We start from the raw sequence: 52,911 nt of genomic DNA on the forward strand, positions 1-52,911 counted from the left end.
TTGCGACTTGATTGGTCACTCAGTTCATTGAAACCTAATTTGATACCGAGGTATCTAATTGGATTATCATCAACGAGTGCCCACACAGATTGATAGGTCTATATTTTTAAAGAGCGATTCTTCTTTGTGACTCACATCACTTCGGAAGAGGCGGCCATTCTAGCGAGATAATTTTTTGTGTCAAACACTTTTTCAAATTATTTCGTTTTTCTTTCTGACCTTATCGACGTTGCTTGAACCCTTGTGAGCGCTTGCCCTGTCGATGAGGTGGCATTATAGAGATCGCGCTCACGTTGGCAAGTGTTATTTTGCAAAAATTGCAAAAATAATGGTTAAACGTCGACTTTTCATTCAAAGGCTTATTTATCCAACTTTACCCCAAAGAGTTAAACAACTTATCCACAGAGTTATCCTTTTTTGCCCATTTTTACTTACTGTAAATAAAGAAAGCTGCTTTACAGCAGCTTTCTTTATTTAGCCGATACGTGTGTTTCGGCGTCTAAATGACTAGATGCCAGAACCATCTTGTTCTGCGCCCTCATCTTCATGAAGACCACACTCTCGTTTTAAACCGAAGAAGCGGGTTTCTTCTTCTGACATTCCTGGTTCCCACTTCCTTGTTGTATGAGTATCACCTACCGAAAGATATCCTTGGTCCCATAGAGGGTGATAACTTAAACCATGTTCTTCTAGGTAGTAATGCACATCTTTATTCGCCCAGTCGATCACTGGTAAGAATTTAAATACACCATTTTGAATCGACAAGATTGGTAGACCTGCACGAGATTGGCTTTGCTCTCGACGCAATCCTGAAAACCAAGTACCGACATTTTGCTCACGCAGAGCCCGTCGCATTGGTTCTACTTTGTTTATCTTGTTGTACTTTTCAATTCCCTCTATACCTTGTTCCCAAAGTTTTCCGTAACGTGCTTCTTGCCAATGGGCGCTTTCTTTTGCTCGGTATACTTTAAGGTTGAGGCTCAGTTGCGCTTTCAACTGGTCAATAAATTGATAAGTCTCCGCAAATAGATATCCGGTGTCCGTTAGGATGATTGGAATGTCCGGCTTTTGTTGTGTCACAAGATGGAGCATCACTGCTGCTTGGATACCGAAACTGGATGAGACTGCGAACTCCCCTTCCAAATTCTCCAATGCCCACTTTACTCTCTCTTGTGCCGAAAGCTGTTCGAGCTCGACATTGATTTGAGCAAGACGGAGGATTTGCTCCGTCTTAGTTAATGTCAGTAACTCTGCTAGCTCCGGGTTGGACGCTACAGAATCAAGCATGGAAATCCCTCTTTGATATAAACACTTCTTGGATAATGCCAGCTCGAATCGTGAAATCGCCAAATGCTTCGCCTTCTTCACGTTCGGCAGCCCAACGAGCCACCAGCTGATCAATCTCTTCTAAGATTTGCTTATCCGTAATGTTCTCTTTATACATCTTCGGTACTCGAGTACCGCCGCGGTTACCACCTAGGTGTAAGTTGTATCGACCCGGAGCTTTACCAACTAAGCCGATTTCTGCCAACATTGCTCGGCCACAGCCATTTGGACACCCTGTTACACGAAGAATGATATTGTCTTCTTCCGATAGACCATGCTTTTCTAGAATATCTTCAACATCAGTAACAAACTGAGGAAGATATCGTTCAGCCTCAGCCATCGCGAGCGGACAAGTAGGGAATGCGACACACGCCATCGAGTTCTTACGCTGCTCACTCACACCATCATTCATTAAGCCATGTTCACGAGCAATCTTCTCGATCTTCGATTTTTGGCTTTTTGGTACACCAGCAACAATCAAATTTTGGTTTGCCGTCATGCGGAAATCGCCTTTGTGGATTTTGGCAATTTCAGCAACACCTGTCTTAAGTGGTTTACCCGGGAAATCCAACAGACGACCGTTTTCGATGAAGAGTGCTAGGTGATGCTTACCATCGATCCCTTCAACCCAACCAATACGGTCACCACGTTCTGTTAATTCATAAGGGCGACTTTGCTCAAACTTAACACCAGCACGCTTTTCTACTTCTGCTTTAAAGACATCACTTCCGACACGATCTAATGTGTACTTCGTTTTTGCATTCTTACGGTTCGAACGGTTACCCCAATCACGTTGCGTCGTTACTACAGCAGCCGCAACATCAAGCGTTTTCTCTAATGGGATAAAACCAAAGTCATCCGCTCTGCGTGGATAAGTTGATGTATCGCCATGCGTCATCGCGAGACCACCACCAACGAGCACGTTAAAACCAACCAGCTTGCCGTTATCTGCAATCGCTACGAAGTTAAGATCGTTAGCGTGTACGTCTACGTCATTTTGCGGTGGGATAACCACTGTGGTTTTAAACTTACGTGGTAGATAGTTCTTACCTAGAACCGGTTCGTCTTCTTCCGTGCTTTCTACTTTTTCACCGTCTAACCAAATCTCTGCGTAAGCGCGTGTCTTCGGTAATAGATGTTCACTGATCTTCTTCGCCCACTCGTAAGCCTCTTGGTGTAGCTCCGACTCCACTGGATTAGTGGTACACAACACGTTACGGTTAACATCACCCGCGGTGGCAATCGAATCAATACCAATGCTGTTGAGCGTTTGGTGCATCAACTTGATATTTGGTTTTAGCACGCCGTGGAACTGAAACGTTTGACGAGTCGTAAGACGAATACTTCCATATAAAGAGTGCTCAGTTGCAAACTTGTCGATCGCTAGCCATTGCTTTGGCGTAATGATGCCGCCCGGCATACGTGCACGAAGCATGACATTGTGCAACGGCTCCAACTTTTGCTTAGCACGCTCATTACGGATATCGCGATCATCTTGCTGGTACATTCCGTGGAAACGAATCAACTGGAAGTTATCTGCAGTAAAACCACCGGTAATGCGGTCTTGCAGATCTTGTTCAATCGTTCCACGCAGTAAGTTACTTTCTCTTTTAAGGCGCTCGTTATCCGAGAGTGGACCAAGTACCTCACCTAATACTTCTTGGCTGTTTGATTGTTGATTCGCGCTCATTAGTACACATCCCTTTGGTAACGTTTCGCTTTACGTAGATCGTTGATAAATGCTTCTGCTTCTTCACGAGATAGCTTGCCTTGTTGCTCAGCTACAAATACCAGCGCATCGTGAACATCTTTTGCCATACGAGTGGCATCACCACATACATAGATGTAGGCACCATCTTGAATCCATTGCCACACTTGTTCAGCGTTTTCTAGGATGCGATGTTGAACATAAACCTTCTCTGCTTGGTCACGACTAAACGCAACATCAAGGCGAGTCAGCAAACCTGACTTGAGGTACTTCTGCCATTCAACTTGGTAAAGGAAATCTTGAGTAAAGGTACGGTCACCAAAAAACAACCAGTTCTTGCCTTCCGCGTCACGGTTATCACGCTCCTGAATGAAGCTGCGGAAAGGCGCAATACCGGTACCAGGACCAACCATGATGATTGGTGTGTTGTCATCTTGTGGCAGTTTGAAGTTATTGTTGTGCTCAACAAACACTTTCACTTCACCACCATCTTCTAGACGTTGAGCGAGGAAACTCGATGCGCCGCCGTAGCGCTTCTCATCACCTTTATCGTATTCAACTAATCCGACGGTTAGGTGAACCTCTTCATCAACTTCGGTTTGGCTTGAAGCGATAGAATATAGACGAGGTGTCAATCGACGAAGTAAACCAACCAACTCTTCTGCACTTAGCTTGGTCTTCTTCTCCGCAAGCACATCTACGACTTGAGTGTTTGCTGCGTACTCACGAAGTTTGTCTTTATCTTCCACTAGCTTTTGTAGTTTCTTACTACCAGATAGCTCTGCAAATTTGGTGACAAACTGAGGGTTTGATGCGGTGATTTCATATTTGCTAACCAATGCACTATGAATAGAAAGGCTTTCACCATCCACTTCTACACTTTCTACACCGGATAGACCAGCCTTAGCTAAGATAGCATTGGCTAATTCTGAACTATTATCGAACCACACACCTAAAGCATCGCCGGCTTGATAAGTTAAACCTGAGTCCTCGAGGTCAATCTCTACGTGGCGAACATCTTTGCCCGAATCACGACCCGTGATTTTCTGGCTAGTCAGTAACGTTGCGGTATATGGATTTTGCTTGTTATAAGCAGAGTGGCCAGGAGCGGCTTGACCAACAGGAAGTTGAACCACTTCCGCTTCGTTACCAGAAGAAAGCGCTTCTTTTACTTGCTCAAGCGCTTGTTTACGCCACTCTGCGGCCGGCGCTTCGTAATCCACATCACAATCAATGCGATCGATGAAGGCAGTTGCACCTAGCTTAGATAAGTAAGTATCGAAGTCTTTACCCGTTTGGCAGAAAAATTCGTAGCTAGAATCGCCAAGAGCGATCACCGCATATTGCAGGTTTGGTAGCTTAGGCGCTTTCTTTGATTGAAGGAATTCATGCAGCTCAATGGCATTATCTGGCGCTTCACCCTCTCCATTAGTGGACGCAACGATGATTACATGCGTCTCTTTAGCAAGATTTTTGCCTTTGTAATCACTAGCATCAAATAGCTCTACAACAATGCCTTCTGCTTTGGCTTCTTGCTCTAGTGCTTCAGCAACACCTTTCGCATTGCCGGTTTGAGAAGCAAAAATGATGCTTAGCTTGCCTGCTGGTTTTGCAGCGACAGAAGCAGCAGCCTGTGCTATTGGGCCTGCAGCTGCTGAACTTGGTTGGTTTTGCGCTAAACCCCAAAAATAACCACTGACCCAAGCGAGTTGTTGTGGAGATAACTCAGAGACAGTTTGCTGGAGTGAACTAAATTGCTGGTCATTCAGAGGGCTTGCGATTGGTGGGTTTCCACCTTGCCCATTATTTTCTTCCGACACATTCTTGTAAGACTCATTCTTTTGAAAAGACATTGTCACGACATCCCTATTCATTGCGTGACGATAGATTAACCACTCTCCCTAATAACAAGAAAGAATAGATGTGAATGTTTTATAACTTTTTGGAAGTAAGAAAATCAAAGTTAGGGTCAACGATCTTCAATCCGAACTTGTTGAAAGCCGACTGCCATGGCCGATTTAGAGGCCGTATCGAGGTCATCATAGAGACATTCTTCCCCATGAGTATCGGTAAGACAGACAAAACCACCACGGGCATGTCTAAACTCAACAACCCAACCTCCTTCTTGTATTGAAGGTTCGATAATGGCTTCTACCAGCTGGTTATCACGAAATAGATGTCTCAATTCATTTATTGTCATCGCAATCCTTGCTCCAACTTTTATACATTGCTCCTAAATAAGCATGGTCGAAGTCTGAAAACTTGGGCGATTAATTCGATTGAATATAATGAAGTGATATAAAAAAACGCCGCTTATAAGGCGACGTTTTAAAGAAATAAGTTAATTATGTTTAGAAAGAGTATTGAGCACCAACAAAGAAGCCATCAGCAAAAATGAACTCTTTACCTAAGCTCGATAAGAACTCTTCTGACTCAAGGTCAATCACACGGTAGCCACCACGGAAGGTCAATTCAGATTCCTGGAAAGGGATACGGTACTGAACACCTGCCATTAGGTCGGTGCTCTTGATACCTTTGCTATCGCCGAAGTTCATTTCACCAATCACATCGAAGTTGGTATTAGGTACGGTGATTTCTGCGTAGCCATACCAAGCCCAGATAAGTTCATCAAACTCTTCCGTGCGGGCATTTGTACCCGCATCCACATACTTAGTGTCACTCAAATTACTAAAGGTCAGACCCGCATCGAAATGCAGTAAGTCATGTTCAAGAATTTGGTAGTAAAGAGTGAGATCTAATTTGTCGAAACCCATGTAATCTGCATCAACGTTAGAATAACGAAGGCGAGCATTTGGCACGTATTTTATGTCGTGCTCAACCGCAGCATAGAAAGAACCAGTTGTATTGCTATCTCTTCTTACTTCATTAACTTTAGTATCTGCCACCCAAACTTCTGCACCTACAGTGGTAGTAAAAGAAGAAGCTTCTTCATTTGCAAAACAAGGATAAGACGCTGCCAACGATAGTGTCGTTAAAGCGATGGTCGCTTTATATGTCATGTAATTTTTACTCCGAGATAGCTGATTTCAACATTAAGGGGCATGTGAGAAATATTATCATACTCTCACTGCCCTCTATCAACTAAATCTCTACAATCCGTTACTTATAGCGCGGCTGGGCAACGAAGTTTTTGAAAAACCAAATACCAAGTGCTATCACAATTAACCAGGGCAATAATTTCAATACCGCTCCAACCATACCAAGTAAGAACATCACGATTAACGCAATACCCGTCGCGGCAAATACAGTCACCATCGTAATACCAGTCACGAGCAAAGTTGCCGCAAATACTAAAATAAAGATCAGCTCCAACATAATCACTTCTCCTTTGTTTTAGTTTTACTAGAGCAGGTTCTGTACCAACTTATTAAAAACAAGAATAAAACCATGATCTATAAGTAAAAATAAAGCCAGAGACATTTCTGCACTCTGGCTTTTCTATTTGTGAGTTGGTAATTTTCACCAACCACTGGTGAAATTTACACGTTCAATTCTTTTGGAATCTTCGCCAGTGCATCTTGCAACACCTCTAAACCAGAACCTGGCTTGTGTGCATTCTCACTGATGTGGCGACGCCATTGACGAGCACCAGGCATACTTTGAAATAAGCCCAACATATGACGAGTGATATGGCCAATGTAAGCACCCTTTGCAAGTTGTGCTTCGATATACGGGTACATCTCTTCAACGATCTCACTGCGCTTCTTCACGGGTGCGGTTGAACCAAACAATTCTTGGTCAACAGATGCTAGCAAGTAGGGGCTTTGATAAGCTTCACGACCAATCATCACACCATCTAAATGTTGTAGATGCCCTTTCGCTTCTTCTAATGACTTTACGCCACCGTTCACAGCGATAGTCAGGTGAGAGAAATCTTTCTTCAACTGGTAAGCGCGTGGGTAATCCAACGGTGGAATCTCACGGTTTTCTTTCGGGCTTAAACCACTTAACCATGCTTTACGCGCATGAATAGTAAATTGTTCACAGCCACCTTTCTCCGACACAATCGATATGAAGTCAGTTAAAAACTCATAAGAATCTTGGTCGTCAATGCCAATACGCGTCTTTACCGTAACAGGAATATCAACCACATCTTTCATCGATGCGATACAGTCAGCGACCAACTGTGGCTCGGCCATTAAGCACGCGCCGAAACGGCCATTTTGAACACGATCAGATGGGCAACCCACGTTTAGGTTAATCTCATCGTAGCCACGCTCTTGGGCTAACTTAGCGCACGTTGCCAAATCAGCTGGGTTTGAACCGCCAAGTTGAAGGGCTAACGGGTGCTCTTCTTCGTTATAAGCTAGGAAATCTCCTTTTCCATGAATGATCGCACCTGTTGTTACCATTTCGGTGTACAGCAGGGTTTCTTTGGTCATTAAGCGATGGAAGTAGCGACAATGACGATCCGTCCAATCCAACATTGGTGCTACAGAGAGCCTGCAAGAATGAGTCATGATATAAACACCCGTTTTTACGTTGCCAAGGTAGAGCGCGGCGTTGCGCCCCAAAAATTAAGTCGGGTATTGTATACCCACCGTGCAATGGATGCGAGCGCTGTGAATCGCCGCCCCAACACCCTATTTCGGCATTGGTATCTCGTTCTGTGATATCCGTTGCTCACTCTACTCTTCATCGACTTGCTTTAGTTCATGATTTTCGGTCTGATAGTAGGTAAAATGCAGTATTTCTAAACGAACTTCGTATAGAAATGGTTTATCATAAAGCACGTCCGATAGTTATGGTGAAAGATTTGGACCCAACAATCCTTGAACAAATTGAACAAATCTGCGCTGAGCGCGGAGTAAGATTGACGCCGCAGCGCCGACGCGTTTTTGAGCTAATTTGTTCTAATCGCCGCGCCTCTAGTGCGTATGAGCTATTGGAGCAACTGAAAGAGAGTGAGCCTCAGGCTAAGCCACCGACTGTTTATCGAGCATTAGATTTTCTTCTAGAACAAGGCTTTATTCATCGAGTGGAATCAACGAACAGTTTTATTACTTGTTGTTCGTTCAATACTCAACAGCATTTTTTCCAACTGTTAATTTGCGATAAATGTGGCGATGTCGTTGAACTCGAAGACGAGACGCTGATATCCTTATTAGCCAATAACGCCGAGAAACATGGATTCAAGCTAACGAATCAAGTTATCGAAACCCATGGCGAATGCCAGGCGTGTTCCTCGGAGACGAAAGAAGAAAGATAGAAGAACGTTATGCGCGCTGAATTTGTAAACCCGTTTTTAGCTTCTTTAATGAATGTTCTAAAAACTATGGCTTCGCTAGAACTGAAGCCACAAAAACCGCGAATCAAGAAAGATGAGATCGCACGAGGTGACGTTTCTGGTCTTATTGGTATGGTTGGCCCACAAACTCGTGGTTCAATGTCGATTACCTTTGATGAAGCGTTAGCACTAGAAATCATGCAAAACATGCTTGGAGAACGTCCAAACGGACTGAACGAGGAAGTGACTGACATGGTTGGTGAGATCACTAACATGGTGACTGGTGGTGCGAAACGTATTCTAGCGGAAAGTGGGTTCGACTTTGATATGGCAACGCCAGTTGTGGTATCAGGTAGAGGCCATACCATTCGCCACAAGTGTGAAGGCTCAATCATCATCATGCCTTTCTCTTCACAGTGGGGAAATGCCTTCATCGAGATTTGCTTCGAATAATAGAGAATAAATAAGTTGGCAAATGCCAACCTATTTGTTTCTGTCTCAGACAATAAAAAAGGTCAGCACTTGCTGACCTTTTCTTTTTCTATCTATTCAAACATTAAGCTTTAAAAGCTTTGAATGCGTTGATTAGACCGTTTGTAGAGCTGTCGTGTGAACTGATTTCAGAACCGTCAGCTAGCTCAGGTAGGATTTGGTTTGCTAGTTGCTTACCTAGCTCAACACCCCATTGGTCGAAGCTGAAGATATTCCAGATAACGCCTTGAACGAAGATTTTGTGCTCGTACATTGCGATCAAGTTACCTAGCGTGCGAGGTGTGATTTGCTTAACTAGGATAGAGTTCGTTGGTCGGTTACCTTCAAATACTTTGAACGGTACTAGAGACGCCATTTCTTCTTCGCTCTTACCTGCTTTCGCAAATTCTGCCTTCACAGTTTCTGCTGACTTACCAAATGCCAATGCTTCTGTTTGTGCAAAGAAGTTAGACATCAGTTTTTGGTGGTGGTCGCTTGCTGGGTTGTGGCTGATTGCTGGTGCAATAAAGTCACATGGGATCAACTTAGTGCCTTGGTGAATCAGCTGGTAGAACGCGTGCTGACCGTTAGTACCTGGTTCACCCCAAATGATAGGACCAGTTTGGTAAGTCACTGCGTTACCTTCACGGTCAACGTACTTACCGTTAGATTCCATGTTACCTTGCTGGAAGTACGCCGCGAAACGGTGCATGTACTGATCGTAAGGTAGGATTGCTTCAGACTCAGCGCCATGGAAGTTGTTGTACCAAATACCGATCAAAGCAAGAATTACAGGGATGTTGCTTTCTAGATCTGTCGATACGAAGTGGTTATCCATCTCGTGAGCACCGTCTAAAAGCTCGATAAAGTTGTCGTAACCTACAGACAATGCAATTGAAAGACCGATTGCTGACCATAGTGAGTAACGACCACCAACCCAATCCCAGAACTCAAACATGTTATCTGTATCGATACCAAACTCAGACACTGCAGGAGCGTTAGTAGAAAGCGCTGCGAAGTGCTTGGCAACGTGTGCTTGATCGCCAGCAGTTTCTAGGAACCAATCACGAGCAGAGTGCGCGTTTGTCATGGTTTCTTGAGTCGTGAATGTCTTAGACGCGATCAAGAATAGTGTTGTCTCTGGATCGACTTTCTTCAGAGTTTCAACGATGTGAGTACCATCAACGTTAGAAACGAAGTGCAGGTTTAGGTGGTTTTTGTATGGTGCTAGTGCTTCAGTCACCATGTAAGGACCAAGGTCAGAACCACCGATACCGATGTTTACGATGTCTGTGATTGCTTTACCTGTGTAACCTTTCCACTCACCGCCAATTACGCGATCAGTGAATGATTTAATTTTCTCAAGAACTGCGTTTACCGCAGGCATCACGTCTTCGCCGCCAACCATTACTGGCTTGTTAGAACGGTTACGCAGTGCAGTGTGAAGAACAGCGCGATCTTCTGTTTTGTTGATCGCTTCACCACTGAACATCGCTTCAATTGCTGACTTAAGCTCAGTCTCGTTAGCAAGAGCGAAAAGGTGCTTCAGAGTGTCCTCGTTGATTAGGTTCTTTGAGTAATCGACTAGGATGTCTGAGCCGAAGCGTGCAGAGTATTTGTCGAAACGCGCCGCGTCTTGAGTAAATAGCTCTTTCAGATCCATATCTTGTGCAGATTCGAAATGCGCAGTTAGCGCTTTCCAAGCTTGTGTTTGCGTTGGGTTGATATTTTTCAACATGGTCTTTATCCCGATGTTACAGTAGGTTCCATTCCTTACAGTCTAGCGAAAACTGTGGAATCCCCGATTTAGCAAAAAGAATATAAATTAGATGTTTGGGCGAATTGCCACAAAACAAGGCTTTGTAATTTTTTTTCAGCCATCAATTATGACGGAGTGCCTTTACACTCACATTGAGTTAGGTCACGTTCCCTGTTTCGAATTTAAACAATTCATTTATGATGCTGAGAATCATATCATTTCGTAATGACAGGCTCTAATTGGATTAGGATAGACGCCAAATCAAATTTTTCCAAAGGAACGCATATGTGGGCACAAAAAACACTGCAATTAAAAGCGCGTAAACGCGGTTTCCATCTGGTCACTGATGAAATTGAACAACAATTACCACAAATCCAATCGCTTTCAGTAGGTTTGTTACATTTGTTTATTCAACATACGTCCGCTAGCCTGACCTTAAATGAAAACGCAGATCCAACAGTACGTATGGACATGGAAGCCCATTTTAATAAGTTTGTGCCTGAACGAGCGCCTTACTACCAGCACACTTATGAAGGCGATGATGATATGCCAGCCCATATTAAAGCGTCTTTACTTGGCAGTAGTGTGACGATTCCTATCCAAAACGGTCAGTTAGCTTTGGGAACATGGCAGGGTATTTACTTAGGTGAGCACCGAGATTACGGCGGAAGCCGTCGTGTCATCGCAACCATCAACGGTGAATAGTTCAGATAAAACAAAGGCTAACCAACTGGTTAGCCTTTGTTTTATCTCAATTTAGAAGGGCTGATTGATCATTACTCGGAAGGTGCCTTCATCAGCGCCTTTGGCCATTTCAGCACGAACAACAATACCCTCGACTTGGAAGCGCACTGCACCACCGATGTTCCACTTCATGTCTTCATGTAATGTTTTAAGATTGTATTCATCTGCAACTCTACCCACTTCGACAAAAGCTACCCACTGCCACCATGGTAAGTCGTAGTAGTTAATCAATGGAATATCATCGAGCGGTTGCCAATCTGGTAATACACGATACTCAGCAGAGTAGTGAATCGCGCTGCGTCCATGGTAGCGACCAGCTGTATAACCACGTAGACGATACAAACCGCCTAAACGAACTTGTTCTTGTTCTGGTGGACGACTACACACTGCACCATCACATTGATCCCACGTCGGCGTATCTGCAGTGAAAAAATCAAAGGCGAGCACTTGTTGATCGAACCAATCCCCTAACGGCCCCAATGAATAATATTGGCTGTTTTGAAATTCCCACTTTAACCACAGATCCTCTGATTGCAAACTGTCCGCGCCAGTGGTTAGGTCGAAAGAGGTATGAGAGCCACGCGTCGTGTTACGTACACTGTCTCGATTATCCCAATCAAAGGTCAGAGTAAAGCCCGTCGCTTCTTCCTTTTTATCATTGTAGATATCCAACTCTCGAGACGAGTAAAAAGGCGTGAAGATGATGGAGCTCACTCCCGAGTCAATTGGAGAAGCAAAGCTCACATCTCGAACCGGTTGGAATGCGCCAAGTAACCCATGTTCACGGACATTCCCCCAAGGCAGTAAGTACTTGAATTCAAGCTTATAGTTATCTTCGTCTCCATTGGTCACGGTTTTATCTTCCGTTGAAGAGTCATTCGAGCCTTGGTTGCCTAAATAGTACGGATTATCGTTAAAACGCGCTTGGTACATCTGCGTACTGAACAACAAGTTTGAAGATAGAGCGTAATTGAAGGCAGAAAGAAAACCGACATAGCTATCTTTCTCAGAATAAAGTCCCATTCCGAATAAAGCCGCTTGAGGCTGACCGACACCTTTCGCAACCCCGGCTAAACCGACGGTGCTACCCATGGTATCCGTACTGAAATAGAAAGGAACAAATGCTGAATCTTTCTCTTTCGCCAGCGTCTGTGGAGATAAAAAAAGGCTGGCAGAGAATGCCAGCACTGAAAATAATATTTTCTTCATGGGTTACTTCGAATATTCCATTTCGACACGAGAAGTCAGTTTAGTCACTAACTCATAAGCAATGGTGCCAATGTGGCTTGCCACCTCTTCTGCAGGGAGTTCTTTCCCCCACAGTATTGCTTCATCACTGACCTTATCTGTCGCATCAGGGCCGAGATCAACAGTCAACATATCCATTGAGACTCGACCGGCAATAGGCACTTTGCGACCATTGACCAAAACGGGTGTGCCATTCGGGGCAGTTCGTGGGTAACCATCGCCATAGCCAACCGCAATGACCCCTACTTTGGTATCACGCTCGCTGGTCCACATACCACCATAACCAACACTTTCGCCTTTCTTCACCTCACGAACTGCGATCAAGTGCGATTTTAGTGTCATGACCGGTTGATAGCCAAGTTCTTGCGCCGTTTTATCATTGAATGGTGAAACACCGTACATGATGATCCCCGGACGAACCCAATCCAATTGACTTTGTGGCCAAGCAAGTAAACCAGCTGAAGCTGCAAGAGAGCGCTCTCCCTGACAACCAGCAGTCAAAGACATAAAACGTTCAATCTGTTCAGGAGTGATGTTGCTGTCTAGCTCATCTGCACAACCGAAGTGACTCATGTAACGAAGTGGTTTCGCTACGTTTGAACACTCTTTTAAGCGTGAAACGAATTCGTCGTATTGCTCTGGACGAACCCCCAAGCGATGCATACCGCTGTCGATTTTAAGCCAAACGACCACAGGGGTTTCCAGCTCTGCTTGCTCCAAAGCAACAAGCTGTTCTTCACAGTGCACGACCGTTTGAATGTTGTTGGTCACTAAAATAGGTAAGTCACCTGGTGAGTAAAAACCTTCTAGCAGCAGAATGGGTTTTACCACACCACAAGCGCGTAATTGCAGCGCTTCTTCAATCCGTGCAACACCAAAGGCATCGGCGTGTGTCGCATGCTTCGCGACATGACGTAGACCATGGCCGTAACCATTGGCTTTGACCACCGCCATCACTTTGCTGTCTGGTGCTTGCTCTTTTACACGTTGCAGGTTGTATTGCAACGCAGACAAGTCAATGCATGCCATCGCGGCTTTCTTGTAACTCATTGCATTACTCATCATCAATATCAAATGCTGGACCCGCGTAATTATCAAAGCGCGAGTGTTGTCCTTGGAAGGTCAAGCGTACTGAACCGATAGGACCATTACGTTGTTTACCCAAGATAATTTCTGCGGTGCCTTTGTATGGGCTATCTGGGTGATAAACCTCATCACGGTAGATGAACATGATCAAGTCTGCATCCTGCTCGATAGAGCCTGATTCACGCAAGTCCGAGTTAACTGGGCGTTTATCAGAACGTTGCTCTAGGGAACGGTTAAGCTGCGATAGTGCGACAACTGGCACGTTCAGCTCTTTTGCTAATGCTTTAAGTGAACGTGAGATCTCTGCAATCTCAAGAGTACGGTTATCCGACATTGCAGGGACACGCATCAACTGAAGGTAGTCGACCATGATCATTGATAGACCACCATGTTCACGAGCGATACGACGTGCTCGCGAGCGAACTTCTGTTGGAGTTAGACCTGAGCTGTCATCAATGTACATGTTCTTCTTCTGCATCAGGATACCCATGGTAGAAGAAATACGCGCCCAATCTTCATCGTCTAGCTGACCAGTACGGATCTTGGTTTGGTCAACACGAGAAAGAGACGCAAGCATACGCATCATCAACTGTTCTGCTGGCATCTCTAGCGAGAAAATAAGCACCGGCTTTTCTTGCTGCATCGCCGCGTTTTCACACAAGTTCATCGCAAAGGTCGTTTTACCCATCGATGGACGCGCAGCAACAATCACCAAGTCAGAGCCTTGTAGGCCAGCCGTTTTCTTGTTGAGGTCAGTAAAACCAGTATCGACACCTGTAACACCATCTTGTGGTGTTTTGTACAGAATCTCGATACGTTCAAGTGTTTTTTCAAGAATGTTATCCACGTTTTGTGGGCCTTCATTCTCACTGGTACGAGCCTCTGCAATTGCAAAAACTTTACTCTCGGCTAGGTCAATTAAGTCTTCAGAGCTACGACCTTGAGGATCGTAACCTGCATCCGCAATCTCATTGGCTACACCAATTAAACCGCGCACAATCGCGCGTTCAGCAACGATATCGGCATAAGCATTAATATTCGCAGCACTTGGTGTGTTTTTGGCCAGATCGGCAAGGTAAGCAAAGCCACCCACATCTTCAAGCTGTTCATGACGCTCAAGATGTTCAGAAAGTGTGATTAAGTCGAGAGGCTTACCCGCTTCTAGTGTGGTTTTCACGCCTTCGAAAATAAGACGGTGTGGACGGCTATAGAAATCACTGCTGACAACACGCTCTGCAACGGTGTCCCAACGTTCATTGTCCAGTAAGAGACCACCAATCACTGATTGCTCGGCTTCCAGTGAGTGAGGTGGCACTTTGATTGCGTCTACCTGACTGTCTGAAGGTTTGCGATTTCTGTTTTCCGCCATGACTTTGCTCGATAACTACTAATGACCCAAGATTATAACCTTAAACCCAACCAAGATGCTTCCCCGATGCGACAATTACTTGTTAAGAATTCAACAAGTGAATGACTAACAATCTGCTTTTCATCGCGGTTAACTTTTGTGATTTAGTTAGAATCGATTTATCCGTAATGAAACAGATAGTTCACTAAGTTTAGTCGTTCGAGAGGGAGCCTACACCTTGGTTCTTACGTTTAGGTCTAATAAAATTTAACCTACCATTGACCCAATAAAATATCTGTATCAGTATCATGCCCCTCCTTTTTTAATTACGTTCGAGGTATTTGTGTCCCGATACTGGTTACTTGGCTTTAGCTTACTTTGCACGGGAGCATCGTTCGCTGAAGAATCAGTACAGCCAGAGCAAGAAATTGAAGTGCCCGATCCTCTACTTACTGAGGTCGAGTTCGGCTATCAAGCTCACACAGGTAACACGGACTCTCGTTCCCTGAATGCTCGTCTGAGTGCTGAATATACTTCTGGCCGACACCGTTCAAACGGTGAATGGAAGTATTACAACCTTTATAAAGATGGTGAAGAAGACAAGCGTTCTTCGACCTACACCGCGCAAAGTGACTACAAGTTAGGCTCAAAGACTTATTTGTACGGCAGTTTTAAAGGGGTTGATTCGCGCTACAGTGCTTACTTTAAAGACTACACACTTTCTGGCGGTCTGGGTTACCAGTTCGCCTATACAGAGAATTTCACGCTAGAGGCGGAGATCGGCCCTGGCTTTCGTTATCAAGAACCAAACCTTGATGAGATAGACGATGACGATATCGTCTTTCCTGATATCGTTCGAGAAGGCATTTTCCGTGGGAATATCAATACCACGTGGCATGCTTTGGATAACTTAAGTTTTTCTGCCGACATTACCTTAGTAAGTGGTAAAAGCAACACGCGTGTCGATAGTGATCTAAGCGTGACTAACGACATCACTGAAGATATCGCCTTAAAGTTGGCACACTCGCGTCAATACCACGATAAAGTGCCAGAGGGGCTCAGTAAAGCAGACAGTGTATTCTCTGTAAACTTACTGTTCGCCTTCTAATTCTCACTTTTTTCTCTGAAAATCAGACATAAAAAAAGCACCTCAAAAGAGGTGCTTTTTAATATTTCGTCTTGGTACTGAATTACTCAGCAGCAACAACTTGTACGTTCGCAGTAGCGAAAACTTCAGAGTGAAGTTGAACGCTGATCTCGAACTCACCAGTGTTACGTAGAGCACCTTCAGGAAGGCGAACTTCGCTCTTAGCAACTTCAACGCCTGCAGCTGTGATAGCGTCAGCGATGTCACGAGTACCGATAGAACCGAACAGTTTACCTTCGTCACCAGCTTTAGAAGCGATAACAACTGCTTCTAGAGCGTTAACTTTCTCAGCACGTGCTTCAGCAGCAGTTAGTTGCTCAGCAACTTTAGCTTCTAGTTCAGCGCGACGAGCTTCGAACATTTCAACGTTGCCTTTAGTTGCCATAACTGCTTTACCTTGAGGGATAAGGAAGTTACGAGCGTAGCCAGACTTAACGTTTACTGTATCGCCAAGACCACCTAGGTTACCGATTTTATCAAGTAGAATAACTTGCATTGTTTAATCCTCTTTCTTAATAAAACGAACCGATTACTGATGCTTGTCAGTGTACGGTAGTAGAGCTAGGTAGCGAGAACGCTTGATAGCGCGAGCTAGTTGACGCTGGTACTTAGCGCTTGTACCAGTGATACGGCTAGGTACGATTTTACCAGCTTCAGTGATGTAGTTTTTAAGAGTTGCTACGTCTTTGTAATCAATCTCTTGTACGCCTTCTGCAGTGAAACGGCAGAATTTACGACGACGGAAGAAACGAGCCATGGGCTATCTCCTGATCTTAAATTTGAGTAATGTTGTCGGCGTGTAACACTAATTTCCCAACGCCATTTCGGCCGGTCTGATAAGCGACAAAACCGCCTACCTTAATGTTACTGCCTTGTACTAAATTCTGAGTTAATGCTTGTGACCCAAGCCCACTAACTACTACCGGCATTCGACAATAAACTTGTCGAGGTAGATTAGCTTCGATAACAGTAGAGCGATGCTCTAGCCAAAATCGACAGTGTTCAATGCCACCAGGGCTTTTACTACGAATGGGCGGCTTGGCAATGGTGCCACTCAGCTCCATTCGATTGGTCATAAGAAATATTACTCAGCAGCTGCTTCTGGCTTAGCTTCAGCACGCTCTTCGCGACGAGGAGCACGCTCTGCACGCTCTTCTTTCTGCTTAAGCATGATAGATTGCTCAGTGATAGCCGCTTTAGTACGCATGATCATGTTACGTAGAACTGCATCGTTGAAACGGAAAGCAGTTTCTAGCTCATCGATTACAGCTTGGTCAGCTTCAACGTTCATTAGAACGTAGTGAGCTTTGTGAAGCTTGTTGATTGGGTAAGCCAGTTGACGACGGCCCCAGTCTTCTAGACGGTGGATTTTACCGCCAGCTTCAGTGATTGAACCAGTGTAACGCTCGATCATGCCAGCAACTTGCTCGCTTTGATCAGGGTGCACCATGAATACGATTTCGTAATGACGCATTGGTTGCTCCTTACGGATTATTAGCTTCCACGATTGGCTCGGTCGTCCAGAGGAAGCAAGGAACTAAAGAAAATTGACCGAGAATTAAGGAAGACGGATAGTACAGAAAGGAAGCAAAATAGGCAAGTGATTATTTGCGTCACTCATACGATATCTTCCTCGCTCTAGCCCTAGATACGACAAAGGCTGCCAGCAAAGTGACAGCCTTGGAAGCTTAAGACTTCAATGCTTATTTTGCTTTTGCTAGCTCTTCACGCATTTGGTCGATCACTTGCTTGTAGTCTGGCTGACCGAAAATTGCAGAACCTGCGACAAACATGTCCGCACCAGCTTCCGCAATTTCACGAATATTATCGACTTTCACACCACCATCAATTTCAAGGCGAATATCACGGCCAGACTCGTCAATCATCTTACGTACAGCGCGCAATTTATCCAGCGTATGAGGGATGAATGATTGGCCACCAAAGCCAGGGTTTACTGACATTAGAAGAATTAGGTCAACTTTATCCATGATGAATTCAAGGTGTGACAGCGGTGTAGCTGGGTTAAGTACTACACCAGCTTGACAGCCATGTTCTTTGATCAACTGCAATGTACGATCAACGTGCTCTGATGCTTCAACGTGGAAGGTAATCATCGATGCACCCGCTTTCGCGAAGTCCGGGATGATACGGTCTACGGGCTTCACCATTAGGTGAACATCGATTGGAGCCGTGATGCCATAGTCACGAAGTGCTTTACAGATTGGCGCACCAAAAGTCAGGTTTGGCACGTAGTGGTTATCCATTACATCGAAATGCACCACATCCGCACCCGCTGCGAGTACTTTTTCCACGTCTTCACCGAGACGAGCAAAATCAGCCGATAAAATGGATGGAGCAATAAGAAAATCTTTCATACCTGACCTCAGTAGTGGCGAGCAAACAACAAATAATGTTGCGCGCAATTCTACCGAAGCCAGTGGGGAGATCCACTACTTAGACGTAATAGTGTGAGAATTATGAGGCAGAAGTATCCGAGTTCGGCGCATTAAAAAGAGCCAGTAACTCATCGACTTTGTTTCGGCCGCTGCCATTACGGCTAATAGTACGCTTAACTTTAACAACGCTCAGATCAGCACCATGATACAAGCGGCGCGTGAGTGTCGTATCGTGGTTAGAAATCAAAACAGGAATGCCGCGTTCAGTCGCTGCCCTCTCTGCGATGTCCGCCAATGCGGCTTGGTCATCAAGCGTAAAGCCATTTCCAGCGTAAGAGGTAAAGTTTGCCGTGTTCGATAGTGGAGCATAAGGTGGATCGCAGTAAACCACACTGCCCTTACGTGCTCGACTGAATGTCTCAGGATAGCCTTCACAAACGAAAGTGGCTTTCTTCGCTTTTTCAGCAAAGAATTCCATTTCAGCTTCTGGAAAGTACGGCTTCTTGTATGAGCCAAAAGGCACGTTGAAGCCGCCTTTTTTGTTATAGCGACAAAGGCCATTAAAACCAAAACGGTTCATGTATAAGAAGGCCAGTGATCGATACATCACATCGTCTGTGTTGTTGAACTCAGCACGAATACTTAAATACGCTTCTTTACGATTGTTCTCAGCAACAAACCAGCGTTTCGCTTCTGAGATGTACTCTTCAGGACGCTCTTTCAGTAAGTTGTAGAGATTGATCAAATCAGGGTTGATGTCGGCCAATAGATATTGGTCATAATCAGTATTTAGAAATACTGAACCTGCACCAACAAAAGGTTCAACTAGCTTTCGAGCCGGTGGCAAATGACGTTGGATGTCTTCAACCAGACCGTATTTTCCTCCTGCCCACTTAAGAAAGGCTCGTTGCTTTTTCATCTACTGCTCTATCTATCGACCAAAAATTAAGGCTGCGGAATGTAACATATTTTTCAACGAAGCTCAGGATTATTTCACGCGATCAATTTCACGATGCACCTGACCTAAAGATTTTGCCCAAGGACTCAACGATTTCAGTGATTCTGGCAAACTTTCCACCGCATCGCGTGCAAGTTGGATAGTCGGATAATCTTTATAGGTCACAATGTACCATTCCGTCCCGCTGCGCACGGTTGGGTAGATTCTCACTTGTTGGCTAAGTTGGTGTTCATCCAAAAAAGCTTGCACATCTTCCATTGACGTCATTGCGGCTAGCTGCAAGGTATACGCTCTTGGCGAAATCGCTTTGAGCTCTTTTCGCGCAAAAGAGAATTTTACGATCGGCTTGCTGGAAGGGCTCGGTTCTGTTGGTGCAACCTGCTCTTTTTGAACCACATTAATCAATGACGAAGCAGCGCTAGTTTTCGCTTGAGGAACAGACTCTTCAACCACTTGTTTGATGTCATCTGTATTGGCTTCCTCTGGCTTTCCTTCCAACAGCGCATCCACGACGTCAGATTCAATCACAACGCGTTGCTGTTTATCTTCAGAGCCAACACTTGCCACTTCATCCGTTACCGCTGGAGGCAGTGAATCAGAATCGTCCGTTGCCTTAGTTAAATCCGCTTGCTCATTGGTATCATTTTGCGCGGTTGCAGAATCTGCACCACTGAGTTTTGATTCTGGGGTCGTTAAGGTTGGAATGGCCGTTTGTTCAATACTACCAGTGATCAGCTGAGCTTTATCGTCAGCACTTGGTTGATTGAACATCCACCAGTACCCACCCGCTGCTAACAGTAATAGAACCAGCACCACCAATGCGATATTTAGTGGTGAGCCAACAATTGAGCGGATAATGATCCTTTTTTCCACTTTCATTTCTCCTAACGCCATGATGTCGCCCGGTACAGGGTCGACTTTTTTAAATGCATCTCGAACGCGTTTTTCGGATTCATCATCAACGTACCGAATCACCAAGGATTCAAAGAAACGACGCGCTTCCACTTCTGAGAGCATTTCTACATCAAGCTCTACTGGTTTGTGCTCTTGTCCGTAACTAATACGTGACAATAATGATTCCAATCGACCAGCTTGAGTGAATAACAAGATGTTTATTTTCCACTTCGGATTCACTTGCGCTGCAAGTACTAACGTCCAAAGCTCCGAAACTAACGTTTCACTGAGAAGATGTGCATCATCGACAACAATAGCGATGTCGCATGCCTCGTTACCCAAGATTCTTTCAAGACTGTCAACCAAGGTATCTTGTTGGTTAAATAAAGCATCCGAAACGATCTGGCTCAAGATGAGCATTCGACGTTGAACATCATCTTGATTGGCATGACAAAGTAGCAAACATTGATTTTTGTTACTTGCACCAAGCTCAAGATATCGTTGCGCTAACCAAGATTTGCCATATCCCGCATGGCCATTAATCGCGATAAGATTAGAGCCAAAGTTGGTTAACAATCCTAATCGATCCAATAACTCGGTTTGAGAATCCAATTCCAGAACGTGAGCAAAACTCATCTAATAACCTTAATAAACAACAAGAATGACGCCCGAAGACGTCATTACAAGGTTAAATATCGCGACCGAAGTCGATAGCTTGTTTGATCACATCTTGAGGAGTATCGGCAATGACTTCTGCACTACCAATCCCCGTAGGTAAAACTAAACGAAGCTGACCTGAAAGCACTTTTTTATCACGCATCATGTGCGTCATAAAATCATCAAAAGTCATGCTTTCTGGAGTGTGGACTGGCAATTTGGCACGACGCAGAATCGCAATAATGCGATCAAGCTGTTCTTGAGTGATAAGCCCACGAAGATGTGACGTTTTCGCAGCCATCACGGTGCCAGAAGAAACGGCTTCACCATGTAACCAATTGCCGTAACCTAGCTCAGCTTCAATAGCATGACCATAAGTATGACCCAAGTTGAGCAACGCTCGGATACCCGATTCTTTTTCGTCTTGAGCAACGACTTCCGCTTTAATTTCACAACAACGTGCAATCGCGTAAGTCAGTGCTTCTTCTTCAAGGGCATAGAGGCGATCGAGATTCTCTTCTAACCAATCGAAAAACGCACCGTCATAAATGATGCCGTACTTGATCACTTCCGCAATACCAGCGGCGAACTCACGCTCTGGCAGTGTAGATAAGCAATTGGTGTCAATGATGACCGCTTTAGGTTGGTAGAAAGCGCCAATCATGTTTTTGCCCAGCGGATGGTTAACCGCAGTTTTACCACCAACTGAAGAATCAACTTGAGACAACAAGGTGGTCGGGATTTGAATAAAATCCACCCCACGTTGATAACAAGCGGAAGCAAAACCAACTAAATCACCGATCACGCCACCGCCCAGTGCAATAATCATAACGTCACGTGCATAGCTTCCCTCTAGCAGGAAGTTCATGACTTGATTAAATACTTCTAGGCTTTTGTATTGCTCACCATCGGGTAATTCAAGCAAAGAGGCATCACAACCAAGCTGCTTTAGTTGACTAAGAATTTGGTCCGCGTACAGAGGCGCGACCGTGACATTACTGATCACGACAACCTTCTGATTTGCGTTTTTATTTGAGAGAACTTGAGAAAGGTACGCCGGGTCCTCAAATAACCCGGCGCCAATAGAGATTGGGTAGCTACGCTCTGCTAGATTGACCGTAATCCGTTCCATCGGTGTGCTCCAATTTGAAAAAGATAAATGCTTATCTCTCTTCTAGCATTTTTACGATCTGGTTGGCTACCACTTTTGCACTCTGATCGTCAGTACGAACTGTGTAATCCGCTACTTCTTCGTATAGTGGGTTACGTTCGCCTGCCAAAGATTCCAATACTTCACGAGGGTTGTCCGTTTGAAGTAATGGACGCTTCTTGTCACGGTTTGTACGTGCAAGTTGCTTTTCGATAGTTGTTTCTAGGTAAACAACAACACCACGAGCAGAAAGGCGATTGCGGTTTTCTTTGCTCATTACAGAGCCGCCACCAGTCGCTAGCACGATGCCTTGCTCTTGAGTTAAGTCTTCAAGCACCGTTTCTTCACGCTTACGGAAGCCTTCTTCACCTTCTACATCAAAAACCCAAGAGATATCTGCACCGGTACGTTCTTCGATCACTGTATCAGAGTCCACGAACTCCATATGCAGCTGCTGTGCTAGATGTCTACCAATTGTACTTTTGCCGGCACCCATTGGGCCAACAAGAAAAATATTACGTTTCTCAGCCATATTTAGCGGTAATTTACAACGTTAATTCAATAAGATCGCCACAAGAAAACACAGCCAAAGTGCTGTTTCACAAGGCTTGTGGCACCAATTCCTCACAGATAATTCGTGATAAGACCCGAAATTATCCAAGCATGGTGCCACTAATGCAACTTTATTTTTGATCTAATCGTTTTTTTGCTGATTCTGTCTTACTGAATAACGACCTTCGGTGTAACAAAAATCAACAACTCACTTTTGCCTACATTTTCGTAACTTCGGCGGAAAAGCGCTCCTAACAGCGGTAAATCACCTAATAAAGGCACCTTATCGACGGAGTTGGTAATACTATGTTGGAAAATACCACCGAGTACGACGGTCTCTCCGTTATTCACTAACACTTGAGTACCAATACGTTGAGTATCGATCGCTACCGCCTCACCAGTGCCCGTTTTTACCACTTGTCCTGGTCTATCTTGCGTAACACTTAAATCCAGCACCAAACGGTTGTCAGGAGTAATCTGCGGTGTCACCTTCAAACTAAGCACGGCTTTTTTAAAGGTCACAGAAGTTGCACCACTGGATGACGACTCTAAATAAGGGATCTCTGTACCTTGCTCTATATAGGCCGGTTTTTTGTTAGTGGTAATGAGACGTGGACTTGAAATGATTTCAGCTTTTGATTCTTGTTGTAGTGCAGACAGCTCTAAATCCAACAAGGTGTCAGAACCTAGCTTAGCCACTTGAAAGGCAAGGCTGGTTGCATTTGGACTGGTTGCTGCCAAGTTGACGTTAAGGAAGTCATCGATACCGACACTACCACCACCGTCGTCACCTTCGCCGTCACCACCTCCGCCATCATAAAGGCCGATAGTGGCAAGGTTGTTTTCGATAGAACCACCCACCGTGTGACTACCATTAATAGAAGTAAAGCCCCAACGAACACCCAGCTCGTCCATATTACCTTCATTGATGGTAACGATACGCGCTTCAATTTGAACTTGTTTCACTGGAATATCGAGAGACTCTATGATTTCACGAATCACTTCAATGTTACTAGGAAGCTCTCGAATCAGCAGAGAATTGGTGCGTTCATCAATCGTCATACTGCCGCGGTCCGACAACATGCTGATATTACCTTCACCATTGATCATCTCTGCTATATCAGAGGCTTTTGCAAAGTTCACTTTGATGATCTCCGAAGAAAGGTCTCCCATCTCTTGCTCAAGCTTCTGCTTCTCTAACTGCTGCTTCTCACGCAAGTCCAGCTCATCTTTTGGTGCGACCAGAATAACATTGCCATCCACGCGTTTGTCTAAGCCTTTTACTTGCAGAATGATATCGAGTACTTGCTGCCAAGGTACACCATCAAGACGCAATGTGAGATTGCCTTCTACTGAGTCAGAAACAACTAAGTTGAACTGGTTATAATCCGCGATAAGTTGCAGAACGTTACGCACTGGAATGTCTTGGAAGTTAATCGAAATCAACTTGCCTTCTTTTTCCAAAATACTTTTGTCTGGCACCTTTTCGTTCGGCTTGAGCTTACCCACTTTAACTTCCAAGTATCGCCCTGTCAGACGATAATCATGGGTATAGTCTTCATCAATATAAGCCACGAGGCGCGTTGTCGAGGTATCACGAAATATCTCGACACTTTCCACTACGGTAGAGAAGTCTTTTACATCAAGAAGATAAAGCTGATCGTCTTTAACTGACGTATTGAGCAAATCGATACTCAAGCCTTCTTGCACGCGCTTGATGTCCACAATGGCAGCAGGCGAAGCAAGCTCAACCACGATCACCGCGTCTTTGTCTTTATTGGTACGGAAATCAATGCTTTTGAAGGCATTAGACTGAACTTCGTTCGCGACTGCGAAAGGGGCTAAAAATAAAAACAACCAAAAAGAGAAGAGCCCTATTAGCTTCCTTGGTATGCGTGTTAATCCTTGTCTCATTTTCATCATTACTCAATATCAAAAATAAATGCAGCTATGCCTATCTCAACGCCAACTTAACTTTGCGTTTTTGCCAACAACCCAGACCGTCTGGCAGAGTTTCATTAATCAATAAATAGTTGTGGGATACATGGGTGACCTTGCCGTTGTTGCGCCCTAAATATTGGCCCGGTTTTACTTTATAAACAGTGCCATTCGGCGCTTGGACTAGCCCAGATACGCTACTTCCCATTCCCATTACGCCCTTCAAACGCAATTGCCCAAGAGGAAAACGCTCTAACTTGCCAGTTCGCTTCCTTGAAGGTGGTTGCCAACAGTCTTCTCTGGCAACCGGTTGGGTGGCGATGGTCGCCTCCTTCGGCAGCTCAAACGGTGCTCGCATGATTTGGGGGTCGTAATTGACCACCACATATTCTTCGGCAGGCTTGAGCTTGGAGACGTCACGTCGAGCTTGGTTTTCTACATCACGAATAAAACCGGTAAGCGACTCATCATTGGCTTGGCAACCCGTTAGCAACGTGACCATACAAACCATCAGCAAAGAACTATTTCGCATCTTTCTGTTCCTCTGGTTTGAACTGGTATGTATTCGCCTTAACACGGAAGTGCAACGTCTCACTTTCTTGGCTGACACGCTGCCAAGTCACGTCTTTAAATGTGATGATGCGAGGTAATGTCGCTATCGCTTGTGAAAAACGACCAATGTCGTGGAAATCTCCCGTTAACTCGATATTGAGCGGTAACCGATAAAGGAAGTGTTCAGATTGTTTTTTACCCCAGTCAATCCGAGTAAAAGTTAGTTTGTTATCAATACCGAGTTCGTTGACTGAGGCCAACATAGTTGCCAGTTCTTTTTGCGCAGGTAATTGCTGAAGCAACAACTCGTAGCGCGTGGTTAACTCATCAAGTTGAGATTGTAGCTGGGGTAAGGCCGCAACTTTGTTAGCTTTGATGCGCAACGCGACTTTCAAGGTTTGCTCTTCTTGAATCAACGTATTCAAGCGCTCCTCTTCGGGCTTTAAGTAAAACCAATACCCAAAACCTTGGATTAAAAGCACCATTAATAAGATGACCACTAACTGAGGCAGCACTGGCCACTCAGCAATTTCATCCATATCAAGATCTTGCCAATTAACCACGTTGCTCTCCTTCCGCTTCTTTAAACATGAAAGAGACTTTGAACGTTTGGAACTCTTTACCAAAACGCGCTTTACCATGAACGATAGAATGCATCTCTACATCAAGTAACTTCGCAGAGCGTTCCATATTGTCTAACATCGTCGCCAAACGTGGTGTGCTGTCTGAAATACCAGAGATTTCAATCTCAAAATCGTTCATTTTGATTTTGTCGACGTAGACGCCATCCGGAATCACCGACGGCATCAAGTTCATAAACTCAGTGGTTTTGTTACGTCCGTTTTGTAAACCTTCCACCGTTTTCAAACGCTCTAGGATTTTGCCGTGCTCTTGTTCTGCAATCTTCATTGCCTCAATGCGTTTATCCAACTGGGATATATAGTGTGCTAAGTAGTCCAAACGCTGTTGCTGCTGATCTTGTTGATACTGGTAGTATTTACCGATACCCCACTGCACACCCAGCGCCGCAATAACACCAAGCACAATCAAACCGACAAAACGGCGGCGGTGTTCTTCACGCTGATTTTCACGCCAAGGGAGCAGGTTAATGTGATAGAGCATGATGACCTCCCAACCACTGGATACCACGAACTGCCAAACCCGCAGCGGTAGTGAAGTGCTGCCAATCTGCGGCGCGGCGCTTGCGCTTAGAAACTTTCATTTCAAATAAGCCCAGTGGGTTAAGCAACTCACATTCGAGCGCCAGTTGACTGGAGAGCTCTTCAGCTAACATTGGGGTGGACGCCCCCTCACCGGAAAGCCAAATACCTTTAATATCTTGAGAACCATTAATAGAGGTATAGAGTTGCATTTGACGTTTCACGCGATCCACAACTTGACGGTTGAATTGTTCTGTCATGACTTGAGCATCATCAGAAAGCGGGTTGTCGTGCAAAAGGCCACTAGCGGCACGAGTGCCACACACAAACTCTTTATGGAATAACTCACCTTGCTCGGTAAACATAGTGAACGAGCTATTTAATACCCCGATGTCCAGTAGGCAGTATTTGCTTTTGTCAGGGTAGCGTTCCGTGGTTAACTTCCAGATATGCCCAAGACTTTGGGAATGCACGTCCACCAGCACGGTTTTTAGGCCAGATTTTTGCAATGCTTCTACGCGGGTTTCCACCACGTCTTTACGTGTTGCGAAAACTTGATAGCTTTCTGTCCCACGCATTTGCTCATCAGATTCCACTAATACAAAATCAAGACTAAGCTCTTCTACAGGGAACGGCGATTGATGAGAAAAAGCCTGTACGACGGCAAACTCTTTTTCACTTTCTTCTAAACTTTGTTCGATTTGCAGTTTTTTGCTGATCACCGCATTGTCAGGAACTGAAATCGCGACTCGATTAGCCCTAAAAGGGAGGTCTTTTTTCATCTCTTTTAGGGTCTTTACAATTTCTTGATGATTTATGGTGTTATTTTCAGCGACAATACCTTCTTTAAGTATTATTTCTTTGTAACCCAGTAAGGCATAACTGTTGCCATTGGGTTTAAGTACCACGGCTTTGAGGCTGTTATGGCCGATATCTATGCCCGTAACTAATAGCTTATCCATCTCTACTCTCGCTCCGAAATTCCTGTGTGCCAGTGTCATTAGCACCCAGAGAATTTTCTTCGTGCAAAGGTTGTTATTAGCATCCAAATAAGAGTTAATATCTCTTATGTGCTAAATTTTTGACCTAAGAGTACAAGGGTTTGCCGTTACACAGCCTCAACCAATCAGGGATTCTCCGGTGAAGTTCATAAAGCGTTTATTATTTTTAACATTGATTTGCATAATTCTTGGAGTCACCACAATTTTTGGCTTCTATCAATACGTGAAGCCTGAATTGCCAGATGTTGCAACACTAAAAAATGTTGAATTACAAACACCTATGCAGGTATTTAGTCAAGACGGGAAACTGATCGCACAGTTTGGCGAGAAGCGTCGAATTCCTGTTACCTACGACGAAATTCCGCAAGATTTAATTCATGCGCTGATCGCGACCGAAGATAGCCGTTTTTACGAACACCCAGGTATTGACCCAATCGGCATTACGCGTGCAGCTGTTGTTGTTGCGTTATCGGGTTCAGCAAAACAAGGTGCGAGTACTATTACTCAGCAGCTAGCGCGTAACTTCTTCTTATCTAACGAGAAGAAGATCATGCGTAAAATTAAAGAAATCTTCATCGCCATTCATATTGAGCAGCTGCTTTCTAAACAAGAAATCATGGAGCTGTATGTCAATAAAATCTTCCTTGGTTACCGCTCTTACGGTTTTGGCGCAGCAGCTCAAGTTTACTTTGGTAAGAGCTTAAATGAACTGACCTTGAGTGAAATCGCAACACTGGCAGGTATGCCAAAAGCGCCATCAACCATGAACCCGCTTTACTCACTAGAGCGCGCAACAAACCGTCGTAACGTGGTTTTGATGCGTATGCTAGATGAGAAATACATCACTCAAGAACAGTACGATGAAGCACGTTCAGAGCCGATTGTTGCTCGCTACCACAGTGCTGAGATTGAACTCTCTGCTCCATACGTTGCAGAGTTAGCACGCTCATGGGCAGTAAAAGAATACGGTGCGGAGCAGGCTTACACGTCAGGCTTGAATATCTACATGACGGTAGATTCAAAACTGCAAGATGCCGCAAATACCGCATCCATCAATAACATCCTTGCGTACGATGAACGTCACGGCTACCGCGGCGCGGAAAAAGTACTGTGGAAAGAAGGCGAAACGGCTTGGGATTCAGAACAAATTGAAAAGCATCTGAAGAAACAACCGACCTATGGCCAGCTCTATCCTGCTATTGTCACTAAAGTCGATGACAAAACCGCGCAAGTTTGGGTGAAAAATAACGAAGAGCAAACCATCGCTTGGACTGGTATGAATTGGGCTCGTAAGTACCTGACTGATCAACGTCAAGGTAGAGCACCGAAATCAGCCAAAGAGATCTTAGCTGTAGGCCAACAAATCTGGGTACGTGAAATCAGTACGATAGATAAAGAAGGCACAACCATCAATAACTGGAAGCTAAGCCAAGTACCAAGCGCAAATACAGCGTTTGTGGCAATGAACCCAGAAAACGGTGCAATACTGTCTCTAGTTGGTGGCTTTAACTTTGTTCATAGCAAGTTTAACCGTGCAACCATGTCTATTCGTCAGGTTGGTTCGAGTATCAAACCATTCATATATTCGGCAGCAATCAATAAGGGCTTAACCCTTGCTTCACTAGTAAACGATGCGCCAATCAACAAGTGGGATGCAGGTTCAGGTTCGGCATGGCGTCCAAAGAACTCACCGCCGACTTACGTTGGCCCAACTCGCCTACGTATCGGTTTAGCGCAGTCGAAAAACGTAATGGCCGTACGTACACTACGTGAAGTTGGCCTAGATGAAACACGTGAATACCTAACTCGCTTTGGGTTTGATATTGACCAAGTGCCTCGTTCAGAAACGATCGCATTGGGTGCTGGTAGCTTAACACCAATGAAAGTCGCGCAAGGCTACTCTGTATTTGCAAATGGTGGCTACTATGTAGAACCGTTTTACATTGACCACGTTGAAAACTCATTTGGTGAAGTACTGTTTAAGGCAAACCCAAAAGTGATTTGTCAGCACGACTGCCCTCAAGTGCCAGTACAGCCTGAAGATAAGTTTGCAGCCGAATTTGGTGAGCAAGATGTAACAACGGAAACCATTGCCCCTGATAACGCTCTAGAAAACGACACACCACAATATGCAAAACAAGTTATCTCTGCTCAAAATGCATTCATCATGCGCGAGATGATGTACAGCAATATCTGGGGTGGTGGCAGCTGGCGTGATGGTACAGGTTGGAACGGTACCGGCTGGCGAGCACAGAAACTGGAGCGTCGTGATATCGGTGGTAAAACGGGCACAACCAACGACTCAAAAGACACTTGGTACAACGGTTACGGTCCGGGTATTGTGGCTATTGCATGGGTTGGTTTTGATGATCACTCTCGCACGTTAGGCCGTACCACTGTGAACAGTAACCTAGGGAAAGGCCAAATTTCTGGTGCAGAATCTGGCGCGAAAACGGCAGAACCAGCTTGGATTGATTTCATGCGTGCTGCACTAGACGGAGTGCCTCAACAAGGTAAGAATATTCCAGACGATATCGTTCGAGTTCGTATCGATCGTGATAGTGGCCTACTGACTCATAAAGTTGATGGTTCATCCATGTTCGAATACTTCGAAAAAGGCACAGAACCAACCGAGTATGTCGGCAACAGCCTGGAAGACAGCATCTACTCTGGTGGTAGCGGCGGTGCAGAAGAACTGTTCTAATACCACGCAATACTAACAAAGAAAAAGGGAGCCGATTGGCTCCCTTTTGTTTATATCAGCATCTCAAAGCTAGGCTGCAATTGGTGCTTCTTTTGCTTCAAGAATGTTTTTGATGGTCGCTGCTAAGGTTTCAAAACGCGTACGCAATGGAGAGCCAGGACGGTAAACCAACACAATGCTGCGTGATGGTGTTGGGTTCATTGCTGGCACGTAACACACGCCATCTTTTTTCTTTTCATGCGGCACAGACAACTGTGGCAACAGAGTAATCCCTGCTCCCGCCGCCACCATGTTACGCAGTGTTTCTAGGCTAGTCGCTTTAAAGCGCTCATCATCTTTCGCTCCTGCAGCAAAGCAGAAACCCAGAGCTTGGTCTCGTAAACAATGACCATCACCCAAAGACAACACCGTCTTGCCATTGAGGTCGAGCATATCAATATGATCTAACCCAGCCCATTCGTGATCACAAGGTACCGCAACACTTAAAGGCTCGTTGTACACCTCAATTTCTTTAAAGGGCGCAGTCTCATCAACCGATGCTAAAACAAGACAATCTAACTTGCCATCTTCTAATTGACGGACCAATTGGTGGGTCTGCGCCTCATGTAAAAACAGCTCCAAATCTGGAAACTCTTCTTTAAGGTGAGGAACTATTTTAGGTAGGAGGTAAGGACCAACTGTTGGGATAAAGCCAATGTGCATTGGGCCAGTCATGGCACCACTTTGACCGCTCGCCATATCTTTGAAGGTTTTTACTTCACTCAAAATACGTTTTGCTTGCTCAACCAACTGTAAACCAGAGTCAGTAAACAACACGCGACGACTGCTTCTTTCAAGCAGGGCAGTGCCTAACTCGTCTTCTAGTTTACGAATCTGGCCACTCAATGTTGGCTGACTAACAAAACAAGCTTCCGCTGCTTTTCGAAAATGCTTGTGCTCCGCAAGCGCCACCAAGTACTCAAAATCTCGAATATTCATAACGTACGATTCGCTTCTTGTTTGGCGATAGAAATAATCTATCAAAACCATAGCATTAAACGATTAGAGCTATCAAAGTTTTTTTTCAATAATGAGCTCAAGAAAACGAAACTGAGCGCTAAATAACGCTAAGCTCGATAATGAATTATTCATAGATTTAAAAGGAAATCATCATGTTTGCATCAAAAGAAGGTCAAGCTGTACCACAAGTTACTTTTCCTATCCGTAAAGGTGACGCATGGGTGAATGTAACCACGGAAGACTTGTTCAAAGACAAAACGGTTATCGTATTTAGCTTGCCTGGTGCTTTTACTCCGACGTGCTCATCAAGCCACCTACCACGTTACAACGAACTGTTCTCTGTATTTAAAGAACATGGCGTGGATGAGATTCTATGTGTTTCCGTAAACGATACATTCGTAATGAACGCATGGAAAGCTGACCAAGAAGCTGAAAACATCACTTTCATCCCAGATGGTAACGGTGAGTTTACAGACGGTATGGGTATGCTTGTAGATAAAAACGACATTGGTTTTGGTAAGCGTTCATGGCGTTACAGCATGCTAGTGAAAAACGGCGTAGTAGAAAAAATGTTCATCGAACCAAACGAGCCAGGCGACCCGTTCAAAGTATCTGATGCAGATACGATGATGAATTACATCGCTCCTGAGTACAAAACTCAAGAATCAATCACCGTATTCACTAAACCAGGTTGCCCTTTCTGTATGAAGGCGAAACAAAACTTGATTGACCACGGTCTTCAATATGAAGAAGTGATTCTGGGTAAAGACGCAACAACAGTAAGTCTACGTGCAATCTCTGGTCGCACAACGGTACCTCAAGTGTTCATCGGTGGTAAACACATCGGCGGTAGCGAAGAGCTAGAAACGTACCTAGGTTAATAATTTGCCTAATGGGCTTGAGTTGGCAATCTCGCTATCCAGAACTCAGCCCTTGGTCTCCCAGAGCATCCCTCGCCTGGGAGACCACCCCCTCAATCACTTCCTATGCTTAGTCTTGATAACTGGTTGTCTTCACCGTTCAACCAGTTATCAAGATTAATGAACTCAAATTCACTCATCCAAACTTAGTCACTTCAACTGCGTTTGGAAAAAACGAGAATCCATTATGAAACAGTTAAATGTCGACGTGGCAATTATTGGTGGTGGTACAGCTGGTCTTGGCGCCTACCGCGCAGCAAAATCACACGCAGACAGCGTTGTGATGATCGAAGGTGGCCCTTACGGCACAACATGTGCTCGTGTCGGATGCATGCCGTCGAAACTTTTGATCGCCGCCGCTGAAAGCGTACACCAAATCGAGAAAGCACCGGGCTTTGGTGTACATCCACAAGGCGACATTTACATTAATGGTCGTGAAGTCATGGACCGAGTAAAGCGAGAACGTGACCGCTTTGTAGGCTTTGTGTTGGAAGGCGTCGATGAGATTCCTACTGAAGATAAAGTGTCGGGTTATGCTAAGTTTACCAACGACAACACGTTAATCGTTGATGAGCACACTCAAATCACAGCTAAGCGTATTGTGATCGCAACCGGTTCGCGTCCTGCTTACCCTGCCGTATGGAATGAACTCGGCGACCGCTTAGTGATTAACGATGATGTGTTCGATTGGGATGACTTGCCAGAATCTGTTGCCGTATTTGGTCCGGGTGTGATTGGTCTTGAATTGGGTCAAGCGTTGCATCGCTTAGGTGTAAATGTGAAGCTATTTGGTCTTGGTGGTCAAGTAGGACCATTGACCGACCCTGAAGTGATGGCGTATGCCGATAAAGCCTTCAAAGAAGAGTTCTACCTTGATGCCGATGTAAAAGTCGAAAGCATGAAACGTATTACTTCACCAGAAAATGACGGTGAAGATAAGGTCGAAATCCAATTCATCAACCACGATGGTGAACTAGAAACCTTTATTGTTGATTACGTATTGGCAGCAACTGGTCGTCGCCCGAATGTCGACAAGCTAGCGATTGAAAACACCAATGTGGCACTGGATGAGCGCGGCGTACCAACGGCGGATCATTACACTCTGCAAACCTCGGTAGAGAGCATCTTTATCGCGGGTGATGCAAGCAATCAAATTCCATTATTACACGAAGCGGCAGATCAGGGGCGTATTGCTGGCGACAACGCAGGTCGTTTCCCTGATATTCGTGCAGGCCTGCGCCGCTCGTCAATCTCAGCAGTGTTCTCTGATCCACAAATTGCTATGGTAGGAGAAACCTTCAAGCAACTAGAAACGCGTTTTGGCACATGTGGCTGTTTCGCTACCGGTCAAGTATCGTTTGAAAATCAAGGTCGCTCACGCGTTATGCTTCGAAATAAAGGCATTCTGCATGTCTATGGGGAACAAGGTACTGGTCGCTTCTTGGGCGCAGAAATGATGGGACCAAACGCCGAACACCTAGCCCACCTGCTTGCTTGGGCGCATCAGAATAAAATGACGGTTTCTGAAATGTTGGATATGCCGTTTTATCACCCTGTTATTGAAGAAGGCGTTCGTACTGCGCTACGAGATTTGAATGCGAAACTTCACTTAGGTCCAGAGATGATCAAACATTGTCTTGATTGTGGACCTGGTTGCTAACGCTCATTCTCTTTACCTCTCCCAGACAAACAAAAGCCTCGTCATAGACGAGGCTTTCTCATTCCAACTCTATCAGTTCAAAACTGAGCAAAGTGGTTGTTTAAGCAGTCATCATTGCGTAACGGCTAACAAGCACAATGGCAGTAAAACCAATTGTGAAGAAACCACCAGCAAGGCCTAGTGCTACTTTAAGTTCTGTCGACATTATAATTTTTCCTATTGTCAGGCTGACAGCGCACCATACACCAATTACGTGCTACACATTTTTAACCAAGTTAATTTTCCATTTTTGGTTCGATAGACACGACATAGAAACCAGACAAAGAGAAACTCAAACATGAGTTAGCCGTTATAATCAGGGACAAATAGATAGTGTGGATAGAACAATGGCTTGTCGAAGTTGCCAAGAGCACTGGTTTTGGAAAAAGATCGGACGTTGCCAACGATGCATGGATCAACTGACGGTACTTTCTGTTTTATGTTGGATCGTGTGGTGGTTTGCGTTTAAAGATGATCCACAAAGTATTGAATCGATCGCGCTGATCTTTGCCGGATTTGCATTTAACGGCTTACTGTTTTTGCACCTATGGATGCGCTTCGTGGTTTTGCCGTGGCAGCGCCGTCGTGGAAAAGAAAGTAAGGATGCTCATCACCCAGATGACAGATAGAAAAAAGCCCCAAAACCAATACCGGTCTTGGGGCTCTCTTAGATTCTTCTAAGAAAAAGCAGTGGTACTTTAATAGACCGGGCTTCCTCTCAAAGGTTCCAAGTTTTTTTCCAATTTTTTTAGTATTTTCTTAAATACCAATAGAATCATCAACCTAGGCTACGTTACTTTTCTGGATCAATTGTTCGAACAAGTTGATCTCTAGTGCAACTTCATCACACGCATGCTGACGCGGACACTGATCACAATCTTTCAGTACTTTCTCAGGCAACAATGACTTCGACGTTGGCAAGAAGCTCTGCTTCATAAAGAATTCTGGCGTACGTGTCAGCACAAAGACTTTCTTGATGGCCATTTGGCGCGCTTTCTCAACCAGATAGTTCACAATCGCACTGCCCTGCCCTTGGCCTTGCCAACCGGCTTCAATACCCAGAGAGCGAATCTCTGCCAACCCTGAGTCATAGACATACAAAGATGCACAGCCAGTTACCTCTCCGTGGTGCTCGGCAACTGCGAAGGAGCCAATATCACGTACCAACTCATTTCGTGAGCGTGGTAAGTTTTCACCCATGTTTGCCCAGTATGCCACCATGCCTTCTAGTGTTTCGATGTCCGTTAAACGAGCAGGGCGAACGTTGACTGCTGATGTATCGCGTTGAGACAGACGCTTGTCTGCTTGATCAACAGCGTAAGCCACTTGTTGAGGAGACACACCACCTAGTGCACAACGTTTCTCAAGACACGAGTCGATGGTAAGAATGTCATACACATCCGCTTCAATCACTTCAGAGAAAGCTTTCAGCTCATCAATCGACAGCTCTTCTAGTGCACAGCCTTTGGCAATCGCACCAACTACAGCAACGCCAACGATATGGTGCGCTTCACGGAATGGGATGCCTTTCGCTACTAGGTAGTCAGCCAGTTCGGTAGAGTTTGCGTAACCTTGTTTCGCGGCTTCTAACGTACGCTCACCATTAACCTTGATGCCATCAAAACACAGTGCTGCCATTTCCATGCAATCGTTCCATGTATCAAGTGCATCGAACAGGCCTTCTTTGTCTTCCTGCATGTCTTTGTTGTAAGCCAGTGGCAGCGCTTTCACTGTCATCATCATGCCAGCAAGTGCGCCGTACACACGCCCTGTCTTACCACGAATAAGCTCGAGTGCATCTGGGTTTTTCTTTTGCGGCATCAGAGAAGAACCTGACGTCACCGTATCAGCTAATTCAATAAAGTTAGATTCACCCGAGTTGTAGAAGATCATGTCTTCTGCCAAACGAGACAGGTGTAACATCGAGATAGACGCCACAGACATCAACTCCATCACGTGGTCACGGTCAGAAACCGAGTCCAACGAGTTACGCGTTGCACGATGGAAACCGAGATTGTGAGCTAACTCTTCACGATCGATTGGGTAAGCGGTGCCCGCAAGCGCTCCAGAACCAAGTGGACACGTGTCCAAACGCTTAAGTGCGTCACTCAGACGCGAGTAGTCACGTTCAAACATTTCAACATAAGCCAAACACCAGTGAGCAAACGTAACAGGCTGAGCACGTTGCAAATGCGTGTAGCCCGGAAGCACCGTACCTTGATGTTGCTTAGCTACGCCTACCATTTGTGTTTGCAGACGGTCTAAAGCAATCAACAGCTGTTGGCCTTGCTGACGACACCAAAGTTTAAGGTCGGTTGCCACTTGGTCGTTACGTGAACGTCCCGTGTGTAGTTTTTTACCTAGGTCGCCGACCTTGTTGATCAGTTGCTGCTCTACCCAAGAGTGGATATCTTCCGCATCCGAACGTAGGATTTGCTGAGGGTCTTCCATGACTTCAAGCTTGAGCTCATTCAGTGCCAGTTCAAGCTTTTGTTGTTCTTCTGCTGATAATACGTCAACAGAAAGCAAGGCTTTTGACCACGCAATTGAACCAACAATATCTTGCTCAGCCAATCGGTAATCGAAACGCAATGAATCGTTGAAGTCCTTAAATCTGGTGTCTGCCGCTTGGGTAAATCTTCCGCCCCATAATGCCATTGCGTTTCTCCTGATGACTATTGCTTACGCTAACGTATTCTTCATTAAGTGTTGACCAAATCGGTGGTCATTTGCTCACTTTTTCTTATGCCTCAACGTTACGATAATCACAGATAAAAATAAAGTAGAAATTCAATATTTTTACATATTTATTCATGATTATTTTATCTTTATGCCTACGAGGTCAGCAAAAACGAAAAAGACCCGCCAATAGTGGCAGGTCTCTTATCTTATAAGGCGCTAAATTGGTTTATTTTTTCTGGCTGTTCAACGCACGAATACGGCTTGATAGCGAGTAAAGACGGATAAAGCCTTCAGCATGGCTTTGGTCATAAACTTCATCTTCACCAAAAGTAGCAAATTCTTCAGAGTACAAACTGTTATCCGAACGTTTTTGCGTTACCGTTGCGTGGCCTTTGTAAAGCTTCACAACCACTTCACCATTCACGTCTTGCGCGAGCTCTTCAGAAGCCGCAAGAATAGACTTACATAGAGGCGTGAACCAACGACCATCGTAAACAAGGTGCGATGCTTTCAGACCAAGCTCCTCGCGGAATTCAAATGATGCTTTGTCCAGCACAAGTTGCTCCACTGCACGCAGCGCTTCCATCATGATAGTGCCACCCGGAGTTTCGTAGCAACCACGAGACTTCATACCCACTAGACGGTTTTCGACAATATCGATACGACCAACACCGTGCTTCGCACCTTTCTCGTTTAGGTAAACCAACGCGTTGTATGGTGTCATCGCTTCGCCGTCTACCTCAACGACTTCACCTTTCGCTACTTTCAGCGTCACGGTTTCAGCTTCATTCGGTGCTTGCTCTAGATCTACAGTCCAAGCCCAGCAATCTTCATTTGGCGCATTCCATGTATCTTCTAGAACGCCACCTTCAGTAGAAATGTGCCATGCGTTCGCATCACGCGAGTAAATCTTAGTAAGAGATGCTGAACAAGGAATGTTACGCTCTGCTAGGTAGTCCAGACATTCTTCACGGCTCACTAGATCCCATTCACGCCAAGGCGCAATAACATGCAGATCTGGTGCTAGTGCTGCAAATGCACCTTCAAAACGTACTTGGTCGTTACCTTTACCGGTACAGCCATGACACAGAGCGTCTGCGCCAACTTTACGTGCGACCTCAACCTGCGCTTTGGCAATGATTGGACGCGCCATTGATGTACCTAGTAGGTATTTACCTTCGTAGTAAGCACCCGTTTTAAGTGTCGGGTAAATGTAGTCTGCGACCATTTCTTCTTTCAGGTCAGCGATGTAGCACTCAGAAGCACCAGAAGCTTTTGCTTTTGCTTCAATACCTTCTAGCTCCTCTGCACCTTGACCAACATCGGCAACGAAAGCCACCACTTCACAGTCGTAGTTCTCTTTTAACCACGGGATGATTACTGAAGTATCTAGACCGCCTGAGTATGCGACTACCACTTTATTTACGTTCACTTTGCTCATGTTTTTTCTCCAAACTTAACTGGCGCTGCTCTCGGCGGTCAGTGCCAACCACTTCCTAATATTCAATTCTTTAACTGGTTTGCTTCTGCTTTATTGAGGCAGAAACTGCGTTCCAATACTTTCACCCGCGAATAGCTGGTTCAGTTTCTCTGGGTAACGCCATGTCGCGACTTCGATAGGACGACCAAGATCATTGGCTGCCTCCAAAGCGGCTTTAACTTTGACGATCATGCCGTCGGTGATTACTTGCCCTTGGATCAATGCATCGGCTTCTTGCTCGGATAGCGTTTTGATCAGGTGACCTTTGCCATCGAGCACACCGCTAACATCAGACAGAAGTACTAACTCCGCATCTAGTGCGCCCGCTACCGCTACCGCAGCTTGGTCCGCATTCACATTCATCATCTGACCTTTTTCAGTCAGACCAATTGAACTGATGATCGGCAGTGCACCTGCGTTTAGCACCGCTTGTAAAAGGGTTGAATCACCCGGTGATGCTTTGCCTACAGCGCCTAATTCTGGATCAAGTTCTTCAACATGACATAGCCCACCGTCAGCGAGACTAAGACCCACTGCATTCAGACCATCCGCAATCGCTTGACCTTGAAGCAATTTGTTTGCTGTGCCAGCAAGCGCGCCTGCAATCACAGGAATTTGCTCATAAGGCGTCACACGAAGACCGCTTTTCTTTACGGTTTCAAGCTGAAGCTTTGTCATCAACTCATCAACTAGGTAGCCACCGCCATGAACGATGGCGATTTGTCGCTGTGCCGACTTTTGGTAAGCCGCAATGGCAGCAAACAGTTGGCTTAAGGTTTGAGTGCAAGATAGAGCTGCACCACCGAGCTTAATGACTAAAGGAGCTTGATTGGTTTGCGTCATCGCATTTCCCTCTTTCAACGACTACAGCAACGCTGTCAGTTCTGGGTAACCGTAATGAATATTGAGACATTGCATCGCTTGACTCGATGCACCTTTAAGTAGGTTGTCGATCGCCGAAATCACAATGATGTGTTCGCCTTGCACCTTCCAGCCGATATCACAGAAAGGAGTATTTTCGACATCCTGAATACGTGGAATACCATCACCTTTAAGACGAACCGCAGGCTTGCCTTGGTAAGCTTGTTCAAACGCTTTCGCCACTTGTGCTTCCGTCACGCCTTGCGAAAGTTTCATGGTGATCGTGGCAAGAATGCCGCGCTTAAAGTTGCCTAGGTGTGGAGTAAAAATCACATCGCAACCCAAATGCTGAGCAATCTCTGGTTGGTGACGATGGTTAAAGACACCGTAAGGTTGCAAGCTCACTTCGCAGAAGCTGTTAACCATGGAAGCTTTACGCCCTGCACCTGATACACCACTGGTTGCGTTAATCACAGGCCATTGGTTGGTATCCAGTAATGCGTGTTCTAATAAAGGTTTGATTGCAAGCTGTGAAGCGGTTGGGTAGCAACCTGCCACTGCAATCAAAGGAGTGGTTTTTATTGATTCTTGGTTCCACTCTGCTAAGCCGTATGCAGCTTTATCTAGCCAGTTGTTATATTGATGTTCGAAGCCATAAAAGGTGTTGTAGAAGCCTTCGCTTTTCACACGGAATGCACCGGATAAATCGAATACCTGACAGCCTGCCTCTAAGAAAATTGGGGCTAAGTCGTGGCTCACTTCATGTGCTGTAGCCAGAAAGACCACATCTGACGCTTGAGCAACCTGCTCAGGGTCAGTCAGCGGCGAAACTGGCATATCAATCACACCCGCTAACTTGCCGTGCAATTGAGCAATGTTCTTTCCTGCATCTACGCTATTGGCGGAAACATATAAACCTGATAGCGTGAGTTCAGGGTGTTTGTTGACCATTAAAGCCAACTCTGCGCCGGTGTAGCCGCTGGCTCCGATAATCGTGGTTTTTAGCATTACATGACATCCATATACTTAAGGCTGAAAATGACTATTCATATTTAATTTTTGCTTTATTTTGATTTTTTATTCAATAAATATGATTTAATATGTGTTTTACATTTTTGTGCTCTGTCTGTCAACAGGAGAATTGAAGAATCCATGCAATTACCAAGTTTTCTAGAGGTCTATGAAGGACTGATCAGTACCTCTTCGATAAGCTCAACCGATCCAAGTTGGGATCAAGGCAATGCCAAAGTGATCGAGAAGCTGGCATCTTGGTTTAAAGATCTTGGCTTTAGTGTTGAAGTGATCGAAGTGGAACCAGGCAAACACAATATGATCGCACGTATGGGTGAAGGTGAAGGCGGCTTACTTCTCGCAGGCCATAGTGATACCGTTCCATTTGATGAAGGACGTTGGAGTTTTGACCCACATACGCTGACCGAGAAAGACAACCGCTTTTACGGATTAGGTACTGCGGATATGAAAGGCTTCTTTGCCTTTATTTATGAAGCGGTAAAGAAAGTCGACTGGAGTAAACAAACCAAGCCGCTGTATGTGTTGGCGACCTGTGATGAAGAAACCACCATGCTGGGTGCGCGTCATTTCACTGAGAACGCACCTTTTAAACCGGATTACTGTATCATTGGTGAACCCACCAGCCTTGTACCCATTCGAGGTCACAAAGGACATGTGGCAAATGCTATTCGCGTAACAGGTAAATCCGGTCACTCATCGGATCCGGCACTTGGTGTCAACGCCATTGAAATCATGCATGAGGTCATGTTTGCCATGATGCAACTGCGTGACAAGCTAGTGAAAGAGTACCACCACCCTGGTTTTGCCATTCCAAGCCCTACCCTAAACCTCGGTCATATTCATGGCGGTGACAGTGCAAACCGGATTTGCGGTTGCTGCGAACTGCATTATGACGTGCGTCCTCTTCCTGGTATTAGCCTTGATGGTTTAGAGAACATGCTGCGCGGAGCCTTGAAAGAAGTCGAAGCGAAATGGCCAGGGCGATTAGAAATCATTCCCCTGCACGAGCCAATTCCGGGGTACGAATGCCAACACGGCCACCCATTTATCGGTGGTGTAGAAGAGATCTGCCAAACCAGTTCAGAAACCGTTAACTACTGTACTGAAGCACCATTTCTTCAACAGTTGTGTCCAACACTGGTTTTAGGTCCCGGCTCGATTGACCAAGCTCACCAACCTGATGAGTTCTTGTCATTCGACTTTATCGACCCAACCATCGACGTGTTATCACGTGCGATGGTGAAATATTGTTGTTAGTCGCATTCTGTACTTTCCTCACAATGCAGCTCGATTGAGCTGCATTTTGTTATCTGCGCCACGCCCCCTCTAGCACGCTATATCCTTCTTTTAGAGCGTTATTTTGTAATTAATTTTCACTTCTCCTTCGATAAGCTGACCTATTTTTGCTCTAAATCAGGAGAGAAGTGGAATAATTGCAATCTATGCGTGCTTTATTTGACTAGAACTGGTGCTTTTCGCTAGATTGGAGTCTTAACAAGGACAATGGATGTAGTTTTTTTACGAGGCAGGATGACAATGAACGAGAAATACGCCGCACTCAAAAGCAATGTGCGCATGCTGGGCCACTTACTGGGCAACACAATTCGCGATGCCCACGGCGAAGAAATCTTCGAGAAAGTGGAAACCATTCGTAAATTATCCAAATCGGCTCAAGCTGGAAATAATGCTGACAGAGACAGCTTAATCGAAGAGATTAAAAGCTTGCCAGATGAGCAATTGACGCCCGTGACCCGCGCGTTCAACCAATTTCTAAACCTGACCAATATTGCTGAGCAATACCACACCATTTCACGCCATTGTGAAGAGCATATCTGCGAACCTGACGCAATTAACTCGCTGTTCTCAAAGCTGGTGCAAAATGATGTGAGCAAGCTAGACACGGCACAAGCGGTTCGCGACCTGAACATTGAATTGGTTCTAACTGCGCACCCGACCGAAATCACTCGTCGAACCATGATCAATAAGCTGGTGAAGATCAACGAGTGCCTATCTAAGCTTGAGCTGAGCGATCTCTCTTTCAAAGAGCGTAAGAAAACTGAACGTCGCCTTGAACAACTTATCGTTCAAAGCTGGCACTCTGACGTTATCCGTCAGCAGCGCCCGACACCGCTTGATGAAGCTAAATGGGGCTTTGCAGTGGTCGAAAACTCACTATGGGAAGCCGTACCTGACTTCTTACGTGAAATGAACGACCGCCTGAAATCTTACCTTGGCGAAGGTCTGCCAATTGATGCTCGCCCAGTGCACTTCTCTTCTTGGATGGGTGGTGACCGCGACGGTAACCCATTTGTAACCCACAGCGTGACTCGTGAAGTACTGCTTCTATCTCGCTGGAAAGCAGCTGACCTATATCTTAACGACATCAACGAACTGATCAGCGAACTGTCAATGACAGTGTGCAACGATAAAGTTCGTGAGCTTGCAGGTGAAGATCAACACGAACCATACCGTGCGATTCTGAAACAACTTCGCTCACTATTGAACGAAACTAAAGACATTCTAGACGCGAAAGTTCACGGCCAGAAATTGGCAGTCAAAGCACCTCTGCAAAAAGTAGAGCAGCTTTGGGAACCACTTTACGCGTGTTACCAATCGCTAAACGAATGTGGCATGGGCGTGATTGCCAACGGCTCACTGCTGGATACGCTGCGCCGCGTTAAAGCATTCGGTATCCACCTAGTTCGTCTCGATATTCGTCAAGAAAGTACTCGTCATGCTGATGTGCTTTCTGAATTGACTCGTTACCTAGGCATTGGTGACTATGAGCAGTGGAGCGAGCAAGACAAGATTGCTTTCTTAACCAACGAACTTGCATCTAAGCGCCCTCTTCTACCTCGCGACTGGGAGCCATCAGAGCCAGTTAAAGAGGTTTTGGATACCTGTAAGATTGTGGCAGCACAACCTCGCGAAGCGTTTGGTGCTTACGTTATCTCAATGGCACGTACCGCTTCTGACGTACTTGCCGTGCATCTACTGCTACAAGAAGCGGGTTGCCCTTACCGCATGGACGTATGTCCACTGTTCGAAACGCTAGACGATTTGAACAACGCAGAAGCGGTAATCAAGCAGCTGATGGGCATTGATCTATACCGCGGCTTTATCCAAAACCACCAAATGGTGATGATTGGCTACTCTGACTCTGCAAAAGATGCAGGCGTAATGTCAGCAGGTTGGGCGCAATACCATGCGATGGACTCTCTGGTTAAGGTTGCAGAAGAAGAAGGCGTTGAACTCACACTATTCCACGGTCGCGGCGGTACAATTGGTCGTGGTGGTGCGCCGGCTCACGCTGCACTACTATCTCAACCACCTAAGAGCCTGAAAGGCGGTCTGCGCGTAACCGAACAAGGTGAGATGATCCGCTTTAAGCTGGGTCTACCTGATGTCGCAGTCAACAGCTTCAACTTGTATGCAAGTGCAATCCTAGAAGCGAACCTACTGCCGCCACCAGAGCCTAAACAAGAGTGGCGTGACTTAATGGATGTGCTGTCCGAGGTGAGCTGTGAAGCCTACCGTAGCGTCGTTCGTGGTGAGCCAGACTTCGTGCCTTACTTCCGCCAAGCAACACCTGAACTTGAGCTAGGTAAACTGCCTCTAGGTTCTCGCCCTGCAAAACGTAACCCGAATGGTGGCGTGGAAAGTTTACGTGCGATTCCTTGGATCTTCTCTTGGAGCCAAAACCGTTTGGTTCTTCCAGCATGGCTAGGGGCTGGTGAAGCGATTCAATACTCAGTAGACAAAGGCCATCAGGCACTACTGGAAGAAATGTGTCGTGAATGGCCATTCTTCTCGACTCGTCTAGGTATGCTTGAGATGGTGTACACCAAGTGCAACATGGACATCTCTCGTTACTATGATCAGCGCTTAGTTGAGGAGCAGCTTCAACCGCTGGGTGATCGCTTACGAGATCAACTTCAACAGGACATTAAGTCTGTCCTGAACGTAGAAAACAACGAGAACCTGATGCAAAGCGATCCTTGGGGCCTAGAATCCATTCGCCTACGTAACATTTACGTAGAGCCATTGAACATGCTTCAAGCTGAATTGCTGTACCGTACTCGCCAGACTGAAGAATCTTCTGCAAACTTAGAAGAAGCACTGATGGTAACCATTGCAGGTATTGCAGCTGGTATGCGTAACACAGGCTAACCAAGCTACGCATAAAGAACCAAAGGCTGAGTTAATACTCAGCCTTTGTTACTACTAACCAATCACTTCTACTATTTGAGCAATACGCAACCAGACATTTAATCCAAGAAAAAAACAAAAAGTCCCCACCAAACAACATAAAACACTACACAAAAACACTATTGAGTATTTTATTAGTTTTTTTGGGTAATTTTGTCCTACTATTCCACTTCATGCTTATTATTTATATACTACTTGCCTGCTGGAAGCTCACAAATCCAATCAAATAGGCTCCAGCTCGATGGAAACACCCATCACTCTAGGTGATAAACGGCTTTAAGGTGACAGGACCAACATTGTTGGTGCTATTTACACATAAAAAACTCAAGCGTCAGAAAGAGCGCAAATGAAAGTGTAAGTAGCTTGTTTACAAGTTTATTGACCATTTGGATTGAAGACATGTCATTACCACACGTAATTTTAACTGTTCTTAGCACTCGCGACGCAACCGGTTACGACATCACTAAAGAATTCTCAGCTAGCATCGGTTACTTCTGGAAAGCAAGTCACCAACAAGTTTACCGTGAACTAAACAAAATGGCTGAGAAAGAGCTGGTTACTTGCGTACTTGAACCGCAAGAAGGCAAACCTGACCGTAAGGTTTACTCAATTACTGACGCTGGCCGTGGCGCATTAGGTGAGTGGTTCGATCAACCAACAGCACACCCAACAGTACGTGATGAGTTCTCTGCTAAGCTAATGGCTTGTGCAGTGCAACCTGCGACACCGTTTCGTGACCAACTTTCTGAACTTGTGGAAGAGTCTCGTAAACTGGTTTCTCATTACAAAGAGATTGAAGCCGCGTACTACGCAACACCATCAACACTAGACAAACAAGCACGACTAGAGCGTCTAACACTTCGTCGTAACTTAATGCTACGTGAAGCGTGGATTAACTGGGCAGAAGAAGTGCTAACAGAACTTGAAGTGATTGGCTAATTCGTCGCTTTGAATAAAACGAAAAAGGCTTGCCGATGGGCAAGCCTTTTGTCTATCTGGGGAAAACGTATTAAGCGCCTACTGCGACTTGTGGGCGAACACCGAGCGTGTGGCATAGTGCATAAGTCATCTCTGCACGGTTAAGTGTGTAGAAGTGAAAGTCCTTCACGCCTTCACGGCTTAAGACACGCACCATATCAATCGCTTGGCTAGCACCAACAAGCTGACGCGTCACAGGATCATCATCCAAACCTTCAAACTGTTTGCTCATCCAACCCGGCACTTTCACGTTGTTCTGCGCCGCAAAGCGAGACGCTTGTTTGAAGTTTGATACAGGCAAGATCCCCGGAACGATTTCTACATCAATCCCTGCCGCTACACAGCGATCACGGAAGCGTAGGTAAGATTCCACATCAAAGAAGAATTGGGTAATTGCACGGTTTGCCCCTGCTTCAACCTTACGCTTTAAGTTAAGCAGATCCGATTGTGCGCTTTTCGCTTCTGGGTGTACTTCTGGGAATGCTGCCACTGAGATATCAAAATCATGGCGTGCTTTAAGCAGCTCTACCAAGTCTGACGCATACATATCTGGCGCACCACCACCTGGTGGAATATCACCGCGCAGCGCAACAATGTTCTTGATACCGTTATTCCAGTAATCGTCAGCAATGTCGATCAATTCATCACGAGTTGCGTCGATACACGTTAGGTGAGGCGCAGCAACAAGACCCGTCGCTGCTTTGATTTCTTTGATGATAGAGTGGGTTCTGTCACGCTCGCCTGAATTTGCGCCATAAGTAACAGAAACGAATTTCGGTTGAAGAGTTTTAAGGCGGTGCACTGAGTTCCACAGTGTTTCTTCCATCTTTTCACTGCTTGGTGGGAAAAACTCAAATGAGACGTTGATATTGTCTGATAGTTCAGCGATATTCTGGTTTAAGGCATCAATATGCCCTGCATGTGTGTATCCCATCTTACTCTCCCTGTGGCAACTCCACCACGAAATCAAAATCCTTAAATCGACGTTTAGACGTCTATATGTCTCCAGAATGTATTGAATACGATTTAATGTCAACCTTGTGATTATGAATTTTTCTCAAGTTAATAATTAGGATAGTTCAAGTTCCTAAGTGACAACCTCATCGCCTAACTCTGTGATTCAGTATGGCATTATCAAGACAATAAAAAACCCCGGAAGCCATCCGAGGTTTTGTGGTAGTTCGCAAAATTGGACTTAGTAAGATTTAGAATAAGCCAGCTAGGCGATTAAGATCAGATTGAATCGCACCGGCTGTCACTTCACGTCCTGCGCCTGGACCACGAATCACTAATGGGTTGTCTTTGTACCATTTACTCTCAATTGCGAAAATGTTGTCACACGGTAGTAAGTTCGCTAAAGCATGCTCTCGTGATAATGCCTCAACTCCTACCGTTGCTTTACCGTTACGCTCGAGACGGGCGACATAACGTAGCACTTGGTCGTTTCTTTGAGCTTTAGTTAGGCGCTCTTGCAGGATTTCACTTAAGGTATCACCTTGGTCAAAGAAAGCGTCTAGGCTCAAATCTCGCAACTCTTCTGGTACCAACGATTCGACCTTCACACTTTCAGGTTCAATATCCAAACCAGACTCACGAGCTAAGATAACCAACTTTCGCATCACATCAGAACCATCTAAATCTGAGCGAGGATCGGGCTCAGTCAAACCTTGCTGCCATGCTAAGTCGACTAGTTCAGTAAATGGTACCGAACCATCAAATTGTTGGAATAGCCAAGATAGCGTACCTGAGAAAATACCCGACAGTGCGACAATCTCGTCACCGCTTTCACGCAAATCTCGAACGGTGTGATTTATTGGTAGCCCCGCACCAACCGTCGCGTTGTATAGCCAATGACGGCCAATCTTGGCGAAAGCATCTTGTACTTGATGGTAATACTGACTATCAGCTGAACCTGCCACCTTGTTCGCCGAGATAAGATGAATACCTTGCTGTGCAATTTCTACATAACGTGCCGCCAGATCTTTACTCGCAGTGACATCCAGTACCACCGCTTCGTCGAAATTTTGAATCGCACCGAGCTTAGTTAGCCAATTGCTATCATTCTCTATGCTTTCATCATCAAAGCGCTGAGCAACCGTTGCTGCATCAATCCCGTTTTCATCAAACCAGTAAGTTTGGCTATCTACCACCGCCACTAAATCAAAGCTCATGCCGTGGCGTTTTTCGAGCTCTTCTTTTTGCTCTGCGAACAGTGATAACCAACTTGAACCAATATTACCTTTACCACACAAGGCAACCGCTACGCGCTTTTGCGCTTGAAACAGCTGACTATGAATACTTTGTACTAACTCTTCCACTTCGGCTCGGCGTAATACTGCGACGAGACTCAGCCCTGATTGTGCCTCTGAGATAAATTCAACCGGAGAGTCTTTTAACTGCTGATAAAAACCAAAGCAATGATTGGCGTTTTTCGTGACCCCTGCACCTACCGCTGCGAGCAGTGAGTAACCCTCTTTCAGTTTAATTTCAGCTTCAACCGCCAACTCTTGAAGGTAAGCCAATGCACCACCGGCTATCTCGGACGTGTACGCTAAGCGCAATGTTTGTTGGTCTTCTTGCGCTTCAAATGCTAGTGGCTCTAATTGAGCGCGCTTTAACGCTTGCAACACTTCTTTCTGCGCTCGCTCAAAATCATGACCATGCACAAATGAAAGTTGCACGAGTAACACTTCATCAAGAGAGGTAATGATTTTAGCGCCACGACCAGATGCTAATACACGCTCAATTCGGGTTGAGCCAGACTCCGGTTGATAGCTGCATTTGAGGTTCAAATCCATCGTACTTTGAGCAACAGGTTGAAGCGTGCGACTGTGCAATACCGGAGCAGCTAAGCGAGCAAGTTCACTTGCTTCATCTAAACGCAGTAGGGGCAACAAGCATGCATCAGAGACTAAACGTGGATCCGCACTATACACACCTGCGACATCACTCCAAATAGTAACAGTACTAGCTTCTGCCAGTGCACCAATGACCGTAGCCGAGTAATCAGAACCATTACGGCCTAACAGTACTGTCTCTCCCGCCTCATTCTGTGCCATAAACCCTGTGATAATCACTCGCTGATGATTATGTTGTGCTAATGCTTCTTTAATTAGAGCGTAAGAACGAGCGCGGTCGACTTCTGGCTGTGTACCTACTTCTGCACGTAAAAAGGTACGAGAGTCTTGTGCAACCGCTGGCAAACTCTGCTGCGACAGCAATGCAGCAAGTAAGCGTGAAGACCATACCTCACCATGTCCAAGCACTGCGGCTTTTTGAGCTTCTGTTAACGGAGCCGTTAACTCTGCTAGAGTACTGAATTCATCTTGAAGGGAAGCAAGCAGTTGCGTCTGTGCCTCACCTGTTAACAAAGCTTCTACCAATTCAGTTTGGAATTGTCTCAAGCTTTGTAATGCTTCATGCGCAACACGACCGTCTTTATCTAAACCTTCAAGAAACTCGATCAAGCGATTGGTGGTTTTCCCTGCCGCAGACACCACGACTAAATCATTTTCGGCTGAATACTCTTTTAGTATTTCAACCACACGTAAATAGCATTCGGGGTTGGCTAAACTGCTGCCGCCAAATTTATGCAGCTGACGTTGTACACTCATGACTTTTCTCTCTCCCGATTACTGTGCTGCTTTTAAAAATGCTTGCTCAAGATCGGCGATCAAATCCTGTGCATCTTCAAGACCAACGGATAAGCGCAGTAACTGTTGAGAAACACCAGCTTCAGCTAATGCCGCTTCCCCCATCGCGCGATGTGTCATCGATGCAGGATGACAAATCAAGCTTTCAACCCCACCCAAGGACTCAGCTAACGAAAACAATTCCAGCTCTTTTACAAACACTTTGAGCTGTTCAAATGATCCTGCGAATTCGAAGCTCAACATAGAGCCAAAACCGGATTGCTGCTTCTTGGCGATGTCATGTCCAGGATGCTCTGGCAAACTTGGGTGATAAATCTGTGCAACTAACGATTGAGTCTGTAAGTAAGCAAGTACATCTTGAGAACTTTCTTCATGAACTCGCATTCGCGCACCCAGCGTACGAATTCCTCTTAATGTCATGTAACTGTCGAATGGTGTTCCCGTCGCCCCAATGCAATTGCCCCACCACGCCAGCTCTTCTGCATGCTCTTCACTCTTAGTGATCACCACACCACCAATAACGTCGGAGTGACCGTTAATGTATTTCGTCGTAGAGTGGATAACAAAATCCGCACCTAGCTCCAAAGGCTTTTGGTACACAGGTGTCAAAAAGGTATTGTCCACGGCAACCAGTGCACCGACTTGTTTTGCCTTTTCACACACAGCGGCAATATCGACCACGCGCACAAGCGGGTTTGACGGTGTTTCTAGCAAGATAAGCTTTGGTTTTTTCGCAATCGCCGCATCAAGAGCTTGCTGATCCGACTGATCGACAAACTGCACTTTAAAATCACCCTTGTTCGCACGAGTATTGAAAAGACGATAGGTACCGCCGTAGCAATCGTGCGGCGCTACAATTAGATCATCAGGACCAAGAAACGTCGATACCCAAAGGTTTAATGCTGATGTACCACAGTTAGTGACAACCGCTCCTTTGCCTGATTCAAGCTCGTACAATGCTTGCTCTAGTAAGCCTCGGTTAGGGTTACCAGAACGGGTATAATCGTATTGAGGTACTTCACCGAATGCAGGGAAGCCATAGTTAGTAGAAAGGTAAATAGGTGGTACAACAGCGTTGTATTGGCTGTCTGACTCGATACCAGTGCGTACAGCAATGGTCGCAGGCTTACGGGTGCTCATGGGTGTATCCTTTCACGGGTGGTGACATCTAAATGGGAATGCGCTATATCTAGCTTGTATTGCTCAATTGATTAACACTCTTCCCTAACTATTAACCTCACTTTACTTGTCTAAAAATGAGACGTCAACACTTCTAGACGTCCATATGTCTTTGCTTATGGCAGTAAATGCAGCTAAAATCAGCACCTATATTTATTTTTCTAACTTATTACATTAATGAAGGTGCGCAATGGCTGACTGGAATGGCGAATACATTAGCCCGTATGCTGAGCACGGTAAAAAAAGCGAACAAGTGAAAAAGATTACCGTCTCAATCCCGCTAAAAGTTTTAAAAGTGCTGACTGATGAGCGAACACGCCGCCAGATCAACAACTTACGCCATGCGACTAACAGTGAACTACTGTGTGAAGCGTTCCTACACGCTTACACAGGTCAACCACTGCCAACTGATGAAGATTTGCGTAAAGACCGTCCAGACGATATTCCTACCGAAGCAAAAGCAATCATGACAGCGATGGGAATCGAATTCGAAGCATTCGACGAAGAATAATTGCTTACAAATTCGTCGATGATAGAAGCTGTGCTGGGGACGGTTTCCAAGAACAAAAAAAGGGACGCTCTCGCGTCCCTTTTTTATTTTTAAATTTTACTTTACCACTATTGAGCCATGTAATTCTCTGGCATTTCAATACGTGCCACACCAGAGTCAACCGCAGCTTGAGCCACCGCTTTTGCCACGCGTGGTAGTAGGCGTGAATCCATTGGCTTTGGAATGATGTAGTCAGTTCCGAACTCTAGCTTATCGACGCCAGCTGCTTTTAATACCGCTTCCGGTACTGGCTCTTTCGCCAATTCACGAATCGCGTCAACCGCAGCCAGTTTCATTTCATCATTGATCTCGCTTGCACGAACATCCAATGCACCACGGAAGATGAATGGGAAACACAATACGTTGTTTACTTGGTTCGGGTAGTCACTGCGACCTGTACCCATGATCAAGTCGTCACGCACTTCGTGAGCCAATTCAGGTTTGATTTCTGGATCTGGGTTTGAACATGCGAACACAACTGGCTTGTCTGCCATGAGCTTCAATGCTTCTGCAGGTAGTAGATTTGGACCCGATACACCCAAGAAAAGATCTGCACCTTCAATCACATCTTCCAACGTGCGCTTATCTGTATTGTTAGCAAACAGCTGTTTGTATTCATTGAGATCATCACGACGCGTGTGGATCACCCCTTTACGATCCAGCATGTAGATCTTCTCGCGCATCGCGCCACATTTGATCAACAGCTCCATACACGCGACTGCCGCCGCACCCGCGCCTAAACAAACAATCGTGGAGTCCTCGAGCTTCTTACCTTGCAGCTCGATTGCATTCAACATACCTGCTGCCGTTACGATCGCTGTACCGTGTTGATCGTCATGGAATACTGGCACGTCACAGCGCTCAATCAGACGCTTTTCAATCTCAAAACAATCTGGGGCTTTGATATCTTCTAGGTTGATACCACCGAATGTATCAGCAATATTTGCTACTGTGTCGACAAATTCGTCGATCGTGCGGTGTTTTACTTCGATATCAATTGAGTCTAAACCAGCAAAGCGTTTGAACAATAGCGCTTTACCTTCCATTACTGGTTTAGAAGCCAGCGGGCCAAGATTACCAAGACCAAGAATAGCCGTGCCGTTAGAAATAACCGCAACCATGTTGCCCTTCGCTGTGTACTTATACACGTTGTCAGCGTTCTGTGCGATTTCACGTACAGGTTCTGCAACACCAGGGCTGTATGCAAGAGCAAGGTCATTTGCAGTTTCAGCAGGCTTAGTTAGCTCTACGGCAATTTTTCCTGGGGTTGGATATGCATGGTAATCCAATGCTTGTTGGCGGCGTTCTTCTTCTGGGGTGACTTCTTGGCGATTGTCTTCAGACATGGATCGTTTCTCTTTGTTATTTTTCGGTAAGGGGGAATAAATTCTAAAGGATAGAAGTCAAACTTCATAGGCTAGATTGCGAGCGATATCCTTAAAAGGGCCGATAATAAAAGAGATTAGACCAGATATTAGTGATGAGCACCCTGTTTACTGGTCAGGTGCTCTTTTTATCACTTGGTTTGGATAGGAAAACAGCGAAATATAATCTCACTCTTCATCGACATATTGTGCTTGTAGGTAATTTTCTATACCTGACATCTGGATCAAACCGAGTTGAGTCTCAAGCCAGTCAACGTGCTCTTCTTCGTCTTCGAGAATATCTTGAAACAGATCTCTAGAGACATAATCGCGAATATCCTCAGCGTAAGCGATGGCATCTTTCAAATCTGGAATGGCGGCCATCTCAAGTTTAAGGTCACACTCAAGCATTTCTTTGGTATCTTCACCGATCATAAGTTTGCCGAGGTCTTGTAAATTAGGTAACCCCTCAAGGAACAGAATACGCTCGATCAAGTGATCAGCATGTTTCATTTCATCGATCGACTCATGGTATTCCTTATCTGCGAGATGCTTTAATCCCCAGTCTTTATACATACGGGCATGCAGAAAATATTGGTTGATCGCGATGAGCTCGTTACCGAGTATCTTATTGAGATGTTGAATAATGATTGGATCGCCTTTCATGGCAAAGCCCTCCTCTTTGGCTTCATTTAAATGTAGAAGCAAATTAGAAGGTGTCAAAAAGGCTCAGCTAATATTTAGCTAGCTTGTTTCAGCATTAGGTATTCAGTTTCAGCTAAAATTTCTTTCGCTTGCTTGATGCACTTGCCGCATTGACTTCCCAGCGCCGTACATCTTTTAATTCCTTTTATATCTGTTACGCCTTCATCTATCGCCAACTTCCTAATTTTCTTGTCAGAGACGCCATGGCAAAGACAAACGTACATATTCACTACCTTTAAATTTCACTATGGAATGAAATATAAACAAGAATCGTTCTTGTTACCAGTTGTATTAAAGCGAATTACAGAACGTTTTGTTATAACGATTTGAACGATTTTGGCGGCTTTCAGTAACTTAGCGGAGTACTAAAAAAGAAGGGAAGTTAGGTAAAACTAAGATCATGTTTTTCATAAACAAAACACATGACTAAGAATGACTGGCTTATAACCATATTGAAAAGAAGAAGAGTAGATATAAAAAAGGGAAGCCTTAGCTTCCCCTTTTCTAGCGCTTCTTCAAATAGAAGAAGAGTGCAAGATTACGATTAATTCAG

Annotated in this window: 48 protein-coding genes; 12 read left to right on the forward strand and 36 right to left on the reverse strand. The window is 45.2% G+C overall.

What is annotated here, in order from left to right; translation table 11 throughout:
* Nucleotides 1-507: 507 nt before the first annotated feature.
* From L1076_RS25475 to dusA, 7 genes are all read right to left on the reverse strand, one after another.
* Nucleotides 508-1,287, reverse strand: coding sequence for a phosphoadenylyl-sulfate reductase (locus tag L1076_RS25475; protein WP_237304710.1), 780 nt, complete (start codon nt 1,285-1,287; stop codon nt 508-510).
* Nucleotides 1,280-3,016, reverse strand: coding sequence for an assimilatory sulfite reductase (NADPH) hemoprotein subunit (gene cysI, locus L1076_RS25480; protein ID WP_237304711.1), 1,737 nt, complete (start codon nt 3,014-3,016; stop codon nt 1,280-1,282). Before cysI ends, L1076_RS25475 begins: the two co-directional genes overlap by 8 nt.
* Nucleotides 3,016-4,887: an assimilatory sulfite reductase (NADPH) flavoprotein subunit gene (locus tag L1076_RS25485; protein ID WP_237304712.1), complete on the reverse strand. Its 1,872-nt coding sequence runs from the start codon at nt 4,885-4,887 to the stop codon at nt 3,016-3,018. Before L1076_RS25485 ends, cysI begins: the two co-directional genes overlap by 1 nt.
* A 116-nt stretch (nt 4,888-5,003) precedes the next feature.
* Nucleotides 5,004-5,234 carry a hypothetical protein gene (locus tag L1076_RS25490; protein WP_038865472.1) on the reverse strand — a complete coding sequence of 77 codons (231 nt, stop codon included), beginning with the start codon at nt 5,232-5,234 and terminating at the stop codon, nt 5,004-5,006.
* Nucleotides 5,235-5,385: 151 nt separating this feature from the next.
* Nucleotides 5,386-6,054, reverse strand: coding sequence for a TIGR04219 family outer membrane beta-barrel protein (locus tag L1076_RS25495; RefSeq protein WP_038865474.1), 669 nt, complete (start codon nt 6,052-6,054; stop codon nt 5,386-5,388).
* 100 nt (nt 6,055-6,154) lie between these two features.
* Nucleotides 6,155-6,370: an envelope stress response protein PspG gene (gene pspG, locus L1076_RS25500; RefSeq protein WP_038881667.1), complete on the reverse strand. Its 216-nt coding sequence runs from the start codon at nt 6,368-6,370 to the stop codon at nt 6,155-6,157.
* A 164-nt stretch (nt 6,371-6,534) separates the two neighbouring features.
* The gene (gene dusA / locus L1076_RS25505; RefSeq protein ID WP_045405863.1) at nt 6,535-7,515 is read right to left on the reverse strand and encodes a tRNA dihydrouridine(20/20a) synthase DusA; all 981 of its coding nucleotides are present in this window, start codon (nt 7,513-7,515) and stop codon (nt 6,535-6,537) included.
* A gap of 284 nt (nt 7,516-7,799) precedes the next feature.
* On the opposite strand from dusA, the gene zur reads away from it, so the two are divergent.
* Both zur and L1076_RS25515 read left to right on the forward strand, forming a co-directional pair.
* Nucleotides 7,800-8,264, forward strand: coding sequence for a zinc uptake transcriptional repressor Zur (gene zur / locus L1076_RS25510; RefSeq protein WP_038865518.1), 465 nt, complete (start codon nt 7,800-7,802; stop codon nt 8,262-8,264).
* Between the two features lie 9 nt (nt 8,265-8,273).
* Complete coding sequence (locus L1076_RS25515) at nt 8,274-8,735, forward strand: chemotaxis protein CheX (RefSeq protein WP_005381269.1); 462 nt, start codon at nt 8,274-8,276, stop codon at nt 8,733-8,735.
* A 103-nt stretch (nt 8,736-8,838) separates the two neighbouring features.
* Here the strand turns inward: L1076_RS25515 and pgi are convergent, their stop codons facing one another.
* Nucleotides 8,839-10,491, reverse strand: coding sequence for a glucose-6-phosphate isomerase (gene pgi, locus L1076_RS25520; protein WP_045405859.1), 1,653 nt, complete (start codon nt 10,489-10,491; stop codon nt 8,839-8,841).
* A 306-nt stretch (nt 10,492-10,797) separates the two neighbouring features.
* Between pgi and L1076_RS25525 the strand changes: the two genes are divergently transcribed.
* Nucleotides 10,798-11,217, forward strand: a complete 420-nt coding sequence (locus L1076_RS25525; RefSeq protein ID WP_045405858.1) for a secondary thiamine-phosphate synthase enzyme YjbQ — start codon at nt 10,798-10,800, stop codon at nt 11,215-11,217.
* A 51-nt stretch (nt 11,218-11,268) separates the two neighbouring features.
* Here L1076_RS25525 and L1076_RS25530 read toward each other — a convergent pair whose 3' ends face one another.
* From L1076_RS25530 to L1076_RS25540, 3 genes are read right to left on the reverse strand one after another with little or no spacing between them, the layout of a single operon-like run.
* Nucleotides 11,269-12,465 carry a hypothetical protein gene (locus L1076_RS25530; protein WP_038881662.1) on the reverse strand — a complete coding sequence of 399 codons (1,197 nt, stop codon included), beginning with the start codon at nt 12,463-12,465 and terminating at the stop codon, nt 11,269-11,271.
* A 3-nt stretch (nt 12,466-12,468) separates the two neighbouring features.
* Nucleotides 12,469-13,554 carry an alanine racemase gene (alr, locus tag L1076_RS25535; protein ID WP_038865520.1) on the reverse strand — a complete coding sequence of 362 codons (1,086 nt, stop codon included), beginning with the start codon at nt 13,552-13,554 and terminating at the stop codon, nt 12,469-12,471.
* 4 nt (nt 13,555-13,558) lie between these two features.
* Entirely contained in the window at nt 13,559-14,959 is a 1,401-nt protein-coding gene (locus tag L1076_RS25540; protein ID WP_038865480.1) for a replicative DNA helicase, read from the reverse strand.
* Between the two features lie 322 nt (nt 14,960-15,281).
* Between L1076_RS25540 and L1076_RS25545 the strand changes: the two genes are divergently transcribed.
* Nucleotides 15,282-16,046, forward strand: coding sequence for a DUF481 domain-containing protein (locus L1076_RS25545; RefSeq protein WP_038865481.1), 765 nt, complete (start codon nt 15,282-15,284; stop codon nt 16,044-16,046).
* A gap of 82 nt (nt 16,047-16,128) precedes the next feature.
* Here the strand turns inward: L1076_RS25545 and rplI are convergent, their stop codons facing one another.
* The 14 genes from rplI to pilM form a co-directional block, all read right to left on the reverse strand.
* Complete coding sequence (rplI, locus tag L1076_RS25550) at nt 16,129-16,581, reverse strand: 50S ribosomal protein L9 (RefSeq protein WP_038865482.1); 453 nt, start codon at nt 16,579-16,581, stop codon at nt 16,129-16,131.
* 33 nt (nt 16,582-16,614) lie between these two features.
* Nucleotides 16,615-16,842 carry a 30S ribosomal protein S18 gene (rpsR, locus tag L1076_RS25555; protein ID WP_000090472.1) on the reverse strand — a complete coding sequence of 76 codons (228 nt, stop codon included), beginning with the start codon at nt 16,840-16,842 and terminating at the stop codon, nt 16,615-16,617.
* Nucleotides 16,843-16,858: 16 nt separating this feature from the next.
* Entirely contained in the window at nt 16,859-17,161 is a 303-nt protein-coding gene (priB, locus tag L1076_RS25560) for a primosomal replication protein N (RefSeq protein WP_005438449.1), read from the reverse strand.
* A gap of 8 nt (nt 17,162-17,169) precedes the next feature.
* Nucleotides 17,170-17,559: a 30S ribosomal protein S6 gene (rpsF, locus tag L1076_RS25565; RefSeq protein WP_010443890.1), complete on the reverse strand. Its 390-nt coding sequence runs from the start codon at nt 17,557-17,559 to the stop codon at nt 17,170-17,172.
* A gap of 229 nt (nt 17,560-17,788) precedes the next feature.
* Nucleotides 17,789-18,460, reverse strand: a complete 672-nt coding sequence (gene rpe / locus L1076_RS25570) for a ribulose-phosphate 3-epimerase (RefSeq protein ID WP_038865484.1) — start codon at nt 18,458-18,460, stop codon at nt 17,789-17,791.
* A 100-nt stretch (nt 18,461-18,560) separates the two neighbouring features.
* On the reverse strand, nt 18,561-19,400 hold the full coding sequence (locus tag L1076_RS25575; protein WP_038865486.1) for a Dam family site-specific DNA-(adenine-N6)-methyltransferase: 840 nt from the start codon (nt 19,398-19,400) through the stop codon (nt 18,561-18,563).
* A gap of 69 nt (nt 19,401-19,469) precedes the next feature.
* Nucleotides 19,470-20,969 (reverse strand): AAA family ATPase, encoded by a 1,500-nt coding sequence (locus L1076_RS25580; RefSeq protein ID WP_237304713.1) that lies wholly within the window; start codon nt 20,967-20,969, stop codon nt 19,470-19,472.
* 52 nt (nt 20,970-21,021) lie between these two features.
* On the reverse strand, nt 21,022-22,122 hold the full coding sequence (gene aroB / locus L1076_RS25585) for a 3-dehydroquinate synthase (protein ID WP_038881655.1): 1,101 nt from the start codon (nt 22,120-22,122) through the stop codon (nt 21,022-21,024).
* Between the two features lie 31 nt (nt 22,123-22,153).
* A complete protein-coding gene (gene aroK, locus L1076_RS25590) occupies nt 22,154-22,672 on the reverse strand; it encodes a shikimate kinase AroK (RefSeq protein WP_038865492.1) in 519 nt (172 codons plus the stop codon).
* Nucleotides 22,673-22,860: 188 nt separating this feature from the next.
* The gene (locus L1076_RS25595) at nt 22,861-24,612 is read right to left on the reverse strand and encodes a type IV pilus secretin PilQ family protein (RefSeq protein ID WP_038865494.1); all 1,752 of its coding nucleotides are present in this window, start codon (nt 24,610-24,612) and stop codon (nt 22,861-22,863) included.
* 34 nt (nt 24,613-24,646) lie between these two features.
* Nucleotides 24,647-25,162: a pilus assembly protein PilP gene (locus L1076_RS25600; protein ID WP_038865496.1), complete on the reverse strand. Its 516-nt coding sequence runs from the start codon at nt 25,160-25,162 to the stop codon at nt 24,647-24,649.
* Nucleotides 25,152-25,745, reverse strand: a complete 594-nt coding sequence (gene pilO / locus L1076_RS25605; RefSeq protein WP_038865498.1) for a type 4a pilus biogenesis protein PilO — start codon at nt 25,743-25,745, stop codon at nt 25,152-25,154. Before pilO ends, L1076_RS25600 begins: the two co-directional genes overlap by 11 nt.
* A complete protein-coding gene (locus L1076_RS25610) occupies nt 25,738-26,304 on the reverse strand; it encodes a PilN domain-containing protein (RefSeq protein WP_038865500.1) in 567 nt (188 codons plus the stop codon). The genes pilO and L1076_RS25610 overlap by 8 nt, the downstream gene beginning before the upstream one ends.
* Nucleotides 26,288-27,304: a type IV pilus assembly protein PilM gene (gene pilM, locus L1076_RS25615; RefSeq protein WP_038865502.1), complete on the reverse strand. Its 1,017-nt coding sequence runs from the start codon at nt 27,302-27,304 to the stop codon at nt 26,288-26,290. Before pilM ends, L1076_RS25610 begins: the two co-directional genes overlap by 17 nt.
* A 178-nt stretch (nt 27,305-27,482) precedes the next feature.
* On the opposite strand from pilM, the gene L1076_RS25620 reads away from it, so the two are divergent.
* Nucleotides 27,483-30,047 carry a PBP1A family penicillin-binding protein gene (locus L1076_RS25620; RefSeq protein WP_186176660.1) on the forward strand — a complete coding sequence of 855 codons (2,565 nt, stop codon included), beginning with the start codon at nt 27,483-27,485 and terminating at the stop codon, nt 30,045-30,047.
* A 69-nt stretch (nt 30,048-30,116) separates the two neighbouring features.
* Here L1076_RS25620 and oxyR read toward each other — a convergent pair whose 3' ends face one another.
* Entirely contained in the window at nt 30,117-31,025 is a 909-nt protein-coding gene (gene oxyR / locus L1076_RS25625; protein WP_038865506.1) for a DNA-binding transcriptional regulator OxyR, read from the reverse strand.
* Nucleotides 31,026-31,198: 173 nt separating this feature from the next.
* On the opposite strand from oxyR, the gene L1076_RS25630 reads away from it, so the two are divergent.
* The 3 genes from L1076_RS25630 to L1076_RS25640 all read left to right on the forward strand — a co-directional run bounded on the left by L1076_RS25630 (nt 31,199) and on the right by L1076_RS25640 (nt 34,294).
* Nucleotides 31,199-31,927, forward strand: coding sequence for a redoxin family protein (locus L1076_RS25630; RefSeq protein WP_038865508.1), 729 nt, complete (start codon nt 31,199-31,201; stop codon nt 31,925-31,927).
* Nucleotides 31,928-32,153: 226 nt separating this feature from the next.
* Nucleotides 32,154-33,626: a dihydrolipoyl dehydrogenase gene (locus L1076_RS25635; protein ID WP_045405853.1), complete on the forward strand. Its 1,473-nt coding sequence runs from the start codon at nt 32,154-32,156 to the stop codon at nt 33,624-33,626.
* A gap of 386 nt (nt 33,627-34,012) precedes the next feature.
* Nucleotides 34,013-34,294, forward strand: a complete 282-nt coding sequence (locus tag L1076_RS25640) for a DUF3624 domain-containing protein (protein ID WP_038865512.1) — start codon at nt 34,013-34,015, stop codon at nt 34,292-34,294.
* Nucleotides 34,295-34,448: 154 nt separating this feature from the next.
* Here the strand turns inward: L1076_RS25640 and argH are convergent, their stop codons facing one another.
* From argH to argC, 4 genes are all read right to left on the reverse strand, one after another.
* Nucleotides 34,449-36,323 carry an argininosuccinate lyase gene (gene argH / locus L1076_RS25645; protein WP_042602603.1) on the reverse strand — a complete coding sequence of 625 codons (1,875 nt, stop codon included), beginning with the start codon at nt 36,321-36,323 and terminating at the stop codon, nt 34,449-34,451.
* Nucleotides 36,324-36,573: 250 nt separating this feature from the next.
* A complete protein-coding gene (locus L1076_RS25650; RefSeq protein WP_104047796.1) occupies nt 36,574-37,788 on the reverse strand; it encodes an argininosuccinate synthase in 1,215 nt (404 codons plus the stop codon).
* Between the two features lie 90 nt (nt 37,789-37,878).
* Nucleotides 37,879-38,670 carry an acetylglutamate kinase gene (gene argB, locus L1076_RS25655; protein WP_105068811.1) on the reverse strand — a complete coding sequence of 264 codons (792 nt, stop codon included), beginning with the start codon at nt 38,668-38,670 and terminating at the stop codon, nt 37,879-37,881.
* 21 nt (nt 38,671-38,691) lie between these two features.
* The gene (gene argC / locus L1076_RS25660) at nt 38,692-39,696 is read right to left on the reverse strand and encodes an N-acetyl-gamma-glutamyl-phosphate reductase (RefSeq protein WP_042603405.1); all 1,005 of its coding nucleotides are present in this window, start codon (nt 39,694-39,696) and stop codon (nt 38,692-38,694) included.
* Nucleotides 39,697-39,840: 144 nt separating this feature from the next.
* Between argC and argE the strand changes: the two genes are divergently transcribed.
* The 3 genes from argE to L1076_RS25675 all read left to right on the forward strand — a co-directional run bounded on the left by argE (nt 39,841) and on the right by L1076_RS25675 (nt 44,868).
* Complete coding sequence (gene argE, locus L1076_RS25665; protein WP_045405851.1) at nt 39,841-40,977, forward strand: acetylornithine deacetylase; 1,137 nt, start codon at nt 39,841-39,843, stop codon at nt 40,975-40,977.
* Nucleotides 40,978-41,256: 279 nt separating this feature from the next.
* Nucleotides 41,257-43,890, forward strand: a complete 2,634-nt coding sequence (ppc, locus tag L1076_RS25670; protein ID WP_038873715.1) for a phosphoenolpyruvate carboxylase — start codon at nt 41,257-41,259, stop codon at nt 43,888-43,890.
* A gap of 438 nt (nt 43,891-44,328) precedes the next feature.
* Nucleotides 44,329-44,868 (forward strand): PadR family transcriptional regulator, encoded by a 540-nt coding sequence (locus L1076_RS25675; RefSeq protein ID WP_038873693.1) that lies wholly within the window; start codon nt 44,329-44,331, stop codon nt 44,866-44,868.
* A 70-nt stretch (nt 44,869-44,938) separates the two neighbouring features.
* Here the strand turns inward: L1076_RS25675 and metF are convergent, their stop codons facing one another.
* From metF to L1076_RS25690, 3 genes are all read right to left on the reverse strand, one after another.
* Nucleotides 44,939-45,841: a methylenetetrahydrofolate reductase gene (gene metF, locus L1076_RS25680; protein ID WP_038873696.1), complete on the reverse strand. Its 903-nt coding sequence runs from the start codon at nt 45,839-45,841 to the stop codon at nt 44,939-44,941.
* 271 nt (nt 45,842-46,112) lie between these two features.
* Nucleotides 46,113-48,521, reverse strand: a complete 2,409-nt coding sequence (locus L1076_RS25685; protein WP_042603407.1) for a bifunctional aspartate kinase/homoserine dehydrogenase II — start codon at nt 48,519-48,521, stop codon at nt 46,113-46,115.
* Nucleotides 48,522-48,539: 18 nt separating this feature from the next.
* Nucleotides 48,540-49,700 carry an O-succinylhomoserine (thiol)-lyase gene (locus L1076_RS25690; RefSeq protein WP_038873701.1) on the reverse strand — a complete coding sequence of 387 codons (1,161 nt, stop codon included), beginning with the start codon at nt 49,698-49,700 and terminating at the stop codon, nt 48,540-48,542.
* Nucleotides 49,701-49,929: 229 nt separating this feature from the next.
* Between L1076_RS25690 and metJ the strand changes: the two genes are divergently transcribed.
* The gene (gene metJ, locus L1076_RS25695; protein ID WP_038873704.1) at nt 49,930-50,250 is read left to right on the forward strand and encodes a met regulon transcriptional regulator MetJ; all 321 of its coding nucleotides are present in this window, start codon (nt 49,930-49,932) and stop codon (nt 50,248-50,250) included.
* 107 nt (nt 50,251-50,357) lie between these two features.
* Here metJ and L1076_RS25700 read toward each other — a convergent pair whose 3' ends face one another.
* From L1076_RS25700 to L1076_RS25710, 3 genes are all read right to left on the reverse strand, one after another.
* Entirely contained in the window at nt 50,358-51,635 is a 1,278-nt protein-coding gene (locus L1076_RS25700; RefSeq protein WP_038873706.1) for a malic enzyme-like NAD(P)-binding protein, read from the reverse strand.
* Nucleotides 51,636-51,842: 207 nt separating this feature from the next.
* Nucleotides 51,843-52,319, reverse strand: coding sequence for a bacterioferritin (bfr, locus tag L1076_RS25705; protein WP_042605519.1), 477 nt, complete (start codon nt 52,317-52,319; stop codon nt 51,843-51,845).
* Nucleotides 52,320-52,393: 74 nt separating this feature from the next.
* The gene (locus L1076_RS25710) at nt 52,394-52,582 is read right to left on the reverse strand and encodes a bacterioferritin-associated ferredoxin (protein WP_038873712.1); all 189 of its coding nucleotides are present in this window, start codon (nt 52,580-52,582) and stop codon (nt 52,394-52,396) included.
* Nucleotides 52,583-52,911: the final 329 nt, after the last annotated feature.

It is taken from the genome of Vibrio sp. MMG023 (genome assembly GCF_021654215.1).
Taxonomy (GTDB): domain Bacteria; phylum Pseudomonadota; class Gammaproteobacteria; order Enterobacterales; family Vibrionaceae; genus Vibrio; species Vibrio jasicida.

What these genes read in the sequence shown, in the direction of transcription:
- L1076_RS25475 (WP_237304710.1), bottom strand. Translation starts at nt 1,287, where the DNA reads ATGCTTGATTCTGTAGCGTCCAACCCGGAGCTAGCAGAGTTACTGACA.
- cysI (WP_237304711.1), bottom strand. Translation starts at nt 3,016, where the DNA reads ATGAGCGCGAATCAACAATCAAACAGCCAAGAAGTATTAGGTGAGGTA.
- L1076_RS25485 (WP_237304712.1), bottom strand. Translation starts at nt 4,887, where the DNA reads ATGTCTTTTCAAAAGAATGAGTCTTACAAGAATGTGTCGGAAGAAAAT.
- L1076_RS25490 (WP_038865472.1), bottom strand. Translation starts at nt 5,234, where the DNA reads ATGACAATAAATGAATTGAGACATCTATTTCGTGATAACCAGCTGGTA.
- L1076_RS25495 (WP_038865474.1), bottom strand. Translation starts at nt 6,054, where the DNA reads ATGACATATAAAGCGACCATCGCTTTAACGACACTATCGTTGGCAGCG.
- pspG (WP_038881667.1), bottom strand. Translation starts at nt 6,370, where the DNA reads ATGTTGGAGCTGATCTTTATTTTAGTATTTGCGGCAACTTTGCTCGTG.
- dusA (WP_045405863.1), bottom strand. Translation starts at nt 7,515, where the DNA reads ATGACTCATTCTTGCAGGCTCTCTGTAGCACCAATGTTGGATTGGACG.
- zur (WP_038865518.1), top strand. Translation starts at nt 7,800, where the DNA reads ATGGTGAAAGATTTGGACCCAACAATCCTTGAACAAATTGAACAAATC.
- L1076_RS25515 (WP_005381269.1), top strand. Translation starts at nt 8,274, where the DNA reads ATGCGCGCTGAATTTGTAAACCCGTTTTTAGCTTCTTTAATGAATGTT.
- pgi (WP_045405859.1), bottom strand. Translation starts at nt 10,491, where the DNA reads ATGTTGAAAAATATCAACCCAACGCAAACACAAGCTTGGAAAGCGCTA.
- L1076_RS25525 (WP_045405858.1), top strand. Translation starts at nt 10,798, where the DNA reads ATGTGGGCACAAAAAACACTGCAATTAAAAGCGCGTAAACGCGGTTTC.
- L1076_RS25530 (WP_038881662.1), bottom strand. Translation starts at nt 12,465, where the DNA reads ATGAAGAAAATATTATTTTCAGTGCTGGCATTCTCTGCCAGCCTTTTT.
- alr (WP_038865520.1), bottom strand. Translation starts at nt 13,554, where the DNA reads ATGAGTTACAAGAAAGCCGCGATGGCATGCATTGACTTGTCTGCGTTG.
- L1076_RS25540 (WP_038865480.1), bottom strand. Translation starts at nt 14,959, where the DNA reads ATGGCGGAAAACAGAAATCGCAAACCTTCAGACAGTCAGGTAGACGCA.
- rplI (WP_038865482.1), bottom strand. Translation starts at nt 16,581, where the DNA reads ATGCAAGTTATTCTACTTGATAAAATCGGTAACCTAGGTGGTCTTGGC.
- rpsR (WP_000090472.1), bottom strand. Translation starts at nt 16,842, where the DNA reads ATGGCTCGTTTCTTCCGTCGTCGTAAATTCTGCCGTTTCACTGCAGAA.
- priB (WP_005438449.1), bottom strand. Translation starts at nt 17,161, where the DNA reads ATGACCAATCGAATGGAGCTGAGTGGCACCATTGCCAAGCCGCCCATT.
- rpsF (WP_010443890.1), bottom strand. Translation starts at nt 17,559, where the DNA reads ATGCGTCATTACGAAATCGTATTCATGGTGCACCCTGATCAAAGCGAG.
- rpe (WP_038865484.1), bottom strand. Translation starts at nt 18,460, where the DNA reads ATGAAAGATTTTCTTATTGCTCCATCCATTTTATCGGCTGATTTTGCT.
- L1076_RS25575 (WP_038865486.1), bottom strand. Translation starts at nt 19,400, where the DNA reads ATGAAAAAGCAACGAGCCTTTCTTAAGTGGGCAGGAGGAAAATACGGT.
- L1076_RS25580 (WP_237304713.1), bottom strand. Translation starts at nt 20,969, where the DNA reads ATGAGTTTTGCTCACGTTCTGGAATTGGATTCTCAAACCGAGTTATTG.
- aroB (WP_038881655.1), bottom strand. Translation starts at nt 22,122, where the DNA reads ATGGAACGGATTACGGTCAATCTAGCAGAGCGTAGCTACCCAATCTCT.
- aroK (WP_038865492.1), bottom strand. Translation starts at nt 22,672, where the DNA reads ATGGCTGAGAAACGTAATATTTTTCTTGTTGGCCCAATGGGTGCCGGC.
- L1076_RS25595 (WP_038865494.1), bottom strand. Translation starts at nt 24,612, where the DNA reads ATGAAAATGAGACAAGGATTAACACGCATACCAAGGAAGCTAATAGGG.
- L1076_RS25600 (WP_038865496.1), bottom strand. Translation starts at nt 25,162, where the DNA reads ATGCGAAATAGTTCTTTGCTGATGGTTTGTATGGTCACGTTGCTAACG.
- L1076_RS25610 (WP_038865500.1), bottom strand. Translation starts at nt 26,304, where the DNA reads ATGCTCTATCACATTAACCTGCTCCCTTGGCGTGAAAATCAGCGTGAA.
- pilM (WP_038865502.1), bottom strand. Translation starts at nt 27,304, where the DNA reads ATGGATAAGCTATTAGTTACGGGCATAGATATCGGCCATAACAGCCTC.
- oxyR (WP_038865506.1), bottom strand. Translation starts at nt 31,025, where the DNA reads ATGAATATTCGAGATTTTGAGTACTTGGTGGCGCTTGCGGAGCACAAG.
- L1076_RS25630 (WP_038865508.1), top strand. Translation starts at nt 31,199, where the DNA reads ATGTTTGCATCAAAAGAAGGTCAAGCTGTACCACAAGTTACTTTTCCT.
- L1076_RS25635 (WP_045405853.1), top strand. Translation starts at nt 32,154, where the DNA reads ATGAAACAGTTAAATGTCGACGTGGCAATTATTGGTGGTGGTACAGCT.
- L1076_RS25640 (WP_038865512.1), top strand. Translation starts at nt 34,013, where the DNA reads ATGGCTTGTCGAAGTTGCCAAGAGCACTGGTTTTGGAAAAAGATCGGA.
- argH (WP_042602603.1), bottom strand. Translation starts at nt 36,323, where the DNA reads ATGGCATTATGGGGCGGAAGATTTACCCAAGCGGCAGACACCAGATTT.
- L1076_RS25650 (WP_104047796.1), bottom strand. Translation starts at nt 37,788, where the DNA reads ATGAGCAAAGTGAACGTAAATAAAGTGGTAGTCGCATACTCAGGCGGT.
- argB (WP_105068811.1), bottom strand. Translation starts at nt 38,670, where the DNA reads ATGACGCAAACCAATCAAGCTCCTTTAGTCATTAAGCTCGGTGGTGCA.
- argC (WP_042603405.1), bottom strand. Translation starts at nt 39,696, where the DNA reads ATGCTAAAAACCACGATTATCGGAGCCAGCGGCTACACCGGCGCAGAG.
- argE (WP_045405851.1), top strand. Translation starts at nt 39,841, where the DNA reads ATGCAATTACCAAGTTTTCTAGAGGTCTATGAAGGACTGATCAGTACC.
- ppc (WP_038873715.1), top strand. Translation starts at nt 41,257, where the DNA reads ATGAACGAGAAATACGCCGCACTCAAAAGCAATGTGCGCATGCTGGGC.
- L1076_RS25675 (WP_038873693.1), top strand. Translation starts at nt 44,329, where the DNA reads ATGTCATTACCACACGTAATTTTAACTGTTCTTAGCACTCGCGACGCA.
- metF (WP_038873696.1), bottom strand. Translation starts at nt 45,841, where the DNA reads ATGGGATACACACATGCAGGGCATATTGATGCCTTAAACCAGAATATC.
- L1076_RS25685 (WP_042603407.1), bottom strand. Translation starts at nt 48,521, where the DNA reads ATGAGTGTACAACGTCAGCTGCATAAATTTGGCGGCAGCAGTTTAGCC.
- L1076_RS25690 (WP_038873701.1), bottom strand. Translation starts at nt 49,700, where the DNA reads ATGAGCACCCGTAAGCCTGCGACCATTGCTGTACGCACTGGTATCGAG.
- metJ (WP_038873704.1), top strand. Translation starts at nt 49,930, where the DNA reads ATGGCTGACTGGAATGGCGAATACATTAGCCCGTATGCTGAGCACGGT.
- L1076_RS25700 (WP_038873706.1), bottom strand. Translation starts at nt 51,635, where the DNA reads ATGTCTGAAGACAATCGCCAAGAAGTCACCCCAGAAGAAGAACGCCGC.
- bfr (WP_042605519.1), bottom strand. Translation starts at nt 52,319, where the DNA reads ATGAAAGGCGATCCAATCATTATTCAACATCTCAATAAGATACTCGGT.
- L1076_RS25710 (WP_038873712.1), bottom strand. Translation starts at nt 52,582, where the DNA reads ATGTACGTTTGTCTTTGCCATGGCGTCTCTGACAAGAAAATTAGGAAG.